The organism is Blastococcus saxobsidens DD2 (genome assembly GCF_000284015.1).
Classification (GTDB): Bacteria; Actinomycetota; Actinomycetes; order Mycobacteriales; family Geodermatophilaceae; genus Blastococcus; species Blastococcus saxobsidens_A.
This window is the reverse complement of record NC_016943.1, coordinates 461,374-518,053: the sequence shown is the minus strand read 5'-3', so window position 1 is coordinate 518,053 and position 56,680 is coordinate 461,374. Positions and strand designations below refer to the sequence as shown.

The 56,680-nt window shown below is 73.3% G+C and carries 53 protein-coding genes and 1 tRNA gene (2 of these 54 running past the window's edge); 20 read left to right on the top strand and 34 right to left on the bottom strand.

From position 1 onward, the window contains the following. A protein-coding gene (cobA, locus tag BLASA_RS02400; RefSeq protein WP_014374407.1) for a uroporphyrinogen-III C-methyltransferase crosses the window boundary here: on the top strand, positions 1 to 255 show its 3' end. Its footprint begins 939 nt before the window's first position; the window shows 255 of its 1,194 coding nt (coding positions 940-1,194); its start codon lies beyond the left edge, outside the window; it ends in the stop codon at positions 253 to 255. Positions 256 to 279: 24 nt separating this feature from the next. Here cobA and BLASA_RS24755 read toward each other — a convergent pair whose 3' ends face one another. The 4 genes from BLASA_RS24755 to BLASA_RS02380 all read right to left on the bottom strand — a co-directional run bounded on the left by BLASA_RS24755 (position 280) and on the right by BLASA_RS02380 (position 3,489). Continuing rightward, a complete protein-coding gene (locus tag BLASA_RS24755; RefSeq protein ID WP_014374406.1) occupies positions 280 to 912 on the bottom strand; it encodes a class F sortase in 633 nt (210 codons plus the stop codon). Beyond that, positions 890 to 1,720 (bottom strand): hypothetical protein, encoded by an 831-nt coding sequence (locus BLASA_RS24750; protein WP_014374405.1) that lies wholly within the window; start codon positions 1,718 to 1,720, stop codon positions 890 to 892. The genes BLASA_RS24755 and BLASA_RS24750 overlap by 23 nt, the downstream gene beginning before the upstream one ends. A gap of 141 nt (positions 1,721 to 1,861) precedes the next feature. Next, the gene (ygiD, locus tag BLASA_RS02385; protein ID WP_014374404.1) at positions 1,862 to 2,713 is read right to left on the bottom strand and encodes a 4,5-DOPA dioxygenase extradiol; all 852 of its coding nucleotides are present in this window, start codon (positions 2,711 to 2,713) and stop codon (positions 1,862 to 1,864) included. A 35-nt stretch (positions 2,714 to 2,748) separates the two neighbouring features. Further along, positions 2,749 to 3,489: a (2Fe-2S)-binding protein gene (locus BLASA_RS02380; RefSeq protein WP_014374403.1), complete on the bottom strand. Its 741-nt coding sequence runs from the start codon at positions 3,487 to 3,489 to the stop codon at positions 2,749 to 2,751. Between the two features lie 131 nt (positions 3,490 to 3,620). On the opposite strand from BLASA_RS02380, the gene acs reads away from it, so the two are divergent. The 3 genes from acs to BLASA_RS02365 all read left to right on the top strand — a co-directional run bounded on the left by acs (position 3,621) and on the right by BLASA_RS02365 (position 7,164). Beyond that, positions 3,621 to 5,570: an acetate--CoA ligase gene (gene acs / locus BLASA_RS02375; RefSeq protein ID WP_014374402.1), complete on the top strand. Its 1,950-nt coding sequence runs from the start codon at positions 3,621 to 3,623 to the stop codon at positions 5,568 to 5,570. Positions 5,571 to 5,731: 161 nt separating this feature from the next. Beyond that, the gene (locus BLASA_RS02370; RefSeq protein ID WP_014374401.1) at positions 5,732 to 6,232 is read left to right on the top strand and encodes a phage holin family protein; all 501 of its coding nucleotides are present in this window, start codon (positions 5,732 to 5,734) and stop codon (positions 6,230 to 6,232) included. Between the two features lie 5 nt (positions 6,233 to 6,237). Beyond that, the gene (locus BLASA_RS02365; RefSeq protein ID WP_014374400.1) at positions 6,238 to 7,164 is read left to right on the top strand and encodes an alpha/beta fold hydrolase; all 927 of its coding nucleotides are present in this window, start codon (positions 6,238 to 6,240) and stop codon (positions 7,162 to 7,164) included. 123 nt (positions 7,165 to 7,287) lie between these two features. Here BLASA_RS02365 and BLASA_RS02360 read toward each other — a convergent pair whose 3' ends face one another. The 5 genes from BLASA_RS02360 to nth all read right to left on the bottom strand — a co-directional run bounded on the left by BLASA_RS02360 (position 7,288) and on the right by nth (position 11,134). Further along, complete coding sequence (locus tag BLASA_RS02360; protein WP_014374399.1) at positions 7,288 to 8,469, bottom strand: MarP family serine protease; 1,182 nt, start codon at positions 8,467 to 8,469, stop codon at positions 7,288 to 7,290. Between the two features lie 46 nt (positions 8,470 to 8,515). After that, a complete protein-coding gene (locus BLASA_RS02355) occupies positions 8,516 to 8,896 on the bottom strand; it encodes a cupredoxin domain-containing protein (protein ID WP_014374398.1) in 381 nt (126 codons plus the stop codon). 107 nt (positions 8,897 to 9,003) lie between these two features. Further along, positions 9,004 to 9,765 carry an NUDIX hydrolase gene (locus tag BLASA_RS02350; protein WP_014374397.1) on the bottom strand — a complete coding sequence of 254 codons (762 nt, stop codon included), beginning with the start codon at positions 9,763 to 9,765 and terminating at the stop codon, positions 9,004 to 9,006. Next, positions 9,762 to 10,334, bottom strand: coding sequence for a TlpA family protein disulfide reductase (locus BLASA_RS02345; protein ID WP_014374396.1), 573 nt, complete (start codon positions 10,332 to 10,334; stop codon positions 9,762 to 9,764). Before BLASA_RS02345 ends, BLASA_RS02350 begins: the two co-directional genes overlap by 4 nt. Further along, the gene (gene nth, locus BLASA_RS02340) at positions 10,334 to 11,134 is read right to left on the bottom strand and encodes an endonuclease III (RefSeq protein WP_014374395.1); all 801 of its coding nucleotides are present in this window, start codon (positions 11,132 to 11,134) and stop codon (positions 10,334 to 10,336) included. The genes BLASA_RS02345 and nth overlap by 1 nt, the downstream gene beginning before the upstream one ends. Before the next feature lie 99 nt (positions 11,135 to 11,233). Between nth and BLASA_RS02335 the strand changes: the two genes are divergently transcribed. Both BLASA_RS02335 and BLASA_RS02330 read left to right on the top strand, forming a co-directional pair. After that, complete coding sequence (locus BLASA_RS02335) at positions 11,234 to 11,476, top strand: hypothetical protein (RefSeq protein ID WP_014374394.1); 243 nt, start codon at positions 11,234 to 11,236, stop codon at positions 11,474 to 11,476. A 144-nt stretch (positions 11,477 to 11,620) separates the two neighbouring features. Beyond that, positions 11,621 to 12,295, top strand: a complete 675-nt coding sequence (locus BLASA_RS02330; protein WP_014374393.1) for a Crp/Fnr family transcriptional regulator — start codon at positions 11,621 to 11,623, stop codon at positions 12,293 to 12,295. Between the two features lie 181 nt (positions 12,296 to 12,476). Here the strand turns inward: BLASA_RS02330 and BLASA_RS02325 are convergent, their stop codons facing one another. The 3 genes from BLASA_RS02325 to BLASA_RS24495 all read right to left on the bottom strand — a co-directional run bounded on the left by BLASA_RS02325 (position 12,477) and on the right by BLASA_RS24495 (position 14,072). Next, positions 12,477 to 13,271, bottom strand: a complete 795-nt coding sequence (locus BLASA_RS02325) for an NUDIX hydrolase (RefSeq protein ID WP_014374392.1) — start codon at positions 13,269 to 13,271, stop codon at positions 12,477 to 12,479. Between the two features lie 160 nt (positions 13,272 to 13,431). Next, entirely contained in the window at positions 13,432 to 13,905 is a 474-nt protein-coding gene (locus BLASA_RS02320; RefSeq protein ID WP_014374391.1) for a RidA family protein, read from the bottom strand. Next, positions 13,902 to 14,072, bottom strand: a complete 171-nt coding sequence (locus tag BLASA_RS24495) for a hypothetical protein (RefSeq protein WP_014374390.1) — start codon at positions 14,070 to 14,072, stop codon at positions 13,902 to 13,904. The genes BLASA_RS02320 and BLASA_RS24495 overlap by 4 nt, the downstream gene beginning before the upstream one ends. 102 nt (positions 14,073 to 14,174) lie before the next feature. On the opposite strand from BLASA_RS24495, the gene BLASA_RS02315 reads away from it, so the two are divergent. The 3 genes from BLASA_RS02315 to BLASA_RS02305 are packed head-to-tail and all read left to right on the top strand — an operon-like array spanning position 14,175 to position 18,707. Further along, complete coding sequence (locus BLASA_RS02315) at positions 14,175 to 15,245, top strand: ArsA-related P-loop ATPase (RefSeq protein WP_014374389.1); 1,071 nt, start codon at positions 14,175 to 14,177, stop codon at positions 15,243 to 15,245. Next, positions 15,242 to 16,450: an ArsA family ATPase gene (locus BLASA_RS02310; RefSeq protein WP_014374388.1), complete on the top strand. Its 1,209-nt coding sequence runs from the start codon at positions 15,242 to 15,244 to the stop codon at positions 16,448 to 16,450. Before BLASA_RS02315 ends, BLASA_RS02310 begins: the two co-directional genes overlap by 4 nt. Before the next feature lie 40 nt (positions 16,451 to 16,490). Next, a complete protein-coding gene (locus BLASA_RS02305) occupies positions 16,491 to 18,707 on the top strand; it encodes a transglycosylase domain-containing protein (protein WP_041775563.1) in 2,217 nt (738 codons plus the stop codon). Between the two features lie 55 nt (positions 18,708 to 18,762). Here BLASA_RS02305 and BLASA_RS02300 read toward each other — a convergent pair whose 3' ends face one another. Further along, on the bottom strand, positions 18,763 to 19,215 hold the full coding sequence (locus BLASA_RS02300) for a GatB/YqeY domain-containing protein (protein WP_014374386.1): 453 nt from the start codon (positions 19,213 to 19,215) through the stop codon (positions 18,763 to 18,765). A gap of 289 nt (positions 19,216 to 19,504) precedes the next feature. On the opposite strand from BLASA_RS02300, the gene BLASA_RS02295 reads away from it, so the two are divergent. The 3 genes from BLASA_RS02295 (at position 19,505) to BLASA_RS02285 (ending at position 22,488) form a co-directional block, all read left to right on the top strand. Beyond that, complete coding sequence (locus tag BLASA_RS02295) at positions 19,505 to 20,416, top strand: metallophosphoesterase (RefSeq protein ID WP_014374385.1); 912 nt, start codon at positions 19,505 to 19,507, stop codon at positions 20,414 to 20,416. Positions 20,417 to 20,476: 60 nt separating this feature from the next. Further along, positions 20,477 to 20,550, top strand: a tRNA-Pro gene (locus BLASA_RS02290). 144 nt (positions 20,551 to 20,694) lie between these two features. Next, positions 20,695 to 22,488 (top strand): prolyl oligopeptidase family serine peptidase, encoded by a 1,794-nt coding sequence (locus BLASA_RS02285; RefSeq protein ID WP_041776022.1) that lies wholly within the window; start codon positions 20,695 to 20,697, stop codon positions 22,486 to 22,488. 19 nt (positions 22,489 to 22,507) lie between these two features. Here the strand turns inward: BLASA_RS02285 and BLASA_RS02280 are convergent, their stop codons facing one another. The 3 genes from BLASA_RS02280 to BLASA_RS02270 are packed head-to-tail and all read right to left on the bottom strand — an operon-like array spanning position 22,508 to position 25,354. Next, positions 22,508 to 22,981 carry a hypothetical protein gene (locus BLASA_RS02280; protein ID WP_014374383.1) on the bottom strand — a complete coding sequence of 158 codons (474 nt, stop codon included), beginning with the start codon at positions 22,979 to 22,981 and terminating at the stop codon, positions 22,508 to 22,510. Positions 22,982 to 23,018: 37 nt separating this feature from the next. Beyond that, on the bottom strand, positions 23,019 to 24,089 hold the full coding sequence (locus BLASA_RS02275) for an aspartate-semialdehyde dehydrogenase (RefSeq protein ID WP_014374382.1): 1,071 nt from the start codon (positions 24,087 to 24,089) through the stop codon (positions 23,019 to 23,021). Then, a complete protein-coding gene (locus tag BLASA_RS02270; protein ID WP_014374381.1) occupies positions 24,086 to 25,354 on the bottom strand; it encodes an aspartate kinase in 1,269 nt (422 codons plus the stop codon). The genes BLASA_RS02275 and BLASA_RS02270 overlap by 4 nt, the downstream gene beginning before the upstream one ends. A gap of 75 nt (positions 25,355 to 25,429) precedes the next feature. On the opposite strand from BLASA_RS02270, the gene BLASA_RS02265 reads away from it, so the two are divergent. The 3 genes from BLASA_RS02265 to leuA all read left to right on the top strand — a co-directional run bounded on the left by BLASA_RS02265 (position 25,430) and on the right by leuA (position 29,693). After that, a complete protein-coding gene (locus BLASA_RS02265; protein WP_014374380.1) occupies positions 25,430 to 27,025 on the top strand; it encodes a phospholipase D family protein in 1,596 nt (531 codons plus the stop codon). Positions 27,026 to 27,125: 100 nt separating this feature from the next. After that, positions 27,126 to 27,788 (top strand): helix-turn-helix domain-containing protein, encoded by a 663-nt coding sequence (locus tag BLASA_RS23235; RefSeq protein WP_014374379.1) that lies wholly within the window; start codon positions 27,126 to 27,128, stop codon positions 27,786 to 27,788. Positions 27,789 to 27,959: 171 nt separating this feature from the next. Then, positions 27,960 to 29,693 carry a 2-isopropylmalate synthase gene (gene leuA, locus BLASA_RS02255; protein WP_014374378.1) on the top strand — a complete coding sequence of 578 codons (1,734 nt, stop codon included), beginning with the start codon at positions 27,960 to 27,962 and terminating at the stop codon, positions 29,691 to 29,693. 25 nt (positions 29,694 to 29,718) lie between these two features. Here the strand turns inward: leuA and mnhG are convergent, their stop codons facing one another. From mnhG to BLASA_RS02215, 8 genes are all read right to left on the bottom strand, one after another. Further along, positions 29,719 to 30,177, bottom strand: coding sequence for a monovalent cation/H(+) antiporter subunit G (gene mnhG / locus BLASA_RS02250; protein WP_014374377.1), 459 nt, complete (start codon positions 30,175 to 30,177; stop codon positions 29,719 to 29,721). After that, positions 30,174 to 30,515: a monovalent cation/H+ antiporter complex subunit F gene (locus tag BLASA_RS02245; RefSeq protein ID WP_014374376.1), complete on the bottom strand. Its 342-nt coding sequence runs from the start codon at positions 30,513 to 30,515 to the stop codon at positions 30,174 to 30,176. Before BLASA_RS02245 ends, mnhG begins: the two co-directional genes overlap by 4 nt. Then, on the bottom strand, positions 30,512 to 31,093 hold the full coding sequence (locus tag BLASA_RS02240; RefSeq protein ID WP_014374375.1) for a Na+/H+ antiporter subunit E: 582 nt from the start codon (positions 31,091 to 31,093) through the stop codon (positions 30,512 to 30,514). The genes BLASA_RS02245 and BLASA_RS02240 overlap by 4 nt, the downstream gene beginning before the upstream one ends. Next, the gene (locus BLASA_RS02235; protein WP_014374374.1) at positions 31,090 to 32,802 is read right to left on the bottom strand and encodes a Na+/H+ antiporter subunit D; all 1,713 of its coding nucleotides are present in this window, start codon (positions 32,800 to 32,802) and stop codon (positions 31,090 to 31,092) included. Before BLASA_RS02235 ends, BLASA_RS02240 begins: the two co-directional genes overlap by 4 nt. Then, on the bottom strand, positions 32,799 to 33,338 hold the full coding sequence (locus BLASA_RS02230; RefSeq protein ID WP_014374373.1) for a Na(+)/H(+) antiporter subunit C: 540 nt from the start codon (positions 33,336 to 33,338) through the stop codon (positions 32,799 to 32,801). Before BLASA_RS02230 ends, BLASA_RS02235 begins: the two co-directional genes overlap by 4 nt. After that, the gene (locus BLASA_RS02225) at positions 33,335 to 36,220 is read right to left on the bottom strand and encodes a Na+/H+ antiporter subunit A (protein ID WP_014374372.1); all 2,886 of its coding nucleotides are present in this window, start codon (positions 36,218 to 36,220) and stop codon (positions 33,335 to 33,337) included. Before BLASA_RS02225 ends, BLASA_RS02230 begins: the two co-directional genes overlap by 4 nt. Before the next feature lie 302 nt (positions 36,221 to 36,522). Continuing rightward, complete coding sequence (locus BLASA_RS02220; protein ID WP_014374371.1) at positions 36,523 to 38,343, bottom strand: ABC-F family ATP-binding cassette domain-containing protein; 1,821 nt, start codon at positions 38,341 to 38,343, stop codon at positions 36,523 to 36,525. Positions 38,344 to 38,395: 52 nt separating this feature from the next. Further along, positions 38,396 to 39,946: a vitamin K epoxide reductase family protein gene (locus tag BLASA_RS02215; protein ID WP_014374370.1), complete on the bottom strand. Its 1,551-nt coding sequence runs from the start codon at positions 39,944 to 39,946 to the stop codon at positions 38,396 to 38,398. Between the two features lie 284 nt (positions 39,947 to 40,230). On the opposite strand from BLASA_RS02215, the gene BLASA_RS02210 reads away from it, so the two are divergent. The 5 genes from BLASA_RS02210 (at position 40,231) to BLASA_RS25740 (ending at position 44,520) form a co-directional block, all read left to right on the top strand. After that, positions 40,231 to 41,256 carry a pirin family protein gene (locus BLASA_RS02210; RefSeq protein WP_014374369.1) on the top strand — a complete coding sequence of 342 codons (1,026 nt, stop codon included), beginning with the start codon at positions 40,231 to 40,233 and terminating at the stop codon, positions 41,254 to 41,256. Next, positions 41,253 to 42,221, top strand: coding sequence for a pirin family protein (locus BLASA_RS02205; protein ID WP_014374368.1), 969 nt, complete (start codon positions 41,253 to 41,255; stop codon positions 42,219 to 42,221). The genes BLASA_RS02210 and BLASA_RS02205 overlap by 4 nt, the downstream gene beginning before the upstream one ends. 80 nt (positions 42,222 to 42,301) lie before the next feature. Then, positions 42,302 to 44,044, top strand: coding sequence for an RNA-binding domain-containing protein (locus tag BLASA_RS02200; protein WP_014374367.1), 1,743 nt, complete (start codon positions 42,302 to 42,304; stop codon positions 44,042 to 44,044). Between the two features lie 42 nt (positions 44,045 to 44,086). After that, positions 44,087 to 44,347: a pyridoxamine 5'-phosphate oxidase family protein gene (locus BLASA_RS25745; RefSeq protein WP_014374366.1), complete on the top strand. Its 261-nt coding sequence runs from the start codon at positions 44,087 to 44,089 to the stop codon at positions 44,345 to 44,347. Next, positions 44,263 to 44,520: a hypothetical protein gene (locus tag BLASA_RS25740; protein ID WP_331371087.1), complete on the top strand. Its 258-nt coding sequence runs from the start codon at positions 44,263 to 44,265 to the stop codon at positions 44,518 to 44,520. The genes BLASA_RS25745 and BLASA_RS25740 overlap by 85 nt, the downstream gene beginning before the upstream one ends. A gap of 147 nt (positions 44,521 to 44,667) precedes the next feature. On the opposite strand, the gene BLASA_RS02190 is transcribed toward BLASA_RS25740, so the two are convergent. The 10 genes from BLASA_RS02190 to BLASA_RS02145 all read right to left on the bottom strand — a co-directional run. Beyond that, entirely contained in the window at positions 44,668 to 45,429 is a 762-nt protein-coding gene (locus tag BLASA_RS02190) for a VOC family protein (RefSeq protein WP_014374364.1), read from the bottom strand. Positions 45,430 to 45,456: 27 nt separating this feature from the next. Further along, entirely contained in the window at positions 45,457 to 47,547 is a 2,091-nt protein-coding gene (locus tag BLASA_RS02185) for a TPM domain-containing protein (protein WP_014374363.1), read from the bottom strand. A 235-nt stretch (positions 47,548 to 47,782) separates the two neighbouring features. Further along, on the bottom strand, positions 47,783 to 48,943 hold the full coding sequence (locus tag BLASA_RS02180) for an ABC transporter ATP-binding protein (protein WP_014374362.1): 1,161 nt from the start codon (positions 48,941 to 48,943) through the stop codon (positions 47,783 to 47,785). Then, on the bottom strand, positions 48,940 to 50,028 hold the full coding sequence (locus tag BLASA_RS02175) for an ABC transporter ATP-binding protein (RefSeq protein WP_014374361.1): 1,089 nt from the start codon (positions 50,026 to 50,028) through the stop codon (positions 48,940 to 48,942). The genes BLASA_RS02180 and BLASA_RS02175 overlap by 4 nt, the downstream gene beginning before the upstream one ends. Beyond that, on the bottom strand, positions 50,025 to 50,966 hold the full coding sequence (locus tag BLASA_RS02170; RefSeq protein WP_014374360.1) for an ABC transporter permease: 942 nt from the start codon (positions 50,964 to 50,966) through the stop codon (positions 50,025 to 50,027). Before BLASA_RS02170 ends, BLASA_RS02175 begins: the two co-directional genes overlap by 4 nt. A gap of 136 nt (positions 50,967 to 51,102) precedes the next feature. Then, positions 51,103 to 52,107: an ABC transporter permease gene (locus tag BLASA_RS02165; RefSeq protein WP_014374359.1), complete on the bottom strand. Its 1,005-nt coding sequence runs from the start codon at positions 52,105 to 52,107 to the stop codon at positions 51,103 to 51,105. 104 nt (positions 52,108 to 52,211) lie between these two features. Beyond that, complete coding sequence (locus BLASA_RS02160; RefSeq protein ID WP_014374358.1) at positions 52,212 to 53,915, bottom strand: ABC transporter substrate-binding protein; 1,704 nt, start codon at positions 53,913 to 53,915, stop codon at positions 52,212 to 52,214. 234 nt (positions 53,916 to 54,149) lie between these two features. Then, a complete protein-coding gene (recR, locus tag BLASA_RS02155; protein ID WP_014374357.1) occupies positions 54,150 to 54,749 on the bottom strand; it encodes a recombination mediator RecR in 600 nt (199 codons plus the stop codon). A 43-nt stretch (positions 54,750 to 54,792) separates the two neighbouring features. Beyond that, positions 54,793 to 55,134 carry a YbaB/EbfC family nucleoid-associated protein gene (locus BLASA_RS02150; protein WP_014374356.1) on the bottom strand — a complete coding sequence of 114 codons (342 nt, stop codon included), beginning with the start codon at positions 55,132 to 55,134 and terminating at the stop codon, positions 54,793 to 54,795. A gap of 54 nt (positions 55,135 to 55,188) precedes the next feature. Further along, positions 55,189 to 56,680 carry the 3' portion of a DNA polymerase III subunit gamma and tau gene (locus tag BLASA_RS02145; RefSeq protein WP_014374355.1) on the bottom strand. 878 nt of this gene lie beyond the right edge of the window, so the window shows 1,492 of its 2,370 coding nt (coding positions 879-2,370); its start codon lies beyond the right edge, outside the window; it ends in the stop codon at positions 55,189 to 55,191.

The following is a 56,680-nucleotide window of genomic DNA, read 5'->3' as shown; positions in this document are numbered from 1 at the left end:
GCCCTCGGCCGGCTCCGCGGCACCGTCGTCGTCCTCATGGGCGTGGACACCGCACCGGCCATCGCCGCCACCCTCGTCGAGCACGGCCGCGCACCCGGCACCCCGGTCGCCGTCATCAGCGACGGCTCCACCCCCACCCAGCGCACCGTCCGCACCACCCTCGCCGAGCTGCCGAGGACCCTCCCCGACAGCGGCATCCGGCCACCCGCCGTCTGGGTCGTCGGCGAGGTCGCGGGGCTCCTCCCCCAGCCCTGAGCAGGGCCGCGAGCTCCCGCGGAACTACCGGGCGGCGGAGACCGTCGCGAACACCACCGTGTTGTCGGTGCTCGTGCCCGCGCGGTCGTCGAACTCCCCACCGCAGGTCACCAGCGCGACGTCGGCGCCCTCCGGGTGCCCGTTGAGCGTGTCCGCGAGCGCGGAGGTCGCCTTGCTCAGCCCGGTGCGGGGCGCGCCCAGCACGGTCAGGTGGAGCACCTCGCCGCCGGAGTCGCGCAGGACGACCTCGTCCCCCTCGCGCAGTTCGTGCAGTCGGTCGAACACCGCGGAGCCCCCGGACTGCTGGTGTCCCAGGATGACCGCCATCTGCCCGGAGCCCGGCGCCGGTCCGTCGGACCACCACGACGCGGTGGCCATCGACTCCGGGACCCCGTAGCCGTCGAGGGCCTCCCCCGTGAAGGGGTTCTCGTACCGGACGGTGCCCCGGGACTCGACCTCGGCGTCCACGCCGATGGCGGGGACGGCGAGGCCGGTCGGGACGATCGACCCCGCGGCCGCGACCTCGCCCACCTCCGCGCCGGGCTGCACTCCCGGACCGGGGCGTGCCCCGACGACGAGGACCACCGCCACGGCCGCGGCCAGGAGGACGAGGACGCCGGCGACGGCGCCGGGATCAATCCGTCGAACGAACCGCACGCCACTGCCTCCGGTACGCGGCCGCGCCGGCGCCGGCCAGCAGCGCCAGCGCACCGGCGAGGGCGGCCGGCGCGTCGCCGTCGCCGTCGTCGTCGGCGCCCGTCGGCGCGTAGCCCGGGTAGACGACCGGCTGCGCCACCGGCTGCGGCGCTGGCGCGGCCGGCGGGGCGGGAGCCGGAGGCGCCGGCGGCTGCGGGGGCTCCGGAGGCGCGGCCGGCAGCGTGGGCATGCAGGCCGGCAGGGTCTCGGCGAGCAGCTCCAGCCCCTCGACGATCGACGAGTCCGCCACGACGGCCGGGGCGGCCGCGCCCGCGAGGATCTGCCGCAGCTGCCCGGCGAGATCGGGGAGCCCCTCCGGCCCCCCGCCGGCGGCCGCGCCCTGGAGCGCGGCGCGCAGCTCGGCCACCAGCGCCTCGAACTCGGCCGGGATCGCGATCAGCCCGCCGACGATCAGGTCGACGCTCTGCGAGATGCCGTCCACGCACTCGTCGGGGAGCCGGAGGGCCGCGGCCAGCTGCCGCAGCGCCGCGCCCAGCTCCGGGGGGACCTCCGGCGACGGTGCGGGCGCCGGCTCCTCCGTCCCGCCGGGTGCCGTCGAATCCGTGCCGGGCAGCGCTCCGCCACCGACGGCGTCCGCGACCTCCTCCTCGACCACCTCTGCCACGGGCACCGGGACCGCTCCCGGGAGCGCCGGCTCCTCGGCCCTCGCCAGGCCCGGGACGACCACGAGGGCGGCGGTGAGGCCGGAGGTCGCCAGGACCTGGCGACCACGGGAACCGCGGGAGCGGAGCGGGGCATGCGTCGACAAGGGGGCCTCCCGGCCTCAGGGCGTGCGCGACATCACTGCCCAGCCGTAACGACGCGACACAGGTACCGGTGACGACGTCCGCGATTCCCTCCGGGGTGTTCTCACCGACTGTGATGGGTCACCCGAGTAGTCGTGAGCTCCTCAGATGTTGGCGCCATCCGGCGGGGGTCCGTCGGGCAGCGCCGCCGCGATGCCGGAACCCGAGACCTCGGGGGCGTCCATGCCGACGGTGTAGGCGGTCATCGACAGCGAGCCGTACGCGTAGCCGTCGACGAGCACGTCCACCGGGGCGTCGGTGGCGCCGGCGACCCCCGCGACGTAGAGCAGCGGCAGGAAGTGGTCCGGGGTCGGGACGGCGAGGTCGAAATCGCGGTGCCCGTCCAGCCGGCCGATCTCCGCGGGGTCGGTGAGCATCCGCTCCTTGGCGTCCTCGTCGAACCGCTGCGCCCAGTCGAAGCCGGCATCGGGGAGGGCACGGCTGACGCCCCCGAGGTTGTGGACGACGTTCCCGCTGCCGATCACCAGCACGCCGTCCTCGCGCAGCGGCGCCAGGGCCGCGCCCAGCTGCAGGTGGTAGTCGAACGGCTTGAGCGCGTTGATCGACAACTGCACCACGGGGATGTCCGCGTCGGGGAAGGCGTGCCTCAGCACCGACCAGGTGCCGTGGTCGATCCCCCAGCTGTCCAGGTCGGCGCCCACCCACGTCGGGTGCACGATGTCGGCGATCTCCTCGTACAACCCCGGCAGTCCCGGCGGCTCGTAGCGGACGTCGAACAGCTCGCGCGGGAACCCGAAGAAGTCGTGGATCGTGCGCGGCCTCGGCATGGCGGTCACCGCGGTGGCCTGCACGTACCAGTGCGCCGAGACGACGAGGATCGCCCGTGGGCGCGGCACCGACCGGCCGAAGGCCTGCCAGGCCGCGGTGTACCGGTTCTTCTCCAGCGCGTTCATCGGGTTGCCGTGGCCGAAAAACGCGGCAGGCATCACAGGCATGACCGACCTCCTCTGTCGTCACCGGCTTGCGCCGATCATCTCCCGGCGGATCCCGGAGGGCGAGGCGCCGGACCCGGGCCCCAGGACCGGGCGGCGGCGTCCTCCAGCAGCCTCCGTCGCTCGGCCGGTGGCCGGCGCGGGCAGGACAGGCAGGTCGCCCCCTGCGGCAGCCGGTCGATCAGGCAGCACGACGCGCGGGCGGTGAACCGCGTGCCGGCGACGTCGACGTAGCGCGGAGCCGGCAGCGGGGCGCCCACTGCCGCGGCCAGCGGCCTGGCCAGCGCGGTGACCGCCCCGGTGTCACCGAGCGCCCGCCCGAGGGTCAGGAGCCCGTTGGCCAGCGAGTCGCTGGCGATCGCCCAGAGCGGCCGTGGCCGCATGCGGGCGGCCGCGGCCAGCGCCGGGACCACCGCCGACAGGCACTCCCGCAGGCCGTCGGCCGGATCGCCACCGGCGACCGCGGACACCGCGGCGACCGGCAGCCCACCGCGGCCGAGGAAGACGGTGGTGTCGGCCGGTCGCGCCGACAGCGGACGACCCGCGGCCAGCCCCGCCAGCACCGGCGCCAGGACCACGGCCGACGCCGAGTACCACCACACCGTGGCGTGCACCCGCGCGGCGCCCGCCCGGGGAGTGCGGGTGGCCAGGAGCTCCGCCAGCCATCGCGCGTCGGCCAGCCGCTCGGCCGGGACCGGGAGGGTCCCCGGCGACGGCACCAGCCCGAAGGCGGCGGCGCCGGGGATGCGCGCCACCACCTCCGCCTGCGGGGCCGTCACGGACCCAGTCTGCTGCAGCGGTCCCGGCCGACGGTGCGCGGGGAAGACGCCGGACGCCCCGGGGCCATACGGTGTGTCCTGGACCACGCTGCACCGTCGCGTACCAGGCGACGCAGGACTCGGGAGGACCCATGAGCGAGACGCCCCAGGTCGACGGCCCCACCTTCGCCCCGCCGGAGGACCTGGCGGCGCAGGCCAACCTCGGGCCGGACGCCTACGAGGAGGCCGCGCGCGACCGGCTGGGGTTCTGGGCGTCGGCAGCGGAGCGGCTCACCTGGACGCAGAAGTGGGACACGGTCCTGGACTGGAGCAACCCGCCCTTCGCCAAGTGGTTCCTCGGCGGCACGCTGAACGTCGCCTACAACTGCGTCGACCGGCACGTCGAGGCCGGCCACGGCGACCAGGTCGCCTATCACTGGGAGGGCGAGCCGGGCGACACCCGGACGATCACCTACGCCCAGCTGAAGGACGAGGTCTGCAAGGCCGCCAACGCCCTCACCGAGATGGGCGTCCAGGCCGGTGACCGCGTGGCGATCTACCTGCCGATGATCCCCGAGGCCGTCATCTCGATGCTGGCCTGCGCCCGCATCGGCGCCGTCCACATGGTGGTCTTCGGCGGCTTCTCCGCCGACGCCCTGGCCAGCCGGATCACCGACGCCGGTGCGCAGGTCGTCATCACCTCCGACGGCGGTTACCGGCGGGGGGCGCCCAGCGCGCTCAAGCCCGCCGTCGACGAGGCGGTGTCCCGCACCGAGGGCGTCCGGAAGGTCCTGGTCGTCCAGCGCACCGAGCAGGACGTCGACTGGGATGACAGCCGCGACCTGTGGTGGCACGACGTCGTCGACCGCCAGTCCACCGAGCACGAGGCGCAGTCCTTCGACGCCGAGCACCCGCTCTACATCATGTACACCTCGGGCACGACGGCGAAGCCCAAGGGGATCCTGCACACCAGCGGCGGGTACCTGGCCCAGGTCAGCTTCACCCACTGGGCGAGCTTCGACCTCAAGGCCGACACCGACGTCTTCTGGACCGCCGCCGACGTGGGCTGGGTGACCGGCCACAGCTACATCGTCTACGGACCGCTCTCCAACCGGGCGACGTCTGTCATGTACGAGGGGACGCCGGAGACACCGCACCGCGGCCGCTGGTTCGAGCTGATCCAGAAGTACGGCGTGACGATCCTGTACACCGCACCGACGGTCATCCGCACCTTCATGAAGTGGGGCGACGAGATCCCGGCGGGCTTCGATTTGTCGACGCTGCGCCTGCTCGGCTCGGTCGGCGAGCCGATCAACCCCGAGGCCTGGCTCTGGTACCACCGGAACGTCGGCGGCGGACGGTGCCCGATCGTCGACACCTGGTGGCAGACCGAGACCGGCGGCCACATGATCAACCCGCTACCCGGGGTCACGACCCTGGTCCCCGGCTCGGCCCAGCGGCCTTTCCCCGGCATCTCCGCCAAGGTGGTCGACGACGAGGGCAAGGAGCTGGAGAACGACTCCACCGGGCTCCTGGTGCTCACCGAGCCGTGGCCGTCGATGCTGCGCACCATCTGGGGCGACGACGACCGCTACGTCGACACCTACTGGTCGCGGTTCGGGAAGAACACCTACTTCGCCGGGGACGGCGCGAAGAAGGACGCCGACGGCCACATCTGGTTGCTCGGCCGGGTCGACGACGTCATGAACGTGTCCGGCCACCGCATCTCGACCACCGAGGTGGAGTCCTCCCTCGTCGGGCACCCGGCGGTGGCGGAGGCGGCGGTCGTGGGCGCCACCGACCCGACCACCGGCCAGGGCATCGTCGCCTTCGTGATCCTCCGCGAGAGCGGAACGGACTCCGGGGACGAGCTGGTGCAGACGCTGCGCACCCACGTCGCCCGCGACATCGGCCCGATCGCCAAGCCCCGCCAGATCATGGTGGTGCAGGAGCTGCCGAAGACGCGGTCGGGCAAGATCATGCGCCGGCTGCTGCGGGACATCGCCGAGAACCGCGAGCTGGGCGACGTCACCACGCTCACCGACTCCTCGGTCATGAACATGATCAAGGACAAGCTGCCCGCCGCGCCCGCGGAGGACTGACCCCACCAGGCATAGGAGGCTTTACCTACGTCTCGGACCCCCGAGCCATAGGTAGAGCTTCCTATGCCTCCGCCCCGTCCGACGGCATCGGGACGCGGTGCCGGCGCTCATGGGGCACGATCGTCCTGACCAGCAGCGTTGGACCGAAGGAGGAGCCACCCGTGGCCCACAGTGTGTCGCAGATCCGCACCGACGGAGCCGGCCCGGCCGTCGAGCCCTCGATCGGCACGCTCGTGCAGAGCGCGATGGCCGACGTCTCCACGTTGATCCGCAACGAGATCGAGCTGGCCAAGGCGGAGGTCGGCGCCTCGGCGAAGAAGGGCGGCATCGGCGCCGCCTCGTTCGCCGCGGCCGGCGTGTTCGCCGCCTTCGCGGGGATCTTCTTCTTCATCGCCCTGGCCGAGTTCCTCACCTGGCTCGGGCTGATCCGGTGGATCGCCTACGCCATCGTCTTCCTCCTGCTCATCGCGCTGGCCGGCGTCGCCGCACTCGTCGGCAAGAAGATGATCAAGAAGATCGAGAAGCCCGAGCGGACGATCGAGTCGCTCAAGGAGCTGCCCGAGGTGATGCACCGCGAGGCGCCGGGCACCCGGCGGCGCGAGGTCCCCGTGGTGAGCGGCGGCAAGGTGGAGCTGCGCGGCAACGAGTCGTACCGGGTCTGAGGCCGATGACCGTCCCTCCGGACGGCCGTCCCGACGCCACCAGCGTCCTGCTCCCCGGGCCGTGGACCCACCGCGACATCTCGGCCAACGGGGTGCGGCTGCACGCAGCCGAGGCCGGGGAGGGACCGCTGGTCCTGCTGCTGCACGGCTTTCCCCAGTTCTGGTGGACCTGGCGGTCGCAGCTGACCGCCCTCGCCGACGCCGGGTTCCGCGCCGTCGCCCCCGACCTGCGCGGCTACGGCGCCAGCGACAAGCCGCCCCGCGGCTACGACCTCCCCACCCTCTCCGCCGACGTCGCCGCACTGGTGCGGGCCCTGGGTGAGCGGGACGCCGTGGTGGTCGGCCACGACTGGGGCGGCCTGCTGGGCTGGACGGTGGCCGCGCTGCAGCCCCGGGTGGTGCGCCGGCTGGTCGTCGTCTCGATGGCCCATCCGCGGCTGCTGCGCGCCGGGCTGACCGACCGCCGCCAGCGCCGCGCGCTGCGGTACGCCCTCGGCTTCCAGGTACCGCGGCTCCCCGAACGCCGGCTGACCCGCCTCGACGACGACCCGGTGGCCGACCTGATGCAGCGCTGGGCGGGGCCGGAGTGGTCCCGTACGGCGGACTTCGCCGCCGCCGTGGACCGGTACCGCGCCGCGGCCCGCATCCCGCAGGCCGCGTACGGCGCGATGGAGTACTACCGCTGGGCCGGCCGGTCGCAGCTGCGACCCGACGGCCTGCGCTACGCCCGCCGGATGGCCGCGCCGATCACCGCGCCCACCCTGCAGCTGCACGGCGCGCTGGACCCCTGCGTGCTGCCGGAGACCGCCCGCGGGTCGGGCCGGTACGTCGCGGGTGCCTACGAGTGGCGGGAGCTCCCCGACGTCGGCCACTTCCCGCAGGAGGAGGCCGCCGACGAGGTGAGCAAGGCAATCATCTCGCAGCTGCGCTGACCTCTGGCGAATCGCGAACGCGCCTCCGGCGGGGTCATCGACCGGCTACGCCGGACTGGCAGGCACCCGGGGACGGGGCCTCCGGCCCGACCTGGATGAATGCGCTTCGCGGATTCATCCAGGTCATTCGCAGGTGCCGGTGCTGACCTCCGCGAGCGCCCGGCTGCCCGCCGTGGCCGCCTCGGCCACCTGGGGGCCGGTGAGCGCGTACCCGGTCTCCGGGTCGTCGATCGCCGAGGCGAACACCACCCCGAGAACGCTGCCGTCGGGGGCGAACAGCGGGCCCCCGGAGTTCCCGGCGCGGACCTGACCGAAGAGTGCGTAGACGTCCCGGACCACGGTCCCGGTGTTCCGGAAGTCCGGCCCGCTGATCTCCCCGCGGTCGCGGACGCGGGCGGGCCCGACGTACAGCGGTCCGCCGCCCGGGTATCCCATGATCAGCGCGTCGTCCCCCGTGTCGGCGGCCGCCGCGGTGAAGGTCAGCGGCACCTGCGGCAGGCCCGGGACCGCCAGGACCGCGACGTCGACGGCCTCGTCGACGAACACCGGCACCGCGTCGTACTCCTCGCCCTCGGCGACCACCACCGGTTCGGTGACGCCGGCCAGCACGTGCGCGTTGGTCATGACCCGCTCGGGGGCGTACACGAAGCCGGAGCCGTCGACCTGCCGCGAGCAGGTCGGCGCGATGCCGCGGATCCGCACCACCGAGCCCTCGACCGAGGCGACCACGGTGCTGTCCACCAGCGCCGGGTCCGGGGCCGGCACCTCGCGGGCGTCGGTCGGCGTGAGCGGGTCGAGCACGTCGGGCAGTCCGCGCCGGTCGATCGCGTCGCGGAGGTTCTGGTAGACGGTCCGAACCCCGTCGGGGACCGTCCCGTCGACGGCCTGCACCAGTGCCGACTGCCGGACCTGGCTGGCCACCTGCGGGAACGGGGAGCTGGCCAGCGGTGAGGCGACCATCCACGCGACCAGCAGGACCGACGCCGCCGAGGCCACCGCCCCGGCGGCGGAGTCGACCATCTTGGCCGGCTCCCAGGTGACCCGGGACCGCACGGCCCGCCCGGCCGCACCGGCCAGGATCTGGCCGAGCAGCGCCCCGGCGAGGACCACCACGAGCGCGGCGAACACCCGGGTCACGCTCGATCCGTCGATCCGGTCGGCCACCGGGCCCGACAGCTGGGCACCGAGGACGGCGCCGCCCAGGAAGCCGAGGATCGAGGTGGCCGAGACGAGCAGGCCCTGCCGGAAGCCGGACAGCGCGAACACCAACGCCAGGACGATCAGCAGGACGTCGACGACGGACACCCGTCAATACCCCCGCTCGACTCCGGGCGCGATCCGCTACCTGTCGTCATCGGCCGCTGACCGTCATCGTGCCCACCTGACCCAGCTGGAGGTGGAAGGTGCAGGCGAACGGGTAGTCGCCCGGCGTCTGGACCTCGAACTCGATCGTCTCCTCCTGCCCTGGGGCGAGGAAGGGGACGCCGGCGTCGATCGGAGCGGGCAGCTCCTCGTCGGTGTACTCGAGGTTGTGGGTCATCTGGTCGGCGACGTTCTCCACGGTCAGCCGCACCCGGCCGGGGGCGACGGTGAAGTGGTCGGGGTAGAACTCGTAGTCGTCCCTGGTCTGGACGGTGACCTCCTGGACGCCGTCGGCGGCCACCGTCACCTCGCCCAGGCCCTCGGCAACCGGCGCCGGAGCCGGCTCCTCGCTGCCGCAGCCGGTCAGCATGACCAGCGCAGCGGCGACCGCAACGGTCTTCCTGCCGAGGCCCCGGCCGCCTCCCGGACCCCGTCCCGGGCCTGCGAGGGGTGGGGAGGAGGTGGTCCTTCTACCGCTCATCGGGGCCAGACCGTACGCGTCGGAGCGCCGTCGGGCGCGGGATCGGCCACCGTCGGCGCGGCGGCGTCCTCGGCCCCCCCGGCGCCCAGCGAGCCGGGCAGGTGGGGCGGGCGCACCCCGGTCTCGCGCAGCGGGCGGACGTCGGAGGCGTCCCACGGGCGGGCGAGGCCGGCCGCCTCGAGGATCGCGTCGAGCAGGCCGGCGGTGAACCCCCACACCACCATGTCGGCGACGCCGAACGCCGGGCCGATGAAGCCGGTCGGGTGCCGGATGCGGAAGCGGTTCGCCGGGTCGACGAGGTCGGCGAGCGGGACGCGCGCGACCCGGGCCACCTCCTGGGGATCGCCGACGGTGACGTCCCGCGGGTCGTCCCACCACGCGACGACGGGCACCACGAGGTTGTCCGACGGGCCGAGGAACAGCTCCGGCAGCGTGGCGAGGACGCGCACGCCGTCGGGGTCGATCCCCGCCTCCTCCTCGGCCTCGCGCAGCGCCGTCCCGACCGGGTAGTCCTCACCCGCGTCCGCGCCCCCTCCCGGGAACGCGGGCTGGCCGGCGTGGCTGCGCAGGTGCGGTGACTTCTCGATGATCAGCACGTCGGGGCCGCGCGGGCCCTCGCCGAAGAGGATGAGGACGGCGGAGCGTCGCGCGGTGCGCGTCGCCTCCGGCCGCCGGTGCCGCAGCGGCAGGTCGCCGGCGCGCTCGACCAGCCGACGCAGGTAGTCGGGCAGCCCGTCGGCCACCGGCTGCGCGCTCACAGCTGCACGCCCAGGTGCTGGGCCACCAGGCCACGGAGCTCGTCCAGCGAGCCCACCGGCCCGGCCTCGGTGTGCACCAGGGCACCTCCGGCGTCGACGAAGTAGGTGAACGGCAGGGCGTTCAGGCCGAGCTCGGCCATCAGCTCCCCCTCGCCGTCGAACGCGCTGGGGAAGGTGACGCCGGCGTCCTCGGCGAATGACGCCGCCTGCGGCAGCCCGTCCTTGCTGATGACGCCCACCATCCTGACGTCGTCCCCGGCCAGCTCGGCGAACTCCTGCAGCACCGGCATCTCCTCCCGGCAGGGCGGGCACCAGCTCCCCCACAGGTTCACCACCATCGGCACGCCCGGTGCCCGAGCGAGGTCGAGCGAGCCACCCCCCGGGCACTCGAACACCAGCGCCGGCAGTCGCTGCGCCCCGACCGCCGCGGCCTCGGGCTGCTCGGGGCAGGGGGTGAGGGGCGCCACCGCGGTCGAGGGAGCGGCGGCCGGGCCGCCGTCGTCGGCCGGCTCGCCGGTGCAGCCGGCCAGCAGGAGAGCCGCCGCGAGCGCGACGAACGATCGGCGCATCACTCGGTGTCCGAGGCGACGGGTGTCTTCACGAGCGTCAGGGCCACCTCGGGATCGACCGGGCCGATGCCGAACGAGGGGCACCACTGCGCCAGGCCGCACGCCCCGCACGCCGCCTTCTTCGCATGGCACACCCGGCGCCCGTGGAAGATCACCCGGTGGCTGAAGTCGGTCCACTCCCTCTTCGGGACCAGCCGCGCCACCTCGGCCTCGACCTTGACCGGGTCCTCCTCCGCCGTCCAGCCGAACCGGCGCACCAGCCGGCCGAAGTGGGTGTCGACGGTCAGCCCGGGCACGCCGAACGCGTTGCCGAGCACCACGTTGGCGGTCTTGCGGCCCACGCCCGGCAGCGTGACCAGCTCCGCCATCCGGCGCGGGACCTCGCCGTCGAACCGCTCGACCAGGACCTGGCTGAGCCCGAGCACGGAGTTCGCCTTCGCCCGGAAGAACCCCGTGGGCTTCAGGATGGTCTCCAGCTCCCCTCGGTCGGCGCCCGCGAGGGCGACCGCGTCGGGGTACCGGGCGAAGAGCGTGGGCGTCACCTTGTTGACCATCTTGTCGGTGGTCTGCGCCGACAGGACCGTGGCGACCAGCAGCTCGAAGGCGTTGGTGAAGTCGAGCTCGCAGTGCGCATCGGCGTGGATGACGGCGAGCTCGCGGGCCATCCGGCGGGCCCGGCGGGTCTGCGCCAGCGGTGTCTCCTCCGGATCGAACGGCGACGCTCCGGTCAGCGCGGCGCGGGTGGGGCGACGGGCACGGACGGGGCGCGCGTAGGCCGGTGAGGACGCGGGTGCGGACACGCGCTCGAGGGTATGCGGGCCTGCCGACCTTCTCCTTCCGTGCCATCCTTGAGGGCGGATCGCTCCCCCGGTTCCGCCGACGACGCAGAGGAGGTCGGGATGGTCGCCCTCAGTGTCATCCTCTTCCCACCGCTGCTCATCGCGTTCCTGCTGGTCATGGAACGGGTCGAGGAGCCCCTCCGCCGGCCGGCGTCGTCCGCGCGCGAGGTCAGCGAGTTCCTCAACACCGCCACCCCCGGCGAGGTCGACACCCTGGCGACGTCCGGGATCCGGCGCGCCCTGTCCCGCTGGCGGCGACGGCGGCACAGCGCCCGCCGCTCCGACAACCCGCCGATGGTCTGAAGGACGGCTCCCTGCGGGGAGGTCGGATCTCGCTCCGACGAGGGACGCAGATCACCACCGAACGGGTGACCGACTGCACAGCCGCCTAGACTCGCTTTCGACACGGGCACCCCTGTGTCGGCGAAGAGTGTGAGAGGACGTGCAGTGGACGAGGTGCTGGCTCAGTCGGGGCTCTTCCAGGGGCTCTCCGAGGATGCGGTGGACCCCGTTCTCAGCCGCCTCGAGACGATCAACCTGCCGCGGGGTCGGGTGATCTTCAACGAGGGCGAGCCGGGCGACAGCCTGTACATCGTCATGACCGGCAAGATCAAGCTGTCCCGCCGGTCGCCGGACGGCCGGGAGAACGTGCTCGCGGTCATGGGGCCGTCCGACCAGTTCGGCGAGCTGTCCGTCTTCGACCCGGGTCCGCGCACCGCGACGGCCACCGCGGTCACCGACGTGAAGCTGGCCCGCATGCCGCAGTCGGTGCTGCTGCCGTGGATCGAGGCGCACCCGGAGATCGGTGAGCAGCTGCTGCGCGTGCTGGCCCGCCGCCTGCGCCGCACGAACGACTCCGTCGCCGACCTGATCTTCACCGACGTCCCCGGTCGCGTGGCCAAGGCGCTGCTGCAGATGGCCGACCGCTTCGGCAGCCGCGACACCGACGGCCTCCGGGTGAAGCACGACCTCACCCAGGAGGAGCTGGCCCAGCTCGTCGGCGCCTCGCGCGAGACGGTGAACAAGGCGCTGGCCGATTTCGTGCACCGCGGGTGGATCCAGCTGCAGGGCAAGTCCGTCGTCGTCCTCGACGAAGACCGCCTGCGCCGAAGGGCGAGGTAGTCGGCACGACCGTCGAACGCGAGAGGCCCGGACCGTGACGGTTCCGGCCCTCTCGCGTTCACTGCCTCAGGTGAGGAGAGCTCGGTCGTGCCGAGTGGGCCCCGGAGGGGTCCGCGCAGGCGCGACGCAGCGGCTCAGTGCAGCCGGGGAACGGCACGTGGCCGCGGTGTGATCCGGAGGATCACGAAGGTAATGGCACGGCCAGGCGGATGCGGGTGCCGTCGGGCAGCACCGCCCAGCGGCCGTCGGGGGTGTCCTCGAACCGCGGGCTGATCGGCTGCACCGGCTGCGGGGGCGACCCGGCGAGCGCGGTGGCGACGTCGGGGAACCCGGTCAGCTGGCCGAGCGTGTGTGTCGTCGGCGGCATCATCGGCCGGGTGCCGGTCTCCAGCTCGGCCAACGCCGCGGCCGGGCTCAGCCACGCGGCCTCGTCCGCCTCGCCCGACACGTCGCGCGCCTCCTGCCCGACCGGCAGCGCGGCGGCGAAGAACTTGGTGTCGTAGCGCCGTGGCTCGACCGGCGGGGTGATCCAGTGCGCGAAGGGGCGCAGCAGGTCCGACCGGAGCACCAGGCCACGGTCGGCCAGCAGCCCGGCCAGCGACAGCTCGCGGCTCAGCAGCGCCTGCCGCTGCTCCTCCCAGTCGTCGCCGGAGACGTCCGGAACGACCGCACCGTCCGGCAGCCCGGCGAGCAGGACGCCGGCTTCCTCGAACGTCTCCCGCACCGCGGCGCAGACGAGTTCCCGGGCGGTCCGCTCGCCGCACCCGAAGGCGGCGGCCCACTGGTCGGGCGCCGGCCCGGTCCAGCCGATCTCCGTGTCGCCGTCCCGCGGGTCGACGCCGCCACCGGGGTAGGCGGTCATCCCGCCGGCGAAGGGCATGCCTCTGGTCCGGCGCAGCAGGTAGACCTCGAGCCCGGGCCTCCCGTCGCGCAGCAGCAGGACGGTCGCGGCCTGTTTCGGTTCAGCCGGTGTCATCAGACGTCACCCCGTCAGCGGTGGACCCGGCGCGGGGGCCGGAGGCCTCCCGCTGGGGACATGGGCAGGGGCTCCACGCAGCAGGGGACGGCACCTGGGCGCGGTGCTGACCGGAGGGCAGCGGTGTCATGGCCGCGGTGCTGTCCGGAGGACAGCGGTGTCATGGCCGGAGCTCGACGGTGAGCTCGACCTCGACCGGGGCCCCGAGGGGCAGCTCCGCCACGCCGACGGCGCTCCGGGCGTGCTGGCCGGCCTCGCCGAAGATCCGCCCGAGCAGCTCGCTGGCCCCGTTCACCACGCGCGGCTGGCCGGTGAAGCCTTCCACGCTGGCCACGTAGCCGACCACGCGCACGATGCGGGCCACCGAGTCCAGCCCCACGAGGTCGTCGACGGCGGCGAGGGCGTTGAGCGCGCACAGCTTGGCGTCGGCGGCAGCGGCCTCGACGTCGACCGAGCCGCCGACCTTGCCGGTGCGGCGGAGCCCGCCGTCGACGAAGGGCAGCTGACCGGAGGTGAACACCAGGGAGCCGGTGCGCACCGCGGGGACGTAGGCGGCGACCGGGGCGGCCACCGCCGGCAGCCGGATGCCGAGCTCGGCGAGCCGGGCGTGCCAGCTCTGCGCGGGCGCCGTCATACCGGGCGCTTGAGGTAGGCGACCAGCTGCTCGGCCCCGGCGGGGCCGGGGAGCACGGTCACCAGCTCCCACCCGTCGACGCCCCAGGAGTCGAGGATCGCCTTGGTGTTGTGGACCAGCAGGGGGATGGTCGCGTATTCCCACTTCTGGCGGGCGGCTTCGCTCATGGGCGCGACGCTACTGCAGCCGGTGCGGAGGAGGGGCACGGCCGCCCGCGCCCCCGGGCTCCGCCGCGGGCCGACCCGCTCACCTGCTCCTACGCTGGTGCCGTGATCCCCGACCTGTCGCCTGCGCGTCTGCACGTGGTCACCGGCAAGGGCGGCACCGGGAAGACCACCGTCGCCGCTGCCCTGGCCCTGGCGCTGGCCGCCGGCGGGCGGTCGGTGCTGCTGGTGGAGACCGAGGGTCGGCAGGGCATCGCCCAGCTGTTCGACACGCCCCCGCTGCCCTACGAGGAGCGCCGCGTCGCCGTCGCCCGGGGCGGTGGGGAGGTGAAGGCCCTGGCCATCGACGTCGAGGAGGCCCTGCTGGACTACCTCGACATGTTCTACAACCTCCGGCGGGCCGGGCGGGCGCTGCGCAAGATGGGCGCCATCGACTTCGCTACCGCCATCGCGCCGGGTCTTCGTGACGTGCTGATCACCGGCAAGATCAAGGAGGCGGTGACCCGGCGCCGGAATGGCCGGGAGGTCTACGACGCCGTGGTCGTCGACGCCCCGCCCACCGGGCGGATCACCCGGTTCCTCGGGGTCACCGGGGAGATGTCGCAGCTGGCCCGGTCCGGGCCCATCAAGACCCAGAGCGACGGCGTCATGGCGGTGCTCCGCTCCCCGCAGACGGCGGTGCACCTGGTGACGATCCTCGAGGACATGCCGGTGCAGGAGACCACCGACGCCATCGCGGAACTGGAGAAGGCCGGACTGCCCATCGGCTCCGTCGTCGTGAACATGGCCGCCGAGCCGGTGCTGCCGGCCGACGCCCTCTCCCGCGCGGCCGCCGGCGAGCTCTCCGGCGCCGACCTCTCGCCCGCGCTCGCCGCGGCGGGTCTGCCCGGAGGCGCGGCGCTCGCCGACGCCCTGGCCGCCGAGGTGGTGGAGCACGCCCGCCGCTGGACCGCCCAGGATGCGCTGCGCGACCAGGTGACCGCGCTCGGTCGCCCCACCGTGGAGCTGCCGTTGCTGCCGGGTCCCATGGATGTGGGCTGCCTGTTCGAGCTGGCCGGTCGCCTGGAGGACCACCTGCGCGCGGAGGTGGGGCGAGCGGACAGGGGCGTGAGCATCGCAGCGAGGAACGAGCGAGGAGCGGAGCGCTCCGCGGGAGCGAGCGGGGGCACCGCGTGAGCGCGTCGCCCGCGGAGGCCCAGGGTCGGCGGCAGGCGCCCGCGATGGACCTCGACGCGCTGATCGCCGACCCGGCCACCCGCATCGTCGTCTGCTGCGGCGCCGGCGGCGTCGGCAAGACGACGACGTCGGCCGCGCTCGCGCTGGCCGCCGCGGAGGCCGGGCGGAGCGTCGTCGTGCTCACCATCGACCCGGCGCGGCGGCTCGCGCAGTCGCTCGGCCTGGTGGAGCTGGACAACGAGCCGCGGCGGGTCGACGTCCCCGGGATCGACGGCGAACTGCACGCGATGATGCTGGACATGAAGCGGACGTTCGACGACGTCGTCACCGCTCACTCCACGCCAGAGCGCGCCCAGCAGATCCTGGACAACCCCTTCTACCAGGCGCTCTCCTCCTCCTTCGCCGGGACGCAGGAGTACATGGCGATGGAGAAGCTCGGCCAGCTGCGGGCCAGCGACCAGTGGGACCTGATCATCGTGGACACCCCGCCGTCGCGGTCCGCGCTGGACTTCCTGGACGCGCCGAACCGGATGGGCCGCTTCCTCGACGGCACGATGATCCGGCTGCTCACCGCGCCCAGCCGGACCGGGTTCAAGTTCGCCAGCGCCGGCTTCCTGTTCTTCAGCCGGATCATCAGCAAGATCCTCGGCGGCCAGCTGCTGCGGGACATCTCCGCCTTCGTCGCGGCCCTGGACACGATGTTCGGCGGCTTCCGCGAGCGGGCGACCGCCACGTTCGAGCTGCTCCGCCGTCCCGGCACCTGGTTCGTGGTGGTCGCCGCCCCGGAGCCCGACGCCCTGCGGGAGGCCTCCTACTTCGTCGACCGGCTGTCGGCGGAGGGCATGCCGCTGGCCGGGCTGGTGCTCAACCGCACCCACCCCCCGGCGACGACCGCGTTGTCGGCCACGCGCGCCGAAGGGGCCGCGGAGGAGGTGGCCGAGTCCGGCGGGGAGACCGCGGCGCTGACCGCCGCCGCGCTGCGGGTGCACGCCGAGCGCATGCAGCAGGCCGCGCGCGAGCAGCACCTGGCCGACCGCTTCACCAGCGCCCACCCCGAGGTGGCGGTGCGCACGGTGCCGGCGGCTGCGGGAGACGTCCACGACGTGGACGGGCTGCGGGGGATGGCCGAGGCGCTGACCGGGGCCGACGACGACACGCCGACCGGCACGCCGAGGACACGAGTCCTTCCCGCGCGCCGCGGCTGAGCGCGGCGGCGACCAGCCGGACCGACGTACCCTGGCCGCGATGTCGGAAAACGCGCGCCTCCGTTCCCGTGTGCTCGCCAAGCTCGCCGCGACGATCGTCGTCGCCGGTGCGCTCGTGGCCGGTCTCCTGCTGCCCTGGGTCGGCGGCCCCGGCCTGGTGGCACGGAACTCCGTCTCGCTGCTCGATGCGCTCCCGGTCGAGCTCACCGACGAGACCCCGGCCGGCCCCAGCCGGTTGCTGGCGGCCGACGGCACGCTCATCACGAACTTCTACGAGCACAACCGCACGCCGGTGACCTCGGACCAGATCGCCGACGTGATGAAGCAGGCGCTGGTCGACATCGAGGACTCCCGCTTCTACGACCACAACGGCCTGGACGTCCAGGGCACCATGCGGGCGCTGATGACGAACCTCGCCGCCGGCTCGGTCCGGGAGGGCGGCTCGACCCTCACCCAGCAGCTGGTCAAGCAGACCCTGCTGCAGACGGCGAAGACCCCGGAGGCGCGCGAGGCAGCCAACGCCGAGACGGTGGGCCGCAAGCTCCGCGAGGCCCGCCTGGCGCTCGCCCTGGAGGACACCTACTCCAAGGACGAGATCCTCACCCGGTACCTGAACATCGTGTACTTCGGGCAGGGCGCGTACGGCATCCAGGCCGCCGCCCAGCGGTACTTCAGCGTGAACGCCACCGACCTGACCGTCCCCCAGGCGGCGATGCTGGCCGGCCTGGTGCAGAACCCGGGCACCGACGACCCCATCAGCAACCCGGAGAACGCCGTGGAGCGGCGCAACCAGGTGCTGCAGCGGATGCACGACCTGGGCCACATCAGCGCGCAGGAGCTGACCGACTACACCGCGCAGCCGGTCCAGGTCACGCCGGGTCTGGCGCCGCCGAACGGCTGCATCGACGCGTCCATCGGCGGGTTCTTCTGCGCCTACGCCAAGGACTACCTGATCGGGACCCTCGGGCTGACCCAGGCCGACCTGGAGAAGGGCGGGCTGACCATCCAGACCACGCTCCGCCCGGACATGCAGGCCGCCGGCGACCAGGCGGTGCTCAACACCGTGGGCATGGGGGCCCCGGTGGTCGGGGTCTTCGACGCCATCGAGCCGGGCACCGGGCACGTGCTCGCGATGAGCGTGAACCGCAGGTTCGGCTGCGGCGACCCCGCCGCCGGCTGCGAGTCGATCAACTTCGCGACCATCCCGACCAAGGGATCGGGGTCGACCTTCAAGACCTTCGTCGCCGCGGCGGCGATGGAGAGGGGGCTGCCGGCCAGCCACACCATCACCACGCCCGAGCCCTACACCTCCCGGGTGTACGAGTCGTACAACCCGGAGACCCGGAAGATCGAGCCGTACAAGATCGGCAACGTGGGCAGCCGCTACCCGAACACGCTGACGATGACGCAGGCGCTCTACATGTCCTCCAACACCTACTTCCTGGCGCTGGAGGACGCGCTCGGCGCGATCCGGCCGGCCGTCGAGATGGCGCAGCGGCTGGGCATGAACTTCGACTACTCGGTCACCCAGACCCCGGCCCAGCAGATCATCGACGAGAACCGCCCGTCGTTCGCCTTCGGGACCGACGGCGTCAGCCCGCTGGACCTGGCCAACGCCTACGCGACGATCGCCGCCGGCGGGGTCAGGTGCGTCCCGACGCCGGTCCTCTCGATCACCAAGCCCAACGGTGAGCCGCTGACCGGTGAGGACGGCGAGCCGGTGGTGAAGGGTGACCGGTGCGAGCAGGTCATCGAGCCCGGGCTCGCCCACACGCTGAACCAGATGATGCGCAGGGACGTCGAGCCGGGGAACCGGATGCAGACCGGCTCGCGGGCCTACATCCCCGGTCACCAGATCGCCGGCAAGACCGGCACGGTGAACGCCAACGACTCGGTGACCTTCGTCGGCTCGACCCCCGAGTACACCGCGAGCGTCATGGTGTTCCGCCCGCGGGACAACCAGAGCGTCGGCGGCTACGGCGGCGGCAAGCCGGCCAGCATCTGGCACGACGCGATGCTGCCGATCCTGTCGGCGCAGGCCCCCGCGGCATTCCAGCCCGCCGACCCCAGGTACGCGGGCCGGGGCGTCGACGCACCGCCCATCGGCGACCGGTCCTCCGACGGCGACGACGACCGTCGGCGCAACCGTGGCAGCTCCACGCCACCGCCCGCCGCGCCGCCCGCGGAGCCCGCGACACCGCCCGCGGACGGACCGGCACCGCCGGCCGAGCCGGTCACGCCCCCGCCGGCCAACTGACGAAGGACCGTCCTCCGCGCCGCGTCGAGCTCGCGGTGCGGAGGACGGGGCCTGGTCAGCCGAGCTGGCGGCGTACCTCGGCGGCCACCCGGGCTCCCTCGGCCCGGTCGGCGACGACGCCGTTCGCCGCGCCCATGACCCTGCCCATGTCCTTCATGCCCGAGGCGCCGGTGCGGGTGATCACGTCGGCGACGATCGCGGCGAGATCGGCGTCCCCGAGCTGGGCGGGCAGGTAACCGGCCAGGACCTCGCCCTCCGCCTGCTCACGGGCGGCCTGCTCGGCGCGGCCGGCCGAACCGAATGCCTCGGCGGCCTCCCGGCGCTTCTTGGCCTCCCGGCGGAGCACCGCCTGCACCTCGTCGTCGGTGAGCTCGCGGGCCTCCTTGCCCGCGACCTCCTCGGCGCTGACGGCGGCGAGCACCATGCGCAGCGTGGCGGTGCGCAACTCGTCGCGGGCCTTCATGGCGGTGGTCAGGTCGGTGCGCAGCTGTTCCTTGAGGTCGGACACTCGTTCTCCTCGCTGGCGCTCGTCGGCCTCGTGCCCGACAGCGGAACTCTTCTCCTGGTGACCTCGCAAGCTCGGTCACTTGTTCTCCTCGCTGGCGCTCGTCGGCCTCGTGCCCGACAGCGGAACTCTTCTCCTGGTGACCTCGCAAGCTCGGTCACTTGTTCTCCTCGCTGGCGCTCGTCGGCCTCGTGCCCGACAGCGGAACTCTTCTCCTGGTGACCTCGCAAGCTCGGTCACTCCCAAGCCTGGCACGACGCCGGTGCGACGTGCGCCCGTAGGCTCTACGACCGTGCGCTGGTACACCGCCGTCCCCACCGCCGCCGTCGCGTCCGGCGCAGCGGTGACCGCCTACGCGAGCCTCTACGAACGCACCCGCTGGACCCTGCGGCGGTTCGACGTCCCGGTGCTCGCTCCCGGGTCGGCCCCGCTGACGATCCTGCACCTGTCCGACCTGCACATGACCGCCGGCCAGCGGAGCAAGCAGGAGTGGGTCGCCGGGCTGGCCGAGCTGGAGCCCGACCTGGTGATCGACACCGGGGACAACCTCGCCGGCTTCGACGCCGTCCCCGGCACGCTGCGCGCGCTCGACCCGCTGCTGGACCGGCCCGGCGCCTTCGTGCTGGCCAGCAACGACTACTACGCGCCCCGGCCGAAGAACCCGCTGAAGTACTTCAAGCGGGCGCACAAGCGGGTGCACGGCGACGAGCTGCCCTGGCGGGACCTGCGCGACGGCATGCTCGCGCGCGGCTGGCTCGACCTCACCAACGCCCGCGGCGAGCTGACCGTCGGCGGACGGCGGATCTCCTTCGCCGGCGTGGACGACTCACACCTGCGGCGGGACCGCTACGAGCAGGTCGGGGGCCCGGCCGATCCGGCGGCCGACGTCCGCATCGGTCTGGCGCACTCCCCCGAGCCCCGGGTGCTCGACCGGTTCGCCGCCGACGGGTACGACCTCCTGCTCTGCGGGCACACCCACGGCGGGCAGCTCCGCGTGCCGTTCTACGGGGCCCTGGTCACCAACTGCGGCATCGACCGCGACCGGGTGCGCTGGCTGCACCGCTGGGCCCCGCCCGCGACCGGGCGCCCGGCCGGTACCTGGCTGCACGTCTCGGCCGGGCTGGGCACCAGCCCCTACGCCCCCGTGCGGTTCGCCTGCCCGCCCGAGGCCACGCTGCTCACGCTCACCGCGCGTCCGGCCTGATCACCCGGTCCCCCGCCGCCGAGCCGGCGACGGGGCAGCGCTAGACTCGACGACGCACCTCGGGGTGTGGCGCAGCTTGGTAGCGCGCGTCGTTCGGGACGACGAGGCCGCAGGTTCAAATCCTGTCACCCCGACCCTCCGCTCAGGGGCCGCCGGAAGGCGGCCCCTGAGTCGTTCCGGGACGCTGCGAGGATGGGCACGTGAGCGAGCGTGCGAGCGGAACCGATGGACAGAGCAGCTGGGGCACGCGTTCGACGCGCGCCGGCGAGGCGCGGCGCGTGACCGCCGAGCAGGCCACCCCCACCCTTCCGCCGGAGGTCACCGCTCGCTGGCAGGCCCGGTTCCGGGCGCCCCGGGTCTCCCTGCCGGACTGGGCGGAGGAGGCCCCGCACCGGAACCTCTACTCCTCGGACCTGAGCGGGGTGGTCGAGCAGTACGCCTGGGACCGTGGGACCGGCGCTCACCGGCAGGTCACCGACCGCCCCAACGGCACGCTCATCGCCACGCTGAGCCCGGGCGGCGAGACGATCTGGTGGTTCGCCGACAACGACGGCGACGAGTTCGGCGTGTGGATGACCCAGCCGTTCGGCGGCGGGGAGGACGCCGTCGCGGTCGCCGAGGTGGGACCGGCCTACCCGGCCGGCCTCGAGGTCGGCCGGTCGCTCGTGGCGATCGGGCGGAGCACGGACGACGGCAGCGAGCTGTGGCTGGCCCCGCACGGCGGGGCGCCCCGCATCATCTACCGGCACCCCGACCCGGCCTCGGTGGACGCGCTGACCCGTGACGACGAGCTGCTGGTGATCTCGCACTCCGAGCACGGCGACCCGCGCTACCCGGCGTTACGGGTGCTCAGGACCGGCGATGACGCCGTCGTGGCCGAGAAGTGGGACGGCGAGGGTCTCGGCCTGCACGCCCTGGAGTTCGCGCCGCTGCCGGGCGACCGGCGGCTGCTGGTCGGCCACGAGCGGCGGGGCCGCGAGGAGCTGCTGGTCTGGGACGTCGCCGCCGACACCGAGACCGAGATCGTGCTCGACCTGCCCGGCGACGTCACGGCCGGCTGGTACCCCGACGGGTCGGCGCTGCTGGTGGGCCACGACCACGCCGCCCGCACCGAGCTCTACCGCTACGACCTGGTCTCCGGTGGGCTGGAGCGGGTGGCGACCCCGCCCGGCGTCGTGCGGGGAGCCACGGCCCGCCCCGACGGCACCGTGGAGCTGGCCTGGTCGAACTCCGAGCGTCCGCCGGTGATCCGCCGGGCCGACGGCCCGGTCGTGCTCTCGGTGTCCGACGAAGAGGCCCCGGCGGCGTACCCGGTCGAGGACCGCTGGGTGCCCGGCCCGGGCGGCGACGTCCACGCGCTGCTGGTCCGGCCCGAGGGCCCCGCTCCGTACGCCACGGCGTTCCTGGTGCACGGCGGACCCGAGGCCGCCGACGACGACTCCTACCGCGCCCGCCGGGCCGCCTACGTCGACGCCGGGTACGCGGTCGTGCACGTGAACTACCGCGGGTCGACCGGCTACGGGTCGGCCTGGCGGGACGCGCTCACCGGCCGGCCGGGGCTGACCGAGCTGGAGGACATCGGCGCCGTCTACGACGCGCTGGTCGCCGAGGGGGTCGTCGACCCGTCGCGCACGCTGCTGACCGGCGGCTCGTGGGGTGGCTTCCTCACCCTGCTCGGGCTCGGCACCCAGCCGGAGCGCTGGACGGCCGGCATCGCGGAGGTGCCGGTGGCCGACTACCAGGCCGCCTACGAGGACGAGATGGAGGGCCTGCGGGCCTACGACCGGGCGCTGTTCGGCGGGTCACCCGACGAGGTGCGCGACGTCTACGTGCGCTCCTCACCGATCACCTACGTCGACGCCGTCGCCGCGCCGGTGCTCGTGGTGGCCGGCGCGAACGACCCGCGCTGCCCGATCCGGCAGATCGACAACTACCTGACCCGCCTCGAGGAGCTCGGCAAGGACCACGAGGTGTACCGGTTCGACGCGGGGCACGGCTCGCTGGTCATCGAGGAGACCATCCGGCAGGTGGAGATCGCCCTGGCGTTCGCCCTGCGGCACGTGCAGCCCTGACCGGCCCGGCCGGCGCGGCTCACCCGTCGCGCCGGCCGGCGACGCGCGGACGGCGGGGCTCCAGCAGCGCCCGGCGTGCGTTCTCCGTCCGCCGGCGAACCGCCCGCCGGAACGCCCCGCGCCCCCCGTGCGGATCGTGCGGGGAGAACGCCGACCACACGAGGTGGGCCTCCGGTGGCTCCGGCGCCCGGTCGTCCTCGCCCATCCGCTCGTGGAGCACGACGAGCGTCCGCTCGGCGAGGTCCTCGTCGTCCAGCAGGGCAGCGAGGTCCTGCGGGTCGCGTCCCTCCGCGGCCAGGGTCTCGGCCACCCAGCCGAACATCCCGGGGCCGAACGCGCGCACGACCACGTCGCTGAGCACGGCGTGCGCGGCGTCGACGGGGACGCCGCCTTCCAACGCGAGCTCCAGCTCGACCCAACCCCGGAGCAGGTACCGGTCCGCGCCGGGCGCGAATGCCTGCCCGTCGTCGGAGAAGGCGCCGTCGTCGATCACGGGACGATCCTGCCGGAGCAGGCGCCGGCCACGGGCGTCAGCGGCCGCGGGCGGCGATCAGCTCGGCGATCTGGACGGTGTTGAGCGCGGCGCCCTTGCGCAGGTTGTCGTTGCTGACGAACAGGGCGAGGCCGCGACCGTCGTCGACCCCCTGGTCCTGCCGGATCCGGCCGACGTAGCTGGGGTCGCGGCCGGCCGCCTGGAGCGGGGTCGGCACGTCGGAGAGCTCGACGCCGGGCGCGGCCGACAACAGCTCGGTGGCCCGCTCGACGCTCAGCGGCCGGGCGAACTCGACGTTGAGCGAGAGCGAGTGCCCGGTGAAGACCGGCACGCGCACGCAGGTGCCGGAGACGCGCAGGTCGGGGATGCCGAGGATCTTGCGACTCTCGTTGCGGAGCTTCTGCTCCTCGTCGGTCTCGAAGGAGCCGTCGTCGACGACGGAGCCCGCCATCGGCAGCACGTTGAACGCGATCGGCGCCACGTACTTCACCGGGTCCGGGAACGCCACGGCCGACCCGTCGTGGGTGAGCGCGTCGGCCTTCTCCACGACGGCCTTGGCCTGGCTGTGCAGCTCCTCGACGCCGGCGACCCCGCTGCCGGAGACGGCCTGGTAGGTGCTGGCGACGATGCGCACGAGCTGCGCCTCGTCGTGCAGCGGCCGGAGCACCGGCATCGCGGCCATGGTCGTGCAGTTGGGGTTGGCGATGATGCCCTTGCGGATGTCGGCCAGCGCGTGCGGGTTGACCTCACTGACGATCAGCGGGACGTCGGGGTCGCGGCGCCAGGCGGAGCTGTTGTCGATGACGGTCACGCCCGCCTCGGCGAACCGCGGGGCCTGCGCGCGGGACGTCGTCGCACCGGCGGAGAAGATCGCGATGTCCAGGCCGGTCGGGTCCGCGGAGGCCGCGTCCTCGACGATGATCTCGCCGCCGGCCCACGGCAGGGTGCTGCCGGCGGAGCGGGCCGAGGCGAAGAACCGCAGCTCGCTGAGCGGGAAGTTCCGCTCGGCGAGGATCTCGCGCATGACGGTGCCGACCTGGCCGGTCGCCCCGACGATGCCGACCCGCAGGCCGCTGCTGGAGACTCCGTGGGCGGGAAGCTGAGTCATCGTCCGGTCCCTCCGTAGACCACTGCCTGCGCCTCGTCGGTGCCCAGGTCGAATGCGTCGTGCACCGCGCGCACGGCGATGTCGACGTCGGTGTCGCGGCAGACCACGGAGATCCGGATCTCCGAAGTGCTGATCAGCTCCAGGTTGACACCGGCGTCGGCCAGCGCGCCGAAGAACTTGGCGGACACGCCGGGGTGCGACCGCATGCCGGCGCCCACCAGCGAGACCTTGCCGATGTGCTGGTCGAAGCTGACGTCGGTGTAGCCGACGGTGTGCTTCACCCGCTCCAGCGCCGCCAGCGCGGTGGGGCCGTCGCTCTTGGGCAGCGTGAAGGAGATGTCGGCGAGCTTGCTGGCCTCGGCCGACACGTTCTGCACGATCATGTCGATGTTGATCTCGGCGTCGGCGAGCACGCGGAACAGCTGCGCCGCCTCGCCCGGCCGGTCCGGCACCCCGAAGACGGTGATCTTGCCCTCGGAGCGGTCGTGCGCGACGCCCGTGATGATCGCCTGTTCCACCGGGAGGTCCTCCATCGAGCCGGCCACGATCGTGCCGGGGAGCTGTGAGTAGGAGCTGCGGACGTGCACGGGGATGCCGTAGCGGCGGGCGTACTCGACGCAGCGGAGCATGAGCACCTTGGCCCCGGACGCCGCCAGCTCGAGCATCTCCTCGTAGGTGATGGTCTCGAGCCGCTGGGCGTTGGGCACGATGCGCGGGTCGGCGGTGAAGACGCCGTCGACGTCGGTGTAGATCTCGCAGACGTCGGCGTCGAGCGCCGCCGCGACGGCGACGGCGGTGGTGTCGGAGCCGCCGCGGCCGAGGGTGGTGATGTCCTTGGTGTCCTGGCTGACGCCCTGGAACCCGGCCACGATGACGACCGAGCCGTCGTCGAGCGCCGAGCGCAGCCGGCCGGGCGTGACGTCGATGATCCGCGCCTTGCCGTGGCTGCCGGTGGTGATCACGCCGGCCTGCGACCCGGTGAAGGAGCGCGCCTCGTAGCCGTGCTCGGAGATGGCGATCGCCAGCAACGCCATGGAGATCCGCTCGCCGGCCGTCAGCAGCATGTCGAGCTCGCGGCCGGGCGGGTCGTCGGTGATCTGGCTGGCCAGGTCGAGCAGCTCGTCGGTCGTGTCACCCATGGCGGAGACCACGACGACGACGTCGTCGCCGTTCTTCTTCGCGGCGACGATCCGCTCGGCGACACGCTTCATGTGCTCTGCGGAGGCGACGGAGGAACCGCCGTACTTCTGGACGACGAGGGCCACGGGTCCACAGGCTACCGGCGCGGCGGGGGTGACCGGTGGTTGCGTCCGCACGTTCCCGCAGGATGAGATCAACAAATGGACGACCCGGCGGCGTGGCTGCTGACCGCGGAGGAGCGGGGCAACCCCGGCACCCCGCTCCCCGCCTGGACCGAGGGCAACCGCGTGGTGCCGCTCGTCCACGGGGCCGCGTACTTCGACCGGCTGGTCGAGATCGTCGAGAGCCTGGGCGAGGGCGACCGCCTGTGGTTCACCGACTGGCGCGGTGATCCCGACCAGCGGCTGCGACCGGACGGACCGACCGTGAACGAGCTCTTCAGCGCCGCGGCGCACCGCGGGGTGGACGTCCGCGGACTGGTGTGGCGGTCGCACACCGACGCGCTGTCCTACAGCAAGGAGGAGAACCGGGCGCTGGACCGTGAGATCGAGGAGGACGGCGGTCGGGTCGTCCTCGACCAGCGCGTGCGCCGGGTCGGCAGCCACCACCAGAAGATCGTGCTCATCCGCTGCCCCGCCGACCCGTCGCGCGACGTGGCCTTCGCCGGCGGCATCGACCTGTGCCACAGCCGCCGCGACGACGGCGACCACGGCGGAGACCCGCAGGCGGTGCACATGGCGCCGGCGTACGGCCCGACACCGCCCTGGCACGACATCCAGGCCGAGATCCGCGGCCCGGCCGTCGCCGTCCTCGACACGACGTTCCGCGAGCGGTGGGACGACCCCACCAGTCCGGTCCAGGGGAACCCGATCGCCTACGTGATCGACCGGTTCCGCCGGGCGCGGCTGGACCCCTCCCCGTTACCACCGGAGATCCCGCCGCCACCGGCCTGCGGGCCGCACCTGGTCCAGACGCTCCGGACCTACCCGAAGCTCCGGCCGCAGTACGACTTCGCCCCGGAAGGCGAACGCTCCATCGCCCGCGGCTACTCGAAGGCGATCAAGCGCGCGCGCCGGCTGATCTACCTCGAGGACCAGTACCTGTGGTCGTCGGAGGTCGCGCAGCTGTTCGCCGACGCGCTGACCGACAACCCCGACCTGCACCTGGTCGTCATCGTCCCGCGCATCCCCGACCAGGAGGGCGCGTTCAACGCGACGCCGCAGTACGTCGGCCGCCGCCAGGCGATCGATCTCTGCGTCCGGGCCGGAGGGGAGGAGCGAGTACACGTCTTCGACGTCGAGAACCGCGCCGGGACGCCGGTCTACGTGCACGCGAAGGTCTGCGTGGTCGACGACGTGTGGGCCAGCATCGGCAGCGACAACTTCAACCGCCGGTCCTGGACCCACGACAGCGAGCTGTCCACCGCGGTGCTCGACCCCACCCACGACCGCCGCCACCCGCAGGACCCGGCCGGGACCGGCGACTGCGCGCGCGTCTTCGCCCGCGACCTGCGGTTGGAACTGGCCCGCGAGCACCTCGACCTGCCCGAGGACGGCAGCCAGGACGACCTGCTGGTGGATCCCGAACTGTTCGTCACCACCATCGAGGCCCGGGCGGCCGCCCTGGACCAGTGGCACGAGAACGGCCGGCACGGCCCCCGGCCACCGGGACGGCTCCGGCCGCACCACCCGGAGAAGCTGTCCCGGCTGACCCGGCTGTGGGCCACCCCGGTCTACCGGCTGCTGGTCGACCCCGACGGCCGCCCGCTCCGGTTGCGCCTGCGCAAGGCCTTCTGACCCGCCCGCCGCCGGCCCCGCTGCCCCTCGCCGCCACCAGGTGTCCACAGAACATCAACGGCTCTCGCTACCGTCCCCCGTCCGGGGCCACGCTCGGCCAGTGCCCGACGCCTCCTCCGCACCGAGCTTCGACCTGAGCGGCCTGCTCCGGCGGATCCGCCGCCGAGCCGATCTGTCGCAGCGGGAGCTCGCGACCGAGCTCCACGTCTCGAAGTCCACGGTCGCCGCCGTCGAGGCGGGCACCACCGGCATGGACGCACGCCTGCTCGCGGTCGCCGCAGGGCTGGCCGGGCTCCGACTCGGACTGCTCGACGTCGAGGGACGCGAGGTGTGCGGGATGACCGGTGATGCGGCCGGTCGGCGGTTCCCCGCCCACCTGGACACGGTGCTCAGCGACGAGCGGTCCTCGCGGTGGGTCGACCGGCGTGACCGACCCCGGCCGATCTACACGTTCGACCGCCGCTCCCCGTGGGATCCCCCGGGGGCCCGCACGGAGAACCGGCCCGACGACCATCTGCGCCCACAGCCCGGTGACTCGCCCGAGGAGCGCGCCCGGAGCCGGCGGCTGGCGGCGCTCGCGCGGCGCGCCGGGGAGGCCGCGCAGCGGTGGGCCGCGGAACTCGAGCGCCGGCGAGCGGCCGGTGAGCCGCTGTCGCAGGACCCGTTCACCTGCACCTGCCTGCCTTCCTGCGACGAGCTGGACGACTTCTCCCGCCGCCCGGTTCACGCCGACGGCTGCCCCTGTTCCTGCGATCTGGGCTGAGCCGCTGCTACCGTGGGCGGCGTGCGCGGCAGCCTCCTGCTTACCCGCCGCGGCGAGGCCCTCTCCTAGGTCGGCTTCCTCGCCGCGGGGTTCAGGCGTCCCCGGCGCCCGCTGACCGTCCCCGGAGCTGTGCGCACTCCGCGCACGGCAGCCCGCACCAGGAGCCTCCCCATGAGCGACACCCACCCGCACGCCCGCCATCCCCAGCAGCCCTCCCGGATGCCGGTGCACCGCTACGCCCCCTTCACCCCGGTGGTGCTCCCCGACCGCACCTGGCCGGACACCGTGACGGCGAAGGCCCCGCGCTGGTGCGCGGTCGACCTGCGCGACGGCAACCAGGCGCTGATCGACCCGATGACGCCCGACCGCAAGCGCCGCATGTTCGAGCTGCTGGTCCGGATGGGCTACAAGGAGATCGAGGTCGGCTTCCCGGCGGCCAGCCAGACCGACTACGACTTCGTCCGGCAGCTGATCGAGGAGGACCTGGTCCCCGACGACGTGACGATCCAGGTGCTGACCCAGGCCCGGGACGAGCTGATCGAGCGGACCTTCGAGTCCCTGCACGGCGCCGAGCAGGCGATCGTGCACCTCTACAACTCCACCAGCACCCTGCAGCGGCGGGTGGTGTTCAACTCCGACCGGGCCGGCATCGTCGACATCGCCGTCCACGGCGCTCAGGTGGTGCGCAAGCTCGCCGAGCAACTGGGCGACACCGACATCCGCTTCGAGTACTCCCCCGAGTCCTTCACCGGCACCGAGCTCGACTTCGCCGTCGAGATCTGCAACGCCGTCACCGACGTCTGGGAGCCCACCCCCCAGCGGCCGACGATCCTCAACCTGCCGGCGACCGTCGAGATGGCCGAGCCCACGGTCTACGCCGACCAGGTCGAGTGGATGCACCGCAACCTGGCCCGCCGCGACGCCGTGGTCCTCAGTCTGCACCCGCACAACGACCGAGGCACCGCCGTCGCCGCCGCCGAGCTGGGCTACCGCGCCGGCGCCGACCGCATCGAGGGCTGCCTGTTCGGCAACGGCGAGCGCACCGGCAACGTCGACCTGGTGACCCTGGGCCTGAACCTCTTCAGCCAGGGCATCGACCCGGAGATCGACTTCTCCGACATCGACGACATCCGGCGCACGGTCGAGTACTGCAACCAGCTGGGCGTGCACGAGCGGCACCCCTACGGCGGCGACCTGGTCTACACCGCGTTCTCCGGCTCCCACCAGGACGCCATCAACAAGGGCTTCACGGCGCTGGAGGCCGACGCGCGGGCCGCCGGCGTCCCGGTCGAGCAGCAGACCTGGGCGGTCCCGTACCTGCCGATCGACCCCAAGGACGTCGGCCGCAGCTACGAGGCCGTGATCCGGGTGAACAGCCAGTCCGGCAAGGGCGGCGTCGCCTACATCATGAAGACCGAGAACCACCTCGACCTGCCGCGCCGGCTGCAGATCGAGTTCAGCGCGGTCATCCAGCGGCACACCGATGACGAGGGCGGCGAGGTGACCGCCCAGCAGATGTGGACGGCGTTCACCAACGAGTACCTGCCCGACCCCGAGGCGCCGTGGGGTCGGTTCTCCCTGAGCGGCCACCGGCACACCGCCCACGGCGACTCCCTCGACGAGATGGTCGTCGAGCTGGTCGACCAGGGCGTCCCGGTGACGGTGGAGGGCCGCGGCAACGGCCCGATCGCGGCGTTCGTCGACGCGCTGAGCACCCTCGACGTCGACGTCCGGGTGCTCGACTACGCCGAGCACGCGATGTCCGCCGGCGGCGACGCGCGGGCGGCGGCCTACGTCGAGTGCGCCGTCGGCGAGCGGGTGCTGTGGGGCGTGGGCATCGACCCCAACATCGTCAGCGCCTCGCTGCGCGCCGTGGTCTCCGCCGTCAACCGCGCCCAGCGCTAGCGACGACGCGCCGGGGCGAGCGCGGTCAGCCGCGCTCGTCCCGGATGGCCCGGTCCTCCTGCCGGCTCTCCGCCAGCGCGCGGCCCGGCTCCTGCGGCGGCGCGTCGGCGGGCTCGTCCCCGCGGTACACCCGGTCCCGCAGCTCGTCGTCGGCGCGCAGTTCGTCGACCAGCAGCAGATCGCGGCGCACGTGCCGGCGGCGGTAGGCCACCCGGCTGATCATGTGCGCGCTCACCGGCGCGGTGAGCAGCTGGAACACCGCCACGAGCAGCAGCATCCAGGTGGCCGACCAGCCCTGCAGCCGGATCGCGCCGGCGACCATGATCAGCAGGACCCCCAGGACCTGCGGCTTGGTGCCCGCGTGCATCCGGGTCAGCACGTCCGGGAACCGCACCAGGCCGATGCCGGCGGTCAGGCACAGCAGCGCGCCCAGCAGGAGCAGGACGACCGCGACGACGTCCCCCACGACCTCCAGCACGCTCACCGGTCCGCCTCCGCAGTCCGGGCCGCGGTCTCCTCGGCCGCCTCCGGCAACCCGACGTCCTGGCCGTCGTCGGCCGAGCTCAGCAGCATGCCGCCGATGTACCGGGCCACCGACACCGAGCCGACGAACGCCAGCAGCGACACGACCACCAGCACGGGGACGACGGTGGGGTCCCGCTCCAGCGCGGCGTGCACCGCCAGGCCCGCCGCGATGATCACCAGCAGGGTGTCGGTGGCGACCACGCGGTCCAGCAGCGACGGGCCGCGCCCCAACCGGACCAGGGCCAGCAGCGCGCCCCCGCCGAGCATGCCGTAGGCCAGCCAGTAGACGACGGTCACGACGTCCCTCCCCGCACCGGCTCGCCCGTCGACGGGCCGAGCGCCGCGACGTCCGCCGCCGTCCCGAACGCCCGGACCACCCGCTCCTCCTGGGCGAGCACCGAAGCCCGCTGGCGCTCGACGTCGTCCGGGCCCCGCACGTGGAGGACGTGCAGGGTGAGCACGCGACGCTCACGGTCGAGGTCCAGCACCATCGACCCGGGCACCAGCGTGAGCGACTCGGCGAGGATGGTCAGCAGCAGATCGGAGTCGGTGCGCGTCTGGACCCGGATGATCGCGCTCCGCTCGATGCCGCTCGGCCGCAGCGTCTGCCAGGCGACCAGCGCCCCGGAGCTGATCAGGTCGGCGACGAAGGCGCCCACGAACCGCAGGAGCGGTCCAGGCCGCAGCCGCGTCCCGCCGACCACCGGAGGCAGCGGCAGCACCGAGGTCACCACCAGCGCGATCACCGCACCGCCGAGCAGATTCGCCCACGACCACGTGCCCCAGAGCAGCATCCAGACGAGGACCAGCCAGGCCAGCAGCGGCAGCTGGTGGCGCAGCCGGGGGACCCCCGGAGCGGCGGCCTCCCCGGTCACGGCGCGTCCTCCTCGTCGATGACGGCGTTCACGTACGGCCCGCGGTCCAGGAGGTCGACGGCCGCGCGCCCGGCGATCGCGTACAGCGGGCCGGCCAGCGCGGTCAGCGCGACCGTCACCGCGACCATGACCGTGGTCGACCCGATCATCACCTGCGGCAGGGGCCGCAGCGGCCGCGCCGACTCCGCGCCGTCGCCCAGCCCGTCCGTGGCCGGGGTGCTGGCCGTGGCGACGGCGGTGTGCCGGCGCCAGGCCGCGCGCCGCCGGACACGGGTGGCGGTGCTGCCGGAGCCGTCGTCGGAAGCCAGCTCCTCCAGCGGGGCGGCGACCAGCTCCGGTCCGGCGTCCCGGGCAGCCGCCTCGTCGGTGTCGGCCGCCGGCGGCTGCGCCGGCGGGCGCCAGAAGGCGCGACTCCACACCCGCGAGATCGCCACCAGGGTCAGCAGGCTGGTGACCGCGCCGGCCGCCACGACCGCGATCGGCAGCCACCCGCCGTCGGCGATCCCCGCCTCCAGCAGCCCGAGCTTGCCGATGAACCCCGACAGCGGCGGGATGCCGGCGATGTTCATCGCCGGGACGAAGAAGAGCACCGCCAGGAACGGCGAGGCCTTCGCCAGGCCGCCGAGCCGGTCCACGCCGGTGGAGCCGCCCTGCCGCTCGATCAACCCGGCCACGAGGAACAGCGTCGTCTGGATGGCGATGTGGTGGACGACGTAGAACACCGCACCCGCCAGCCCCGCGGCGGAGCCGAGCGCGATACCGAAGACCATGTAACCGATGTGGCTGACCAGGGTGAACGACAGGATCCGGCGGATGTCGGTCTGGGCCACCGCGCCGAGGATCCCGATCAGCATGGTGGCCAGGGCCGCCACCATCAGCACCGTGTCCAGCGCACCACCGGGGAACAGCAGCGTCTGGGTGCGGATGATCGCGTAGACGCCGACCTTGGTGAGCAGCCCGGCGAACACCGCGGTGACCGGCGCCGGGGCGGTCGGGTAGCTGTCCGGGAGCCAGGCCGAGAGCGGGAACACCGCCGCCTTGATCGAGAAAGCGATCAGCAGCATCGACTGCAGCAGCAGCTGGGTGCCCTCGGGCAGCTCGCTCAGGCGGCCGGCCAGCTGCGCCATGTTCACCGTGCCGGTGGCGGCGTAGATCAGCCCGATCGCGGCCAGGAAGAGCAGCGAGCTCAGCAGGCTGACCACGATGTAGGTGATGCCGGCGCGGATCCGCGGCGCCGAGCCGCCGAGGGTCAGCAGCACATAGCTGGCGGTCAGCAGGATCTCGAAGCCGACGTAGAGGTTGAACAGGTCGCCGGCCAGGAACGCGTTGGCCACGCCGGCGATCAGGACCAGGAACGTCGGGTGGAAGATCGAGATCGGCGTCTCCTCGTCGCCGTCGGCCGCGCCCTGCCCGACGGCGAACACGAGCACCCCCAGCGCGACCGTCGACGCGACGACGAGCATCAGCGCCGACAACCGGTCGACGACGAGCACGATGCCGAGCGGCACCGGCCAGCCGCCGATGGAGAGCGATTCCGCCCCGTCGGCGTCGGCCAAAAGCAGCAGCGCGATCGAGACGACGAGCACCGTGCCGAGCACCAGGATGCTCAGCGTCCGCTGCGCCCGCGGGTGCCGGCCGCCGACCAGGAGCGCGACCGCCGCCCCGAGCAGCGGCAGCAGCACCGGCAGCGGCATGAGGACCCGGATCACCGTCGTCTCCGCTCGGTCGGCGGCAGGTCGACGTCGTCGGAGGCGATCCCGCTGTAGCGGCGGGCCAACGTGCCCTCGACGGCGAGGTCGCCACCCGCGTCGCCGCCCAGGCTGTCGGCGTGCGCGGCCGGCCGGTCCTCGAGGGCCAGGTCGTCCGGATCCATCTCGTCGGCGTCGGTGCCGGAGCGGAGGGCTACGCGGCGGTCCTCCTCGTCGATCTCGACGACCTCCTGCCGGACCAGCCGCCAGGAGCGGTAGATGATCGCCAGCAGGAAGGCGGCGATGCCGAAGGTGATGACGATCGCGGTGAGGATCAGTGCCTGCGGCAGCGGATCGCTGATCTCCTCCGGCTCGGCGTACCCGAGGATCGGCGCGAGCCCGGCCGGCCCACCGGCCGAGAGCAGCAGCAGGTTGGTCGCGTTCCCGAGCAGCAGGAAACCCAGCAGCACCCGGGTGAGGCTGCGGTCGAGCAGCAAGTACACCCCGGCGGCGTAGAGGCCACCGATGATCACCGGCAGGACGACGGTGGGGGTCATCGGAGGATCACCTCTCCGGGCACGGAGTCGATGGCGTCGTGCTCGTCGACCTGGCGGTCCAGTTCCGCGCCGAGGCTGCGCAGGATGTCCAGCACCAGCCCCACCACGATCAGGTAGACGCCGATGTCGAAGAACAGCGAGGTGACCAGCTTGACGTCGCCGAGCACCGGCAGCGTCGTCTCCAGGATGGCCGTCTGCAGCACGTCGGCGCCCAGGACCAGCCCGACGATGCCGGTGCCGCCGGCGAGGAGCAGCCCGAGCCCCAGCAGCAGGCCCGGGTCGACCGGTGCCGCCTCGCCGAGCTCGTAGCGGCCTCCGGCGAGGTAGCGCAGCACGAGCGCCAGGCCGGCGACCAGCCCGCCGGCGAACCCGCCGCCGGGCTGGTTGTGACCGCTGAACAGCAGGTAGAGCGAGAACACCACGATGGTGTGGAACAGGATCCGGGTGACCACCTCGAGGATCACCGACCGCCGCTCGGGCGCCAGCGCGACGGACGCGGCCAGCCACTGCGCGCGGGGGGCCCGCCGGGCGGGGCGCGCCGGAGGCGGGGTCCGCCGCGGGTCGAGCCGGTCGACGCCGCCGGTGCGCCGCCGCAGGAAGACCAGGCTGGCCACCCCGGTGGCGGCGACGACGAGCAGCGAGATCTCGCCGAGGGTGTCCCAGGCCCGGATGTCCACCAGGGTCACGTTGACGATGTTCTGCCCGCCACCGAACTCGTACGCCTCCTCGGGGAAGGCCACCGACACCGGCGTCGCCGTCCGCACGCTCAGCGCCACCGCACCGGCGGCGGCCATGAACGCCCCGACGGCGACGGCGATCACTCCGCGGACCACCCGCTCGCGGGGCCGGTGCCGCTCGGTGATGTCCTTGGGCAGCTTGCGCAGCACCAGCACGAAGACGACCAGGGTGAGCGTCTCGACCAGGAACTGGGTCAGCGCCAGGTCGGGCGCGCCGTGCAGCGCGAACAGCACCGCGAGCCCGTAGCCGGTGACGCCCACCACCAGCACCGCCGAGAGCCGCTGCCGGATCCGCAGCGCCAGCACCGCGGCGATGAGCACCACCGCGCCGACCAGCGCCTGGACCGGGGAGTCCCAGGCCCGCCACTCCCCCGGCCACTGGGCACGCGCGAGGAGCATCACCCCCGGTAGGGCCAGGACCGCGACCAGGATCGTGCCGAGGTAGGCCGGCAGTGAGCCGCGCTGAGTGGTGCCCGTGACGAGCACGGCCAGCCGGTCCAGCGTCTGCATGGTGTTCCAGTAGCCCTCGTCGGCCGAGGCGCCGACGGCGAACCGGCGCTGGCTCCGGTAGACCGCGGCGCGCCCGGCGAAGAGGGCGGCACCGCCGGCGAGCGTGAGCGCCGAGAGCAGCAGCGCCGGCTGCCACCCGTGCCACAGGGCGAGCTTCTCGGCCTCCGGTGCCAGCAACGGGAGCGCGTCGGCGTAGCCGGCGACCAGCGGCTCGAGCAGCGGGCTGAGCGGCCCCGCGACCAGACCGGTGAGCGCGAGCACAGCGGGCGCGGCCAGGAAGAGCGCACCCGGCGGGTGCACCAGTTCGGCCGGCTCGGTCGCCGGGAGCCCGGGCTTGCGGGCGAACGCGCCCCACAGGAAGCGGGCGGTGTACGCGGCGGTCAGCGCGGAGCCGAGCACCAGACCGGCCAGCACGACGACGGCGGCGGTGCGGTCGGGCAGGCCGCCGTCCAGCAGCGCGGTGAAGGCTGCCTCCTTGCCGACGAAGCCGAGCAGCGGCGGCAGCCCGGCCATGGAGGCGGCGGCCAGCGTGCCGATCACCGCGACCGCCGGGAGTCGCCGGCCCAGGCCGGAGAGCCGGCGCAGGTCGCGGAGGCCGGTCGCGTGGTCGATCACCCCGACGGTGAGGAAGAGGGTGGACTTGAACAGCGCGTGCGCCAGCGTCATCGCCAGCCCGGCGGCGGCCAGCTCCCGGCTGCCGGCGCCGACGAGCACCATGAGGAAGCCGAGCTGGCTGACCGTGCCGAACGCGAGCAGGAGCTTGAGGTCGTTCTGCCGGAGCGCCCGGTAGCCGCCGACCAGCATCGTGGCCAGGCCCAGCCCGAGGACCACCGGCCGCCACCCCGGCACGTCGGCGAACCCGGGCGCGAGCCGGGCGACCAGGTAGATGCCGGCCTTCACCATCGCCGCGGCGTGCAGGTAGGCGCTGACCGGGGTCGGGGCCTCCATGGCCGCGGGCAGCCAGAAGTGGAACGGGACCATGGCCGATTTGGTCACCGCCCCGGCGAGGACCAGCATCGTCCCGGCGACCAGCAGCGGGCCACTGCCCGGGTCGGCGACCACCTCGGAGAGCAGGTAGCTGCCGCTGGTCTCGCCCAGCATGATCAGCCCGACCAGCATGGCCAGCCCGCCGGCCGTGGTGAGGATCAGCGCCTGGCCGGCCGCCCGCCGGGCCGCCAGCCGCCCACCCGAACCGCCGATGAGCAGGTACGAGAAGACGGTGGTGAGCTCCCAGAAGACGTAGAGCAGCAGCAGGTGGTCGGCGAGGACCAGCCCCAGCATGGAGCCCGCGAAGGCGGTGAACGTGCCGGCGAACCGGCCGGTCCCGTCGTCCCCGGGCTCGAAGTACCGGGCGCAGTACAGCAGGACGAGCGTGCCCACCCCGGTGACCAGCAGCGCGAAGAGCAGTGCCAGCGGGTCCAGCCGCAGCACGACGTCGAGCTCGAGGGCGGGCACCCACGGCATCCGCTGGACGACGTCGCCGCCGCCGGTCACCGTCGTCAGCCGGGTCAGCAGCCAGCCGAAGCCGGCGGCCGGCACCAGGGCCAGGACGAGGAAGGCCTGCCGGCCCCACCAGCGCACGAGCAGCGGTGCGGATCCCGCGGCCAGCAGGTGGAGGAGCAGAACGGCGAGCACGGGTCTCCGGGAGTCTCGATGGGCTCGGGGACGACCACAGACGTCAGGGGGACAGCCGGCGGGCGGTTCCTGCAGATTACCGGCGGGGGGTCACCGGCCGCCCGGTGTGAGCGGGCGCTCCCGCCGACGACGACCACCGGCTGGATCCCGTCGCGGCTCGCCCGTGTCCGGGGGGGGCCGCCGGAACCCGCACACCTCTCCCGGGGACAGTCGGGCTCTGCCCAGCACGGTGGGGCAGAGCCCGACTGTCCGCGGACACCTGCTGCCGTGCCGGCCGGTCGGCCTGCCGTGCGGGCACGGGCTCAGCCCTCGGCGATCTCCGCCGCGGCCAGCCACTCCTCCTCGATCTGCTGCTTCTCCGCATGCAGCGCCTTGAGCTGGGTGTCGAGCTCCGCGGCACGGGCGTAGTCGGTGGCGGCCGCGGCGAGCTGCTCGTGCAGCTTCTTCTCGTCGGCGTCCAGCTTGAGCATCCGCCGCTCCAGCCGGCTGGCCTCCTTCTTCGCCGCCCGCGCGTCGGCCGCGGAGACAGCGGGGGCCGCCGTGGACGGGGCACCCACCGGGCGCGGGCCGTCGCTGCCGGCCGCCGTCGTCAGCGGGGCACCGCCCGCCGCGCGGCGACGCAGGTACTCGTCCACCCCACCGGGCAGCTCGGCGAGCGTGCCGTCGCCCAGCAGGGCCACGACCTTGTCGCACACCCGGTCGATGAAGTACCGGTCGTGGCTGACCACGAGCACCGTGCCGGGGAAACCGTCGAGCAGGTCCTCCAGCGCGGTGAGGGTGTCGATGTCCAGGTCGTTGGTCGGCTCGTCGAGCACGAGCACGTTCGGCTCGGCCATGAGCAGCCGCAGCAGCTGCAGCCGGCGCCGCTCGCCGCCGGAGAGGTCCCCGACCGGGGTCCACTGGCGGTTGGCCGCGAAGCCGAACCGCTCGGCCAGGGACGACGCGGAGATCTCCTGGTTGCCGATGCGCGCGATGCGGGCGACGTCCTGCACCGCCTCCACCACCCGCAGCGTGCGCGGCAGCTCGGTGACGTGCTGGGACAGGTACGCCGGTGACACCGTCTGCCCGACCACGACCGTGCCCGCGTCGGGCTGCGTCTCGCCGACCAGGAGCCTCAGCAGCGAGGTCTTGCCGGCGCCGTTGACGCCCACGACGCCGATTCGGTCACCGGGGCCGACGTGCCAGGTGAGGTCCTCGAACAGCGTGCGCGGCCCGTCCTCGGTGGGGACGGCGTAGTCGAGCTTCTCCACGTCGTAGACCGTCTTGCCCAGGCGCCGGGCGGCGAAGCCCTTCAGCGCCATCGAGTCGCGGGCCGGCGGCTCGTCGGCGATCAGCGCCTGCGCGGCATCGATCCGGAACTTCGGCTTGCTGGTGCGGGCCGGCGGACCGCGGCGCAGCCAGGCCAGCTCCTTGCGCACGAGGTTGAGCCGGCGTTCCTCGGTCACCGCGGAGATCCGCGCCCGCTCCGCGCGGGCCAGCGTGTAGGCGGAGTAGCCGCCGTCGTAGGCGTGCACGCTGCCGTCGGCGACCTCCCATGTGGTGGTGCACACCTCGTCGAGGAACCACCGGTCGTGGGTGACGACGACCATGCCGCCGGTCCGCTGCTTCACGTACTCGGCGAGCCAGGCCACCCCCTCGACGTCGAGGTGGTTGGTGGGCTCGTCGAGCACCAGCAGGTCCAGCGGCCGGATCAGCTGCGCGGCCAGCGCCACCCGCCGCCGCTCCCCGCCGGACATCGGGGCGACCGGGGCGTCGAGACCGAGCCGGTCGAGCTCCAGCCCGGTGAGGACCGAGCGGACGGCCGCATCACCGGCCCACTCGTGCTCGGCGGCGAACATCGACGCGGGGAGGACGACGTCACGCACCGTCGTCCCGGGGGGCAGCGTGCCGGACTGGTCGAGCACCCCCATGGCGATGTCGCCGCGGCGGGTCACCCGGCCGGAGTCGGGGTCGTCGGCGCCGGTCAGCAGCGACAGCAGCGTGCTCTTGCCGCCGCCGTTGCGACCGACCACGCCGATGCGCTCGCCGGCGGCGATCCCGAGCGAGACGTCGTCGAGGATCACCGTCGTGCCGTGCGCCTTGTGCACCCGCTCGAGGTTGACCAGGTTCAGGGGTGCGCTCATCGCCGCCCAGTATCCGCCCCGCCGATGCGGGGATGCACCGGGCCGTCCGGGATCAGGCCGACCGCCGCTCCGGCCAGCGGGCCGGCCGGTCCCACTCGCCGTAGTGGTCGTGCAGGGGGCCGCGCGGCACCGACAGGACAGCGACGACGAGGCCCGTCAGCACGATGACCGCCGCGGGGACCACGCCCGGACCGGTCAGCAGGACGAGTCCGGCGACCCCCAGACCGCCCGCCACGTTGAGCAGCCGCACCGGCCGCAGCACCTCGGCCATGGCCACGACGGCGACCACGACGACGAAGGCACCGCCGAGGTGGGCGACGTCGGCGGTGCCGCTGCGGATGTCGATGCCCAGCACACCCGGCGCTGCGTACAGCCCTACCCCGAGCGCGGCGACGGCCAGCAGCGGGAGCGGCGCGCCGGTGCCCCACAGCGACGACCGGAGCAGGGTCAGCGGGCGGTCGGGCAACTCGAGCATCTCCGGCGTCCGCTCGTCGGGGGTGCAGCCCTCCGCCTGGCCGCCCTGCCAGAAGATCTTCCAGGTCGATCCGTCCCGGTCTCCCCGGCGACGGGACTGCTTGACGTGCTGGCCCATGGCGACGACCTCGTCGACGGTGAGCGCGACCATCGGCAGCATCACCAGGCCCGCGAGGATGCAGAAGGTGCACCAGGCGTGCACGGCAACCGGCATCGACATGACCAGCGCGATGTGCGCCAGCCCGAGCGGGATGACCAGGACGCCGAACATGGCCACCATCCACGGCATGGTGCGCCAGCGCGCCACACCGCCCATGAACGCCATGAGGAACTCGAAGGTGTAGGCGATGCCGCCCAGCCCGGCGTCGGAGATGGGCAACATGTGCGAGATGCTCGAGTTCAGCACCGATTCGGTGCTGGCCGATCCGAAGAACGGGTCCCACACCGATTCCAGGTAGCCGAGCTGGAACGCGGCCAGGTAGCGCGACACGACCAGGCCGACGAAGGCCAGCGCGGCCAGGATGGCCCGCTGCGGCCAGCTCGACGGGTTGTAGCTCCATCCCGGTGGGGTCGGCGGGCCCATCGTCATGAACGCCGTCATGTTCGGCATGCCCGGGATCAGGATCGTCAGGGCGATCACCAGGAGCCCGACGATGCTGTCGTTCACGAAACCCGAGGCGGTCGGCGACCACAGCACGATGGGTGCGAAGACCAGCCAGATGCCGACGAAGCAGGCGCCCCACCAGGCGATCGGCCGGTCGGGCTTGAGGGCCCGCCAGCCGAGCACGAGCAACAGGACCCCGCTGATGACGTCCGACCAGGTCATCAGCGACGCGCGCAAGGGCGCCATGGTCTCGTCGGAGAACCAGACGCCCCGCCCACCGCTGGGCTCTGCCCACAGCGCCTCGTTGCCGTAGCCGAGCGTGAGCGGGACGAGCAGCTGCCAGAAGCCGAGCAGGATCAGGGTCCACGGGATCCAGAGCACCTGCCGTTGCTGGGCGCGCAGCCGGTCCATCCGGCTGGGCATGCCGCTGTCCTCGCCGTGCTGCTCGCTGCGCTCCTTGCCGGCCTCCTCGAGCTCGGCGCCGTGTGCCTGCCGGGCCATCGGCCGGGTGATCCCACGGTCCACGGTGTCCCCCTCTCGCCTCGACGTCGCGATGCGGCCGACCTACCAGCCGCCGTTTCCGGGCAGCGGCCGCTGGGGGCTGCCCGGCCGGCACCGTCCGACGCTCCCGTGACGGCGACCGGAGCCCCCGCGGCGTCGACGCCGCACTTCGCGGCTTCCAGGACCACCTTGGCGCAGTCGTCGGGACCGGGCAACGTCTGCACGCGAAGGGGAATTGCCCGGGAAGACATCGTGGTCCCGCGACGCTGCAGTCGGTGACGGTTGTTACTTGGACCGAGGAGGCCGGCATGCCTGCCGTGACCGTCGAGGACGCCACCACCCTGCCGCGGGTCCCGCTGCCCGCGCCCCGCACGGTGCGCCGCCGCACCCGCTCGGTGACCACGGCGCCGTCGGGCTTCGAGGGCGAGGGCTTCCCGGTCCGCCGGGCTTTCGCCGGCATCGACCTGCGCGCGCTGGACCCCTTCCTCCACCTGGACCAGATGGGCGAGGTCGAGTACGCACCCGGCGAGCCCAAGGGCACCAGCTGGCACCCGCACCGCGGGTTCGAGACCGTCACCCACCTCCTGGACGGCACGTTGGAGCACGCCGACTCGCACGGCGGCGGCGGCACGATCAGCGACGGCGACACCCAGTGGATGACCGCCGGCGGTGGCGTCCTGCACATCGAGCGGCCGCCGGAGCAGCTGGTCGTGAGCGGCGGGCTGTTCCACGGGCTGCAGCTGTGGGTCAACCTCCCGCGGGCGCAGAAGTGGGTGGAGCCGCGCTACCAGGACCTGCGGGCCGACTCCTCGGTGCTGCTGGCCAGCCCCGACGCCGGCGCCGTCCTGCGGGTCATCGCCGGGGACGTCGCCGGCCAGCGCGGGCCGGGGTCGACCTGCACGCCGATGGCGATGGTGCACGCAACCGTCTCCCCCGGCGCGACGCTGGACCTGCCGTGGCGGCCGGACTTCAACGCCCTCGTGTACGTGCTCTCGGGTGCGGGGTCGGTCGGCATCGACGGTGCGCCGGTGCGCACGGGGCAACTGGCGGTGCTCGGCCCCGGCGACACGATCACCGTCCGCGGGGCGGTGCACCAGGAGTCGCGCACGCCGGCGCTGGACGTCGTCATCCTGGGCGGGCGGCCGATCAATGAGCCGATCGCCATGTACGGGCCGTCCGTCATGAACACCCGGCAGGAGGTCGCCGACGCCTTCACCGACTTCTCCGCCGGCCGGCTCGGTGCCATCCCGGTCCAGCGCGTCGAGGGACCGGTTCCGCACGGCGACGTCCGGGGCGAGACTGCTCCTCTCGACCCCCGGCAGGAGCTGTCATGAGCAATCTCGACCGGCGTCCGCCCGCCCGCGACCTCGGCGGGCTGGCCGGCACTCCCGCCCGCCCGGTCCTGGACCTGCTGCCGGGCAAGGAGGTGCTCCTCGGGGAGAGCACGCACGTCCGCCGGCTGCTGCCCACCCTCGGCCGGCGGATGGTGGGCGCGTGGGTGTTCGTCGACCACTACGGCCCCGACAACATCGCCACCGCTCCGGGGATGCAGGTGCCGCCGCACCCGCACACCGGGCTGCAGACGGTGTCCTGGCTGCTCGAGGGCGAGGTGCACCACCTCGACTCGCTCGGCAGCGACGTCCGCATCCGGCCCGGCGAGCTGGCGCTGATGACCGCCGGGCACGGCATCGCCCACGCCGAGCAGTCGCCGGCGACCCATCCCCGGTTCCTGCACGGCGCCCAGCTGTGGGTGGCGCTGCCCGACACCGATCGGGAGGTGGCCCCGCACTTCGAGCACCAGCGGACGCTGCCCGGCTTCGGGTCCGACGGGCTCACCGCCACCGTGCTGATGGGCTCCTTCGGTGACGTCACCTCGCCGGGACGGGCGTACACGCCGCTGGTCGGGGTCGACCTGGACCTGGCCGCCGGCGCGGACGTCGAGATCCCGCTGGAGCCGGACTTCGAGTACGCGCTGCTGACCTCGGCGGGCGCGGCGCGCGTGGACGACGTCGTCCTGGCGCCGGGGGCGATGCTCTACCTGGGCACCGGCCGGCGCGTGCTGCGGCTGCGGGCGACCGAGGCGTCGCGGCTGCTGCTCCTCGGCGGCGAGCCGTTCGAGGAGCGGCTGGTCATGTGGTGGAACTTCGTGGGCCGCGCGGGTGAGGAGATCGCCGCCTACGCCGAGCAGTGGAACCGCGAGTCCGACCGGTTCGGCGCCGTGGTGGGCTACGACGGCGACCGGCTCGCCGCACCGCCGCTTCCGCCGGTACCGCTCATGGCCCGCGGGCGGGTGCGGTGACACTACGGTGGCAGGAGTCCCGACTTTGACGGGACTTTGGGGAGAGTGACAAACTGTCAGCTCCCCCAAAGGAGCACCAAATGACGGCGACGACCGACCTACCCAGGCTGCTGCAGCTCATCTGGAAAGGCACGCGGTCCGCTTCCAGCCTCGAGGGGCAGATGCTCGACTTCAAGACCGAGAAGGGCAGCACCAAGGAGACGGCGCAGGACCTAGCCGAGGCTGCGGTGTGTTTCGCTAACGCGAACGGCGGACTGCTTGTAGTTGGAGTCACGGACAATGGCACCGGGCCAGGGTCCTTCGTCGGCACCACGAGCAACGCCGACGACATTCGCACTCGCATACACGCACTCACCGAGCCTCCACTGGTCACAGACGTAGCGGAACACCGCCACGAAGGACAGAGGCTGCTCACCATCCGCGTCCCCCAGGGGCTCGACGTCTATGCCACGAAAAAGGGGCTCGTAACGAGGCGGTGGAACGATCAGTGCCTCCCCATGCGCCCCGCAGACGTGAGCCGCCTGGATGACGAACGTCGCGGCAACGACTGGACGGCCCAGCCCACCGATCGAACGCCGAGCGACGTGGACTCCGACGCAATGTTGCGGGTCCGAAACCTCCTCAGAGGCACTCCCGATGCAACCCGACGACGTCTCGCCGAAGCTACTGACGTCGACATCCTGCACGCACTTCGGGTGGTAACAGAGACCGGCCACCTAACGCGCGCTGGCGAGACTCTCTTATGTCAGAACGCCAAGTCAGCAAACGACGAGATCCTTGTGTACCAGTACCGTCCCACGCCTGGCGGCGAGGCAACCGCGGTACGCCGATGGGGGACACCACTCGTCCTAGCATTCGCGGAGGCCATAGAGACCATCTCGGCCAGGAATGGCATCACCCCGGTGAATACAGCCGGGGGGCAGCAGCTGCAAGTGGAGGATTACCCGAGTGTCGCAGTACGCGAAGCTCTTGCAAACGCACTTATACACGGCGACTATCGGGAAAAGCGCCCAGTCCAAGTCGAGCACTCCCCCGAGGTGCTTACTGTCGCATCCCCAGGGCCTCTCGTCTCAGGAATCACTCCGCGGAATATTTTGACCAGCGGTTCTCGCGCCCGATTCCCGTCCCTCGCTACAGCCCTCAGGACTCTCGGACTCGCAGAGGGGCTTGGCCAGGGCGTCGACCGAATGTTCCGGGAAATGGTGCGGAGTGGGCGATCAGTACCGGAAGTGAAGGAAGAGGAAACGCAGGGCCTAGGGACCAGGGTCACCTTCCGCGGCGGGCCCCCGAACGCCCGCATTACACGATTCATCGCTGATCTGCCAGATACTGAAAGGGACGACACGGACACGTTACTCATCGTCCGCATGCTTTGCGAACAACGAACGGTCACCGCAAGCCAGGCGGCCGATGTGATTCAACGCGACATAGAGGCTACCGAAGCCGTGCTGCGCAGACTCAGCTCGGGCGAGGCTGAACTCCTCGAACCTACGGCGGGAACCGCGCTCAGAAAGAAGCCAACATACCGACTGCGCGGCGGAGCGCTTGCGTCCCTTGGACCCGCCGTGAAGTATCACCGCCGAGCAACGACTGACGTCAACAAGAAGGTGGTCGACCACGTCCGCGAGTACGGCACAATCAATAACGCAACCGTGCAGCGCGTGTTCGACGTAGACGTCTACCAGGCGCGAGATATTCTCCGGGACTTCGTTGGCCGGGAAATCCTCGTCCGAGTGTCGGAGCAGCAGCGGGGTGTGGCAGTCAAGTACGGGCCTGGGCCTAGCTTTCCCGAGAAGCGGACACGTAGGAGGGTGCGAGACTAGACAGCGGCCAGCAGAACATCGACCTTAGGGGTGTCCCGCCACATGACTTCTTCGAAGTCAGCCGACCCGCGGCTGCTCGAGTTCGTCGCCACCCAGCGCTGGGGCGTGCTCGCCACCGTCAAGCGCGACGGCCGCCCGCAGCTGTCCAACGTCGGCTACGCCTGGGACGACGGCCTGGTCCGCGTCTCCGTCACCGCCGACCCGCCAAGACGCGCAACCTGGAGCGCGACCCTCGGGTCACCCTGCACGTCGCGTCCCCGGACTTCTGGACGTGGGTGGCGGTGGAAGGAACGGCCGAGCTGACCCCGGTGGCCGCCGATCCGCAGGACGCCACGGTGGAGGAGCTGATCACCTACTACCGCGGCGTCTCCGGCGAGCACGAGAACTGGGACGACTACCGCGCGGCGATGGTGGCCGAGGGCCGGCTCGTGATCCGCTTCCGCCCCGGGCACGCCTACGGCCAGCTGCCCGGTTGACGGACCCCTGCCCCCACCGCTCGCGGGTTCGCGGCGGGGCCCTGCAGCGGGCCAGACCGGCGCGCCCCGTTCGCGCCGGCCGACTGCTGGACGCCCCTCGCGCCGCGCCGCCCGGGAACGCGCGGCGGGACCCTGCAGGGCCGGACCTCACTCCTCCGCCGGGACCTCCATGACCGAGAACGGCGCGCCCCACGGGTCCTTTACCACGGCGAACCGCCCGAACTCGCTGTCCTCGGCCGGGTGCAGGACCTTGCCGCCCCGGGACTCGACGGTGGCGACCGCGCCGTCGGTGGAGCTCACCGCGAAGCAGGTCGCCCAGCCCGTCGGCAGGCCGGGCTGGATCCCACCCATGCCGCCGAGCGGGCGGTCACCGATGCGGAACGTGGCGTACGGCTCCATGCCCGGCATCGCGTCCCACTCGAAACCGAAGACCGCGCTGTAGAACGCACGGGCCGCTTCCGGATCGCCGACGGCCGCCTCGTTCCAGACCAGTGAGCCCGGCTCGCCGAACCGCTGGACACCGGTGTGCTCGCCGGCCTGCCAGAGCCCGAACGCGTTGCCCTGCGGGTCGAGCGCGACGACCATCCGTCCCATGGGACCGATCTGCATGGGCTCGACCACGACCGTGCCGCCGGCCTCCCGGATGCGGGCGACGGTCGCGTCGGCGTCGTCGGTGGCGAAGTAGGTGGTCCAGCCGGGCTGACCGGCCTCGTCCATCTGCGGGCCCAGGCCGGCGACCCGCCGCCCGTCCTTCTCCGCGTTCAGGTAGCCACCGAACTCGGGGTCGCCGCCGGTGTACTCCCAGCCGAGCAGCTCGGCGTAGAAGGTCCTCGCCGCCGCCAGGTCAGCTACTCCGTAGTCGACCCAGCACGGCGTCCCGGCCGGCCAGGCGGTGTCTCGAGCGGGCATCGGTGCCTCCTCCTGTTGTGGGGGAGGTCACCGTCCCACCGGCCACCGACAGTTCCCAGGGCCCGCGGCGCGACCGCTCAGAACCGTCCGCCGCCCGCCCGGCCACCGAAGGAGCCGCCACCGGCGCGGCCACCGAAGGAACCCCCGCCGGACCGGCCCCCGAACCCGCCGCCGCCGAGACCGCCGCCCCCGAACCCGCCGCGGGACCGGCCGCCGCCGAGCAGGATGCCGCCGAGCACCAGGCTGCCCAGGTCCACCCCGCCGCGCCGGTACCCGCCGCCGAAGCCGCCGGGACTCCCCGGCCCGTAGCCGCCGTAGCCGGAGTTCCACCGGCCGACGTCGTCCTGCGCCAGGTTCAGCGCGTGCTGGCCCAGCAGCCCGGCCTGCTGCCGGGTCGGCGGCACCGAGGTCCACGGCGGCGGCCAGGTGCCGCTGGGCCTCGGCCAGCCGCGTTCGGGCGTCCGGGCCCACCGCTCCCCGCCGGGTGTCGACGAAGTCCGTGGCGGCAGCGACGGTCGACCGCGCGGTCAGCAGTGCCTGGTCCAGTGCGGCGGCCGCCCGGCGGGTCCGGGTTTCCGCGTCGCGGGCCGCCGCCAGCGTCTGCTCGAGCGCAGCCTCGGCGTCCTCCAGCTGGCGGAGCGCCGCCAGCGGGTCACCCGGCGTGCCGTCGGCCGGCCGCAGCGCCTCGTCGGCCGCGGCCAGGGCCGCCTCCGCGCGGGCGATCTGCGGCTCCAGCCCGCTGCGGTCGCCCCCGGCCACCCGCGCCCGGGCCTCGGCCAGGTCCTGCTCGGTCTCCGCGCGGGCCGCGGCCACCCGTCCGGCCGCCGCATCCAGGTCGGATGCCAGCCGGCCCACCGCGTCGAGCAGCGTCCCGGTCTGCGCCACCGCGTCCTCCGCGGCGCGGATGTCACCGACGGCGTCCCCCGACCGGCCGGCCGCGAGCGCCTCCCGGACCTCCCGCACCTCCTGCTCGGCGGCGTCGAGCCGGGCCGCCGCCTCGGTCCCGTTGTCGGCGACCGCGGCCACCGCCTGCCCCGAGAACCGCGAGCGCAGCCCGGCCAGCCGCTGCTCCTCCTGCGGCAGCCGCCCGCGCAGTGCGGCGATCCGCGGCTCCAGCGCCGCCAGCACCTCGGGAGCGGTCCGCTCCAGGTCGCGCAGCTGCTGGAAGGCGGCGCTCTGCTCGTCCAGCCGGGCGTCGGCGGCGTCGGTGAGCGCGAGGATCTCGGCCAGCATCCGCCGCGTCGCCGGCTCGTCCGGTCCGGTCCCCCGCCCTCCCGTGTCGTCGTCCAGCTGCTGGCGCACGGCGAAGGCGCGCCCCAGGTCGGCCCTGGCCTGCGCGAGCGCGGTGCCGAATCCGGCCACGGCGTCCTCGCCGTACTGCGACCGGGCGAAGTCGAGGTCGAGCTGCGAGGTCTTCACCGCCTCGTCCAGCTCCAGCAGCGCCTCGCCGGCGCGGCCCCGCAGCTCGTCGGTCGGCGTGCCCTCGTAGGGGTCGCGCTCGGGCTGCCGGCCCGGCGCCGACACCGCGTCGCCGCGGTTCCGGCGCGACCGGCTGACCAGGTACGCGCCACCGCCGACCACGGCGATCGCGCCGAGGACCAGCAGCGGGCCGACGCCACCGGAGCCGCCGTCCGACGCGACCTCGCCGGCGTCCGCGGCGGCCGTCTCGCCCTGCCGCAGCAGACCGGCGAAGGCCACCACGCCCGCGGCCCACTCCTCCTCGGCGAACTGCGGCTCGACCTCCGCGGCCGCCAGGTCTCCCAGCTGCTCCCGGGAGAGCGACGAGGTCCCCGGGCGGAGGAAGCCGTACGCCCGGTCCTCCACGGCTACCGCCAGCAGGGCGTCGTTGCGGCCGAGCTGGCTCAGCTCCGCGGTGGCGGCGGCCCACTCGTCGCCCTCGGCCCCGTCGAAGCTGGGGACGAACACCACGAACAGCTGCGTGCCGGTGTCCGCGCGCAGCCGCTCGAGTGCCGCCTCGACCTCCGCGGTCCGGCCGTCGAGCGCGCCGACCTCGTCGACGACCTGCGCGCTCAGCCGGAACGGCGGCACCGCGTACGCCGGCCCACCCGCGAGCAGGAGCACGCCGAGCGCTCCCATGACGACGCACAGCCGGCGCACGGGCACCTCCAGGACGGGCGACGTCGAACCCGGCCGACCCTACCGACGCCGGACGGGTCCGGCCCGGCCGCGCTGGGTAGGGCGGTCCCGCCACCACCTGCGCCGGAGCAGCCTCCGCGCTCGACCCCGGCCTACCACGCGCTGGTCCGGGTGCTCGGACAGCTGGTCGCACTGCGGGTGCGCCGGGCGGTCCGCCGGGGCGACGACGTCGTCGTCGCGGGCCGAGCCGCTCCGCTCACCCCTGGGTGTTGCGCGGCAGCGGCCGGTCCCGGCCGAGGAACGGGGTCGGGTCGTCGTCCGCCGGCCGCACCTCCCGTCCCTGCCGGGCGGCGACACCGGCGTGCAGCGCCTCCTCCGGCGAGCGCGGCCGCAGGACGCCGTCGCGGATCTCCTCGGCCCAGTGGCAGCTGACCAGCCGGCCCGGACCGAGCTCGCGCAGCACCGGCACCTCGTCGTCGCACCGGGTCTCCTGCCGCCAGGGGCAGCGGGTGTGGAAGCGGCAGCCGCTGGGCGGGTTCGCCGGCGACGGCAGGTCACCGGCCAGCAGGATCCGCTCCCGCGTCTCCTCCACCACCGGGTCGGGCACGGGCACGGCACTCATCAGCGACCGCGTGTACGGGTGCAGCGGCTGCTCGTAGAGGTCGTCGGCCGGGGCCTGCTCCACCAGCGAGCCCAGGTACATGACGCCGACGACGTCGCTGATGTGCCGCACCACCGCGAGATCGTGGGCGATGACCAGGTAGGTGAGGCCCAGCCGCTCCTGCAGCTCCTCGAGCAGGTTGAGCACCTGGGCCTGCACCGACACGTCGAGCGCGGACACCGGCTCGTCGGCGATCAGCAGGTCCGGCTCGAGCGCCACGGCGCGCGCGATGCCGATGCGCTGCCGCTGGCCGCCGGAGAACTCGTGCGGATAGCGGCGCAGCGCCGCCGACGGCAGCCCCACGGCGTCGAGCAGGGTCCGGATCTTCTCGGCGATGCCCGCCTTGCCGCCACCGAGGCCGTGCGCGTGCAGCGGCTCGGACAGCAGCGACTCGACGTTCTGCCGCGGGTCGAGGCTGCCCAGCGGGTCCTGAAACACCATCTGCATGCGCTGGCGCATGTGCCGCAGCGGCTCACCCTTGAGCGCGGCGACGTCGGTGCCGTCGAACAGCACCCGTCCGGCGGTGGGCTCGACCAGCCGCAGGATGGCCCGGCCCAGCGTGGACTTGCCGCAGCCGGACTCACCCACCAGCCCGTAGGTCGCTCCGCGGGGGACGACGAGATCGACGCCGTCGACCGCCTGGACGTGCCCGACGGTGCGGTCGAAGAAGATCCCGGCCTTGATCGGGAAGTGGACCTTGAGGCCCTCCACCCGCAGCAGCTCGTCCTGGCCGGGAGACGTCGGGACGGCGGTCATCGGGCGGCTCCCGGGGCGTCGGTGCCGGCCGCAGCGGCGCCCGCCGGCGTCGGCGGGTACTCCAGCGGGTGCCGGCAGCGCAGCTCCCGGCCGGGACCGTCGGGCTCCAGCGGCACGGTGCTGCCGGACACCTCGGTCAGGCAGTCGTCCTGGGCGTTGTCGCAGCGCGGCGCGAAGGCGCAGCCCTCCGCCCACGGGATGGCGTCGCGGGCCGAGCCCCGGATCGGCGTGAGCGGGGTGCCGCGGCCGGCATCGAGCCGGGGCACCGACGCCAGCAGCCCCCCGGTGTAGGGCTGGCGGGGCCGGGCGAACAGCTCGTGCCGGTCGGCGGTCTCGATGACCTTGCCCGCGTACATGACGTGCACCCGGTCGCAGAGCCCGGCGACCACGCCCAGGTCGTGGGTGATCATGACCAGCGCCGTGCCGGAGTCGACGACGAGCTCCCGGAGCAGCTCCAGGATCTGCGCCTGGATGGTCACGTCCAGCGCCGTGGTCGGCTCGTCCGCGATCAACAACCGGGGCGAGCAGGCCAGCGACATGGCGATCAGCGCCCGCTGGCGCATGCCGCCGGACAGCTGGTGGGGGTACTCCTTCAACCGGCGGGCGGGATCGGGGATCCCCACCCGGTCCAGCAGCCGGGTGGCCTCGTCGCGCGCCTCCGCCTTGGTCATCTCCCGGTGCTCCAGCAGCACCTCGGTCACCTGGGTGCCGATCGGGACGGTCGGGTTCAGCGAGGACAGCGGGTCCTGGAACACCATCCCCATGTCCGCGCCGCGCAAGCTCCGCAGCACCCGGTCGGGTGCGCCGACCAGCTCCTGCCCGTCCAGGCGTACCGACCCGGTCACCTGGACACCGCGCCGCGGCAGCAGCCCCATGACGGCCAGCGAGGTGACCGACTTGCCGCAGCCGGACTCCCCCACCAGGCCGATGGTCTCGCCGGGGGCCACCGAGAAGCTGACCCCGTCCACGGCACGGGTGGCCTGCTCGCCACGGCGGGCGAAGGTGACGGCGAGGTTTTCCACCTCGAGGACCGGGGTCGCCAGGCCGCCCGCCGCCGCACGGCTGCTCTGCACCACCCGGCTCACCGCCGGAACTTCGGGTCGAGGGCCTCGCGCAGGCGCTCACCGAGGAGTGTGAAGCCGAGCGCGACGACGATGATGCACATCGCCGGCCACACGGCCAGGGCCGGGCGGATGGACAGGAAGTCCTGGGCGTTGGCCAGCATCGCCCCCCACTCGGGACGGGCGATGTCGGGGTCGCCCAGGCCCAGGTAGGACAGCGCGGCGGCCTCGATGATCGCGGTCGCCAGCGACAGCGTCGCCTGCACGATGACCGGCGACAGCGAGTTGGGCAGCACGTGGCCGAAGACGATCCGCGCCTTCTTCACCCCGAGCGCCTGGGCTGCGACGGCGTAGTCGCTGCCCCGCTGGGCCAGCATCGACCCGCGCAGCAGCCGGGCGAACACCGGCACCTGGACGACGGCGATGGCGATCATCAGCGCGTACTGGTTCTGCCCCAGCAGCACCGAGATGGTGATCGCCATCAGCAGGCCGGGGATGGACAGGATGATGTCGACGAACCGCATCACCACGGTGTCGATCCAGCCGCCGAAGGCGCCGGCCAGCACGCCCAGGGACATGCCGACGATCAACCCCAGCACGGTGGAGACCACGCCGATGAGCAGCGACTGCCGCGAGCCGTAGATCAGCCGGGAGAGCAGGTCCCGCCCGAGGTTGTCGACACCGAGGGGAAAGCCCTCCTGAGAGCCGGGGATCAGGCCGGGCCGGATGTCCGACAGCAGGTACTGGGTGACCGGGTCCTTGGGGGCGAGCCACGGCGCGAACGCCGCCACGAAGAGGAACACCAGCACGATGACGGCCCCGGTGATCGCCACGGGGTCGCGGCGCAGCCGGCGGAAGGCGCTGCGGGTGAGCGACAGCCCGCCCTCCCCCGCGGGGAGCTGGCCGGCGCGGGCCGCGAGCTCGTCGATCCGCTCGCGCTTGTACTCGCCGAGCGCCGTCACCGCTCCGCCCTCCGGTTCGATTCCGCAAGCTTCATCGCTCCGCTCTCCGGTTCGATTCCGCAAGCTTCATCGCTCCGCTCTCCGGTTCGATTCCGCAAGCTTCATCGCTCCGCTCTCCGGTTCGATTCCGCAAGCTTCATCGAACTCTCACCCTCGGGTCGAGCAGGCCGTAGGAGATGTCGACCAGCAGGTTCACCAGCACGTAGACCACCGCGAGCATGAGGATGAAGCCCTGGAGGACGGCGAAGTCCCGGTAGGTGATGGCATCCCGCAAGGTCAACCCCACCCCGCCGAAGGCGAAGACGGTCTCGGTGAGCACCGCGCCGGACAGCAGGAGGCCGGTCTGCAGCCCGATCGTCGTCGAGACCGGCAGGAGTGCGTTGCGGACGACGTGCCGGCGGCGCACCGTCGCCGTCGCCAGGCCCTTCGCGTTCGCCGTCCGCACGTAGTCCTCGTTGACGACGTCGAGGACCGACGCCCGGGTGATCCGCACGATGATGGCCAGCGGGATGGTGCCCAGCGCGATGGCCGGCAGGATCAGGTGCAGGAACGCGTCCCAGGCGGCGTCCCACTCCCGGGTCAGCAGCCCGTCCAGGACGTAGAAGTTGGTGATGCGGGTGGCGTCGATCCGCACGTCCTGCCGGCCCGAACCGGGCAGCCAGCCGAGCTCGACGGCGAACAGCAGCCGGAGCAGGTAGGCGAGGAAGAAGACCGGGATCGCCACGCCGAGCAGCGACCCGACGACCGAGGCGGAGTCCAGGAAGCTGCCGTGCCGCCGGGCGGCCAGGTAGCCCAGCGGGATGCCGACGCCGATCGCGAAGATCATCGCGAGGACGGTCAGCTCGATGGTGCCGGGGAACCGCTCGAGGAAGACCTCGGTGACCGGCCGCCCGTACTGGGTGGAGTTGCCGAAGTCGAGCGTGACCGCACGGCCCAGGAAGCGGAAGTACTGCACGTAGAGCGGCTCGTCGAGGCCGAACAGCTCGTTGTACTGCGCGATCGCCTCGGGCGTGGCCCGCTCACCCAGGGCCGCCTGCGCGGGGCCGCCGGGCAGCGCGCGCAACCAGGCGAAGAGGAGGACGGAGAGCCCCAGCAGGATCGGGATCAGCTGGAACAGCCGCCGGACGATGAAGCGGAGCACCTGCTCGGTCCAGCCTTTCCGGACACCACTGTCCTACCGCGTACCGGCGACCGCGCCGGCGGTGGCGATCGTGCCACCGCCGGCGCGGTCGATACGGAACGGACTCAGTCCGCCAGGGTGACCGTCGAGAAGTCCTCCGCCGTCAGCGGGCTGGGCTCCAGGCCCTGGACGTTCTCGGCCACGACCAGCGCCGGGGGCGAGTGCGAGATCGGCACCGCCGGCAGGAACTCCTTGATCAGCCGGTTCGCCTCCTGGTAGAGCTCGGTCCGGTTGGCCGGGTCCGGCTCGGCGTCGGCCTCGGCCAGCGCGGCGAAGATCTCCGGGGCGCTGAACGCGCCGAACTCCGCGGACGCCATGTTGTTCTGGTCCTCGGCGAAGAACGTGCCGATGAAGTTGTAGGCGTCGTTGTAGTCCCCGGTCCAGCCGAGCAGGTGGATGTCCGCCTGGCCCGACTGCACCGCCTGCAGGTAGTCGGGGTTCCACTGCAGCGCGACCGGCTCGATGGTCAGGCCGACCTCGCGCAGGTCCTCCGCGATGACCTGGAACATCGCGGCCGGGTCCGGCAGGTACGGCCGGCTGACGTCGGTCGGGTAGTAGAAGCGCAGCGTGGTGCCGGTCGCGCCGGCCTCCTCGAGCAGCTGCCGGGCCCGCTCCGGGTCGTACTCATAGGTCCGCACGTCCTCGGCCCAGCCGTCGACGGTCGGCGGCATGAAGTTCGTCGCCACCTCGGCACCCTCGGGGAGCAGCGAGGTCACGATCTCCTCGCGGTTGATCGCGTGCGCGATGGCCTGGCGGACCCGGATGTCCTGCAGCGCCGGGTTGGCGCTGGTGCCCTCCACGTTCCCGTGGTTGAGGCCCAGGTACAGGATGTTGAACGGGTCGCGCACCAGGACCTGGAAGCCGTCGTCCTCGAGGGTCTGGTAGTCGGCCGGCGAGACGAAGTCGTAGCCGTCGATCGTGCCAGCCTGGAGCTCCTGCCGGCGGGTGTTCCCCTCGGGGATGGTGCGGAAGATGATCTCGTCGAGCAACGCCTGCTCGCCCCAGTAGTCCTCGTTGCGGACGATGGTGACCTCACCGTTGCCGCGGTCCCAGTTCTCGAACTTGAACGGGCCGGTGCCGGTGGGGTGCTCGAGGGCGTACTCGGTGTAGGTGATCGCGTCCTCGCTGCCGCCCAGGTTGTCGGCGTCGTACTCCTGCAGCGCCGTCGGGCTCTGGATGGAGAAGGCCGGCAGGGAGAGGGCCGCGGGGATCTTGCTGGTCACCTGGTTGAGCGTGATGACGGCGGTGTTCTCGTCGACCGCCTCGCAGCCCTCGTAGATGCCGGGGTCCTCGCTGTCGGCGAAGCCGCCGAAGACCGCCTGGTAGTAGTACGTGGCGCTGGGACTCTGGGCGAGGCCGTCGAAGTTGTGCCAGCGGTCGAAGTTGAAGCACACCGCCTCGGCGTTGAACTCGGTCCCGTCGTGGAACGTCACGCCCTCACGCAGGTTGAAGGTGTACTCGAGGCCGTCCTCGCTCACCTCCCAGTCCTCGGCCAGTGACGGCTCGAGTTCGGTGCCGCCCGCGGACGTGGTCAGCAGGCCCTCGTGGATCTGGCGGGCGATCCGGAACGTCTCGCCGTCGCTGGCGAACGCCGGGTCGAACATCGCCGGGTCACCGGCGGCGCCGAACACCAGCGTGCCGCCGGACTCCTCGGCGGCGGGGTCGCCACCGCCCTCGGAGTCCCGGTCACTGGAGGCACAGGCCGACAGGGTGACTGCTGTGAGTGCGGCCGCGCTGGCGGCGAGCGCACGAGTGGCACGACGTGACATCGCGGAAGACCTGCCTTCTCGACCCTCGAGGGCCGGACGAGCTCCGGGCGGGACGGCCGGCGACGAACGAACGTCCACCGGTGCGTTCCGCGACCCTAGGACTCCCGCGGTGCTGCTGGTGACGGCGACGTGATGATCGACATCATCTCGTGACCTTTCGCCACCCTCCGTGCCGGAGAGGTGCACCAGGGGACTCGACCGGCCCCCCTCCGGGGGAGGCAGCGGAGCCCGCCGTCAGGCCTCGATCCGCCGGCGGCCCTCGAACGCCCGGCCCAGGGTCACCTCGTCGGCGTACTCGAGGTCGCCGCCCACGGGCAGCCCGCTGGCCAGCCGGGAGACGGTGAGCCCCATCGGGCCGACCAGTCGCGCCAGGTAGGCCGCCGTCGCCTCGCCCTCGAGGTTCGGGTCGGTCGCGATGATCAGCTCGGTGACCGCGCCGTTCATCAGCCGGGTCATCAGCTCCTTGACCCGCAGGTCGTCCGGGCCGACGCCGTCGATGGGGCTGATCGCACCACCCAGCACGTGGTAGCGGCCGCGGAACTCGCGGGTGCGCTCGATGGCCACGACGTCCTTGGGCTCCTCGACGACGCAGAGCACGTCCTCGACGCGGCGCGGGTCGCGGCAGATGCGGCACTGCTCGGCCTCGGCGACGTTGTAGCAGGTCACGCAGAAGCGGACCGACTCCTGCACCCGGGTGAGGGCAGCGACCAGCCGGGTGACGTCGGCGGACTCGGCCGACAACAGGTGGAAGGCGATGCGCTGGGCGCTCTTCGGCCCGACGCCGGGCAGGCGACCGAGCTCGTCGATCAGGTCCTGGACGGCACCCTCGTACACGGTGCTCCTCGGGTTGCGGTGTGGATCGGGCGGGCGCGCCCGATCAGAGGCCGGGCAGCCCCAGGCCGCCGCCGCCCAGGCCGCCGGCGAGCGGGCCCATCCGGCTGGCGGTCAGCTCGTCCGCGGCGCGCTTGGCGTCCCGGACCGCGGCGACGACGAGGTCCTGCAGCGTCTCCAGGTCGTCGGGGTCGACCGCCGCCGGCGCGATGGTGAGCGCGGTGAGGTCACCGTCGCCGGTCATCGTGGCGGTGACCAGGTTGCCGCCGGCGCTGCCGGTGACCTCGGTGGCCGCCAGCTCCTGCTGGGCGGCGGCGAGCTGCTGCTGCATCTGCTGCGCCTGCTTCATGAGCTGCGACAGGTCGGGCTGCTGGCCTCCGGGGAACATGTCACGAGAGTAGGCCGCCGGTACGACGAGGCGACGGCGCGCCGCCCTGGCGTCTCAGCCGTCGACCGGCCGGGCGCCGAGCTGGGCCCGCAGCAGCTGCAGGGCCGCCTGCTCCTGGTCGACGGCGGGCTCCGGCTCGCGGTCGCCGCCCGAGGAGCTCTCCGCCGCGCGCTCGGCCATGAGCTCCCGCGCCTCGGCCGCCTCGGCCGCCTCGGCCGCCCGGGCCGCCTCGCGGACCGCCTCCGGGGCCGCCTTCGCCGAGCCGGCCGCGGCACCGGCCCCCTCCACCACGGCGTCCACCCGCCAGCGCACACCCAGCAGCTCGTTGAGCGCCGCGCGCAGCACGTCCTTGTTCAGGTCGTCGCCGAGCCGCCGGGCCAGCGCCGGCGAGGACGTCGAGAGGGTGAGGACACCGTTCGCCAGCTGGTGCACCTGGGCGTTCTTCAGCAGCGCCTCCGTGGTGCGCTTGTGCTTCTTCACCACAGCGAGCAGCTCCGGCCACACCCGCCGGACGTCGGTGGTGGTCAGCTCGCCGTCGGAGGCGGTCTCCGGTGGGTTCGCCGAGACCACGGGCGTGGGTTCGCCACCACGGGGGGCCGGCGCGGACTCCGCGGCCGCACGCGGCGGGGAGGCCGGCGGGCGTGGCTGCTCGAGCCGCGACTCGGCGGCGCGGACGGCGCCCGGCTGCGCGGCGTGCGGCCAGTCCTCGTCGTCGGTGGGCTCCGGCGGCAGCGGGATGTCTGGCTCGTCCACGACCTCCCGGGGATGCCGGCCGGGAGCGTCGGTGGCCGGTGCCGCGGCGGCTGCCGCCGGTGCGGACGGCTGGGGCGCCGCCGGGCGCGGGCGGCTGCCCGGCTGGGCCGTCTCCGGCCAGTCGTCGGTCGAGGCGGCCGACGGTGCGGCGGCGGGCGGCTTCGCACCGGGACGGGCGGTCTCCGGCCAGTCGCCTCCCGCAGCCGGAGCCGGTGCCGATGGCGCGGCGGCGGGGGGCGCCGCGGCCGCGGGACGTGCGGGGGCAGCCGGCTCCGGAGCCGGACTCGGCGCGACCGGTGGGGCCGGTGGGGCCGCCGGTGCGGCAGCCGGTCCCCCGGAGCCGGAGCGCTCGGTTCCCGTCTGCGACCGGCGGACGAACTCCCGGCGCGGGCCGGCCGGGTCGGGAGCGGGCGCGCTGTCCCGGGGCGCGGCCTCGCGCGCCGGAGCCTCCCGGACGGGGGCCGCTGCCGGCGCGACCTCGGCGCCGGGGCGGCCGGCGTGCTCGCCGGCGATCGACATGCGCCGCTCCAGGCGCTCCAGGCGTTGGAGGGTGGCGGCGGCGGAGCCGTCGGTGGCCGGCAGCAGCATGCGGGCGCAGACCAGCTCCAGGAGCAGCCGCGGCGCGGTGGTGCCGCGCATCTCGCCCAGGCCCTCGTGCACGGTGTCGGCCATCCGCGACAGCGTCGCCGAACCCAGCGCCTGGGCCTGGGAGCTCATCAGGTCCAGCCGGTCGGGCGGGCAGTCGAGCAGCCCGTTGCCGCCCGCGTCGGGAACGGCGTCGAGGACGATGAGG

What these genes read in the sequence shown, in the direction of transcription:
- ygiD (WP_014374404.1), bottom strand. Translation starts at nt 2,713, where the DNA reads ATGCCTGTGATGCCTGCCGCGTTTTTCGGCCACGGCAACCCGATGAAC.
- acs (WP_014374402.1), top strand. Translation starts at nt 3,621, where the DNA reads ATGAGCGAGACGCCCCAGGTCGACGGCCCCACCTTCGCCCCGCCGGAG.
- BLASA_RS02365 (WP_014374400.1), top strand. Translation starts at nt 6,238, where the DNA reads ATGACCGTCCCTCCGGACGGCCGTCCCGACGCCACCAGCGTCCTGCTC.
- BLASA_RS02355 (WP_014374398.1), bottom strand. Translation starts at nt 8,896, where the DNA reads ATGCTGACCGGCTGCGGCAGCGAGGAGCCGGCTCCGGCGCCGGTTGCC.
- BLASA_RS02345 (WP_014374396.1), bottom strand. Translation starts at nt 10,334, where the DNA reads ATGCGCCGATCGTTCGTCGCGCTCGCGGCGGCTCTCCTGCTGGCCGGC.
- BLASA_RS02335 (WP_014374394.1), top strand. Translation starts at nt 11,234, where the DNA reads ATGGTCGCCCTCAGTGTCATCCTCTTCCCACCGCTGCTCATCGCGTTC.
- BLASA_RS02325 (WP_014374392.1), bottom strand. Translation starts at nt 13,271, where the DNA reads ATGACACCGGCTGAACCGAAACAGGCCGCGACCGTCCTGCTGCTGCGC.
- BLASA_RS02320 (WP_014374391.1), bottom strand. Translation starts at nt 13,905, where the DNA reads ATGACGGCGCCCGCGCAGAGCTGGCACGCCCGGCTCGCCGAGCTCGGC.
- BLASA_RS24495 (WP_014374390.1), bottom strand. Translation starts at nt 14,072, where the DNA reads ATGAGCGAAGCCGCCCGCCAGAAGTGGGAATACGCGACCATCCCCCTG.
- BLASA_RS02305 (WP_041775563.1), top strand. Translation starts at nt 16,491, where the DNA reads ATGTCGGAAAACGCGCGCCTCCGTTCCCGTGTGCTCGCCAAGCTCGCC.
- BLASA_RS02275 (WP_014374382.1), bottom strand. Translation starts at nt 24,089, where the DNA reads ATGACTCAGCTTCCCGCCCACGGAGTCTCCAGCAGCGGCCTGCGGGTC.
- BLASA_RS02265 (WP_014374380.1), top strand. Translation starts at nt 25,430, where the DNA reads ATGGACGACCCGGCGGCGTGGCTGCTGACCGCGGAGGAGCGGGGCAAC.
- leuA (WP_014374378.1), top strand. Translation starts at nt 27,960, where the DNA reads ATGAGCGACACCCACCCGCACGCCCGCCATCCCCAGCAGCCCTCCCGG.
- BLASA_RS02230 (WP_014374373.1), bottom strand. Translation starts at nt 33,338, where the DNA reads ATGACCCCCACCGTCGTCCTGCCGGTGATCATCGGTGGCCTCTACGCC.
- BLASA_RS02220 (WP_014374371.1), bottom strand. Translation starts at nt 38,343, where the DNA reads ATGAGCGCACCCCTGAACCTGGTCAACCTCGAGCGGGTGCACAAGGCG.
- BLASA_RS02210 (WP_014374369.1), top strand. Translation starts at nt 40,231, where the DNA reads ATGCCTGCCGTGACCGTCGAGGACGCCACCACCCTGCCGCGGGTCCCG.
- BLASA_RS02205 (WP_014374368.1), top strand. Translation starts at nt 41,253, where the DNA reads ATGAGCAATCTCGACCGGCGTCCGCCCGCCCGCGACCTCGGCGGGCTG.
- BLASA_RS02200 (WP_014374367.1), top strand. Translation starts at nt 42,302, where the DNA reads ATGACGGCGACGACCGACCTACCCAGGCTGCTGCAGCTCATCTGGAAA.
- BLASA_RS25745 (WP_014374366.1), top strand. Translation starts at nt 44,087, where the DNA reads ATGACTTCTTCGAAGTCAGCCGACCCGCGGCTGCTCGAGTTCGTCGCC.
- BLASA_RS02190 (WP_014374364.1), bottom strand. Translation starts at nt 45,429, where the DNA reads ATGCCCGCTCGAGACACCGCCTGGCCGGCCGGGACGCCGTGCTGGGTC.
- BLASA_RS02180 (WP_014374362.1), bottom strand. Translation starts at nt 48,943, where the DNA reads ATGACCGCCGTCCCGACGTCTCCCGGCCAGGACGAGCTGCTGCGGGTG.
- BLASA_RS02160 (WP_014374358.1), bottom strand. Translation starts at nt 53,915, where the DNA reads ATGTCACGTCGTGCCACTCGTGCGCTCGCCGCCAGCGCGGCCGCACTC.
- BLASA_RS02150 (WP_014374356.1), bottom strand. Translation starts at nt 55,134, where the DNA reads ATGTTCCCCGGAGGCCAGCAGCCCGACCTGTCGCAGCTCATGAAGCAG.